General features: G+C 49.0%; 53 protein-coding genes (1 of these 53 cut by a window edge). 37 read left to right on the top strand and 16 right to left on the bottom strand.

Going from position 1 to position 57671, the window contains the following annotated elements; all coding sequences use genetic code 11:
- The first annotated feature begins 2 nt into the window (after positions 1–2).
- Entirely contained in the window at positions 3–707 is a 705-nt protein-coding gene (locus GWK09_RS03140; RefSeq protein ID WP_163691554.1) for an energy transducer TonB, read from the top strand.
- Between the two features lie 101 nt (positions 708–808).
- Entirely contained in the window at positions 809–1594 is a 786-nt protein-coding gene (locus tag GWK09_RS03135) for an energy transducer TonB (protein ID WP_163691553.1), read from the top strand.
- A 50-nt stretch (positions 1595–1644) separates the two neighbouring features.
- Here the strand turns inward: GWK09_RS03135 and GWK09_RS03130 are convergent, their stop codons facing one another.
- Positions 1645–2547 carry an MBL fold metallo-hydrolase gene (locus GWK09_RS03130; RefSeq protein ID WP_163691552.1) on the bottom strand — a complete coding sequence of 301 codons (903 nt, stop codon included), beginning with the start codon at positions 2545–2547 and terminating at the stop codon, positions 1645–1647.
- 102 nt (positions 2548–2649) lie between these two features.
- Here GWK09_RS03130 and cyoE point away from each other — a divergent pair, with 102 nt between their 5' ends.
- The 17 genes from cyoE (at position 2650) to tsaB (ending at position 18144) form a co-directional block, all read left to right on the top strand.
- Positions 2650–3564, top strand: a complete 915-nt coding sequence (gene cyoE, locus GWK09_RS03125) for a heme o synthase (RefSeq protein ID WP_163691551.1) — start codon at positions 2650–2652, stop codon at positions 3562–3564.
- On the top strand, positions 3555–4133 hold the full coding sequence (locus GWK09_RS03120) for a cytochrome c oxidase subunit 3 (protein ID WP_163691550.1): 579 nt from the start codon (positions 3555–3557) through the stop codon (positions 4131–4133). Before cyoE ends, GWK09_RS03120 begins: the two co-directional genes overlap by 10 nt.
- Positions 4134–4232: 99 nt before the next feature.
- A complete protein-coding gene (locus tag GWK09_RS03115) occupies positions 4233–5210 on the top strand; it encodes a cytochrome c oxidase subunit 3 (protein ID WP_163691549.1) in 978 nt (325 codons plus the stop codon).
- Positions 5211–5243: 33 nt separating this feature from the next.
- The gene (locus tag GWK09_RS03110) at positions 5244–5627 is read left to right on the top strand and encodes a cytochrome C oxidase subunit IV family protein (protein ID WP_163691548.1); all 384 of its coding nucleotides are present in this window, start codon (positions 5244–5246) and stop codon (positions 5625–5627) included.
- A 72-nt stretch (positions 5628–5699) separates the two neighbouring features.
- The gene (locus GWK09_RS03105; RefSeq protein WP_163691547.1) at positions 5700–6332 is read left to right on the top strand and encodes a hypothetical protein; all 633 of its coding nucleotides are present in this window, start codon (positions 5700–5702) and stop codon (positions 6330–6332) included.
- Complete coding sequence (locus GWK09_RS03100) at positions 6332–7060, top strand: SCO family protein (protein WP_163691546.1); 729 nt, start codon at positions 6332–6334, stop codon at positions 7058–7060. Before GWK09_RS03105 ends, GWK09_RS03100 begins: the two co-directional genes overlap by 1 nt.
- A gap of 1 nt (position 7061) precedes the next feature.
- The gene (locus GWK09_RS03095; RefSeq protein ID WP_163691545.1) at positions 7062–7595 is read left to right on the top strand and encodes a DUF420 domain-containing protein; all 534 of its coding nucleotides are present in this window, start codon (positions 7062–7064) and stop codon (positions 7593–7595) included.
- A gap of 13 nt (positions 7596–7608) precedes the next feature.
- Positions 7609–7845 (top strand): hypothetical protein, encoded by a 237-nt coding sequence (locus GWK09_RS03090; protein ID WP_163691544.1) that lies wholly within the window; start codon positions 7609–7611, stop codon positions 7843–7845.
- 98 nt (positions 7846–7943) lie between these two features.
- The gene (locus GWK09_RS03085) at positions 7944–9188 is read left to right on the top strand and encodes an ABC transporter permease (RefSeq protein ID WP_163691543.1); all 1245 of its coding nucleotides are present in this window, start codon (positions 7944–7946) and stop codon (positions 9186–9188) included.
- A 17-nt stretch (positions 9189–9205) separates the two neighbouring features.
- Complete coding sequence (locus tag GWK09_RS03080) at positions 9206–10465, top strand: ABC transporter permease (protein ID WP_163691542.1); 1260 nt, start codon at positions 9206–9208, stop codon at positions 10463–10465.
- 30 nt (positions 10466–10495) lie between these two features.
- Complete coding sequence (locus tag GWK09_RS03075; RefSeq protein WP_163691541.1) at positions 10496–11608, top strand: efflux RND transporter periplasmic adaptor subunit; 1113 nt, start codon at positions 10496–10498, stop codon at positions 11606–11608.
- Positions 11609–11704: 96 nt separating this feature from the next.
- On the top strand, positions 11705–12406 hold the full coding sequence (locus GWK09_RS03070) for an ABC transporter ATP-binding protein (RefSeq protein ID WP_163691540.1): 702 nt from the start codon (positions 11705–11707) through the stop codon (positions 12404–12406).
- The gene (locus tag GWK09_RS03065) at positions 12399–13631 is read left to right on the top strand and encodes an ABC transporter permease (protein WP_163691539.1); all 1233 of its coding nucleotides are present in this window, start codon (positions 12399–12401) and stop codon (positions 13629–13631) included. The genes GWK09_RS03070 and GWK09_RS03065 overlap by 8 nt, the downstream gene beginning before the upstream one ends.
- A 1-nt stretch (position 13632) precedes the next feature.
- Positions 13633–14895, top strand: a complete 1263-nt coding sequence (locus GWK09_RS03060) for an ABC transporter permease (RefSeq protein ID WP_163691538.1) — start codon at positions 13633–13635, stop codon at positions 14893–14895.
- A 32-nt stretch (positions 14896–14927) separates the two neighbouring features.
- Positions 14928–16058: an efflux RND transporter periplasmic adaptor subunit gene (locus GWK09_RS03055; RefSeq protein ID WP_163691537.1), complete on the top strand. Its 1131-nt coding sequence runs from the start codon at positions 14928–14930 to the stop codon at positions 16056–16058.
- A 53-nt stretch (positions 16059–16111) separates the two neighbouring features.
- On the top strand, positions 16112–17452 hold the full coding sequence (locus GWK09_RS03050) for a TolC family protein (RefSeq protein ID WP_163691536.1): 1341 nt from the start codon (positions 16112–16114) through the stop codon (positions 17450–17452).
- Between the two features lie 17 nt (positions 17453–17469).
- Positions 17470–18144, top strand: coding sequence for a tRNA (adenosine(37)-N6)-threonylcarbamoyltransferase complex dimerization subunit type 1 TsaB (gene tsaB, locus GWK09_RS03045; RefSeq protein WP_163691535.1), 675 nt, complete (start codon positions 17470–17472; stop codon positions 18142–18144).
- A gap of 21 nt (positions 18145–18165) precedes the next feature.
- On the opposite strand, the gene GWK09_RS03040 is transcribed toward tsaB, so the two are convergent.
- The 4 genes from GWK09_RS03040 to GWK09_RS03025 all read right to left on the bottom strand — a co-directional run bounded on the left by GWK09_RS03040 (position 18166) and on the right by GWK09_RS03025 (position 22345).
- Positions 18166–18987 (bottom strand): mechanosensitive ion channel family protein, encoded by an 822-nt coding sequence (locus tag GWK09_RS03040; RefSeq protein WP_163691534.1) that lies wholly within the window; start codon positions 18985–18987, stop codon positions 18166–18168.
- Positions 18988–19066: 79 nt separating this feature from the next.
- On the bottom strand, positions 19067–21109 hold the full coding sequence (locus GWK09_RS03035) for a thioredoxin domain-containing protein (RefSeq protein ID WP_163691533.1): 2043 nt from the start codon (positions 21107–21109) through the stop codon (positions 19067–19069).
- A gap of 65 nt (positions 21110–21174) precedes the next feature.
- Positions 21175–21375, bottom strand: a complete 201-nt coding sequence (locus GWK09_RS03030) for a dodecin family protein (protein WP_163691532.1) — start codon at positions 21373–21375, stop codon at positions 21175–21177.
- Positions 21376–21445: 70 nt separating this feature from the next.
- Entirely contained in the window at positions 21446–22345 is a 900-nt protein-coding gene (locus GWK09_RS03025) for a NifU family protein (RefSeq protein WP_163691531.1), read from the bottom strand.
- 120 nt (positions 22346–22465) lie between these two features.
- Between GWK09_RS03025 and GWK09_RS03020 the strand changes: the two genes are divergently transcribed.
- Entirely contained in the window at positions 22466–23461 is a 996-nt protein-coding gene (locus GWK09_RS03020) for a PorP/SprF family type IX secretion system membrane protein (protein ID WP_163691530.1), read from the top strand.
- Between the two features lie 55 nt (positions 23462–23516).
- Here GWK09_RS03020 and GWK09_RS03015 read toward each other — a convergent pair whose 3' ends face one another.
- Positions 23517–24692, bottom strand: a complete 1176-nt coding sequence (locus GWK09_RS03015; RefSeq protein WP_163691529.1) for a vWA domain-containing protein — start codon at positions 24690–24692, stop codon at positions 23517–23519.
- 201 nt (positions 24693–24893) lie between these two features.
- Between GWK09_RS03015 and GWK09_RS03010 the strand changes: the two genes are divergently transcribed.
- From GWK09_RS03010 to GWK09_RS02980, 7 genes are all read left to right on the top strand, one after another.
- Positions 24894–26861 (top strand): tetratricopeptide repeat-containing sensor histidine kinase, encoded by a 1968-nt coding sequence (locus GWK09_RS03010; RefSeq protein ID WP_163691528.1) that lies wholly within the window; start codon positions 24894–24896, stop codon positions 26859–26861.
- Positions 26858–27589: a LytR/AlgR family response regulator transcription factor gene (locus GWK09_RS03005; protein WP_163691527.1), complete on the top strand. Its 732-nt coding sequence runs from the start codon at positions 26858–26860 to the stop codon at positions 27587–27589. The genes GWK09_RS03010 and GWK09_RS03005 overlap by 4 nt, the downstream gene beginning before the upstream one ends.
- 38 nt (positions 27590–27627) lie before the next feature.
- Complete coding sequence (locus GWK09_RS03000) at positions 27628–28146, top strand: gamma carbonic anhydrase family protein (RefSeq protein WP_163691526.1); 519 nt, start codon at positions 27628–27630, stop codon at positions 28144–28146.
- A 49-nt stretch (positions 28147–28195) separates the two neighbouring features.
- The gene (gene fabD / locus GWK09_RS02995; protein ID WP_163691525.1) at positions 28196–29086 is read left to right on the top strand and encodes an ACP S-malonyltransferase; all 891 of its coding nucleotides are present in this window, start codon (positions 28196–28198) and stop codon (positions 29084–29086) included.
- Positions 29087–29418: 332 nt separating this feature from the next.
- A complete protein-coding gene (locus GWK09_RS02990) occupies positions 29419–34944 on the top strand; it encodes a Calx-beta domain-containing protein (protein ID WP_163691524.1) in 5526 nt (1841 codons plus the stop codon).
- Positions 34944–35924 carry a PorP/SprF family type IX secretion system membrane protein gene (locus tag GWK09_RS02985; protein WP_163691523.1) on the top strand — a complete coding sequence of 327 codons (981 nt, stop codon included), beginning with the start codon at positions 34944–34946 and terminating at the stop codon, positions 35922–35924. Before GWK09_RS02990 ends, GWK09_RS02985 begins: the two co-directional genes overlap by 1 nt.
- Positions 35925–35933: 9 nt before the next feature.
- Positions 35934–37871 carry an OmpA family protein gene (locus tag GWK09_RS02980; RefSeq protein WP_163691522.1) on the top strand — a complete coding sequence of 646 codons (1938 nt, stop codon included), beginning with the start codon at positions 35934–35936 and terminating at the stop codon, positions 37869–37871.
- Here the strand turns inward: GWK09_RS02980 and GWK09_RS02975 are convergent.
- The 8 genes from GWK09_RS02975 to hypA form a co-directional block, all read right to left on the bottom strand.
- A complete protein-coding gene (locus tag GWK09_RS02975; RefSeq protein WP_163691521.1) occupies positions 37868–39121 on the bottom strand; it encodes an NRAMP family divalent metal transporter in 1254 nt (417 codons plus the stop codon). The two genes, GWK09_RS02980 and GWK09_RS02975, sit on opposite strands and share 4 nt — an antisense overlap.
- Before the next feature lie 55 nt (positions 39122–39176).
- The gene (locus tag GWK09_RS02970) at positions 39177–39800 is read right to left on the bottom strand and encodes a SanA/YdcF family protein (RefSeq protein ID WP_163691520.1); all 624 of its coding nucleotides are present in this window, start codon (positions 39798–39800) and stop codon (positions 39177–39179) included.
- Between the two features lie 98 nt (positions 39801–39898).
- On the bottom strand, positions 39899–41647 hold the full coding sequence (locus GWK09_RS02965) for a tetratricopeptide repeat protein (protein ID WP_163691519.1): 1749 nt from the start codon (positions 41645–41647) through the stop codon (positions 39899–39901).
- 7 nt (positions 41648–41654) lie between these two features.
- Positions 41655–42380, bottom strand: coding sequence for a leucyl/phenylalanyl-tRNA--protein transferase (locus GWK09_RS02960; protein WP_163691518.1), 726 nt, complete (start codon positions 42378–42380; stop codon positions 41655–41657).
- Positions 42352–42612 (bottom strand): HypC/HybG/HupF family hydrogenase formation chaperone, encoded by a 261-nt coding sequence (locus GWK09_RS02955; RefSeq protein WP_163691517.1) that lies wholly within the window; start codon positions 42610–42612, stop codon positions 42352–42354. The genes GWK09_RS02960 and GWK09_RS02955 overlap by 29 nt, the downstream gene beginning before the upstream one ends.
- A gap of 4 nt (positions 42613–42616) precedes the next feature.
- Positions 42617–43279 (bottom strand): hydrogenase nickel incorporation protein HypB, encoded by a 663-nt coding sequence (hypB, locus tag GWK09_RS02950; RefSeq protein ID WP_283401223.1) that lies wholly within the window; start codon positions 43277–43279, stop codon positions 42617–42619.
- Positions 43246–43446, bottom strand: coding sequence for a hypothetical protein (locus GWK09_RS15005; RefSeq protein ID WP_239530575.1), 201 nt, complete (start codon positions 43444–43446; stop codon positions 43246–43248). The genes hypB and GWK09_RS15005 overlap by 34 nt, the downstream gene beginning before the upstream one ends.
- Positions 43447–43538: 92 nt before the next feature.
- A complete protein-coding gene (gene hypA / locus GWK09_RS02945; RefSeq protein WP_163691515.1) occupies positions 43539–43880 on the bottom strand; it encodes a hydrogenase maturation nickel metallochaperone HypA in 342 nt (113 codons plus the stop codon).
- Between the two features lie 156 nt (positions 43881–44036).
- Here hypA and GWK09_RS02940 point away from each other — a divergent pair, with 156 nt between their 5' ends.
- The 7 genes from GWK09_RS02940 to hypE are packed head-to-tail and all read left to right on the top strand — an operon-like array spanning position 44037 to position 52618.
- Entirely contained in the window at positions 44037–45161 is a 1125-nt protein-coding gene (locus GWK09_RS02940; RefSeq protein WP_163691514.1) for a hydrogenase small subunit, read from the top strand.
- A gap of 10 nt (positions 45162–45171) precedes the next feature.
- Positions 45172–46905, top strand: coding sequence for a nickel-dependent hydrogenase large subunit (locus GWK09_RS02935; RefSeq protein ID WP_163691513.1), 1734 nt, complete (start codon positions 45172–45174; stop codon positions 46903–46905).
- Between the two features lie 11 nt (positions 46906–46916).
- Entirely contained in the window at positions 46917–47672 is a 756-nt protein-coding gene (gene cybH / locus GWK09_RS02930; protein ID WP_163691512.1) for a Ni/Fe-hydrogenase, b-type cytochrome subunit, read from the top strand.
- 16 nt (positions 47673–47688) lie between these two features.
- Positions 47689–48237 carry a hydrogenase maturation protease gene (locus GWK09_RS02925; protein ID WP_163691511.1) on the top strand — a complete coding sequence of 183 codons (549 nt, stop codon included), beginning with the start codon at positions 47689–47691 and terminating at the stop codon, positions 48235–48237.
- On the top strand, positions 48234–50498 hold the full coding sequence (hypF, locus tag GWK09_RS02920; protein WP_163691510.1) for a carbamoyltransferase HypF: 2265 nt from the start codon (positions 48234–48236) through the stop codon (positions 50496–50498). The genes GWK09_RS02925 and hypF overlap by 4 nt, the downstream gene beginning before the upstream one ends.
- A complete protein-coding gene (gene hypD / locus GWK09_RS02915; protein WP_163691509.1) occupies positions 50495–51589 on the top strand; it encodes a hydrogenase formation protein HypD in 1095 nt (364 codons plus the stop codon). The genes hypF and hypD overlap by 4 nt, the downstream gene beginning before the upstream one ends.
- Before the next feature lie 12 nt (positions 51590–51601).
- Positions 51602–52618 (top strand): hydrogenase expression/formation protein HypE, encoded by a 1017-nt coding sequence (hypE, locus tag GWK09_RS02910; RefSeq protein ID WP_163691508.1) that lies wholly within the window; start codon positions 51602–51604, stop codon positions 52616–52618.
- On the opposite strand, the gene GWK09_RS02905 is transcribed toward hypE, so the two are convergent.
- Positions 52615–53319, bottom strand: coding sequence for a sulfite exporter TauE/SafE family protein (locus GWK09_RS02905; RefSeq protein WP_163691507.1), 705 nt, complete (start codon positions 53317–53319; stop codon positions 52615–52617). The genes hypE and GWK09_RS02905 overlap by 4 nt on opposite strands.
- A 128-nt stretch (positions 53320–53447) precedes the next feature.
- On the bottom strand, positions 53448–54758 hold the full coding sequence (locus GWK09_RS02900) for an OmpP1/FadL family transporter (protein WP_163691506.1): 1311 nt from the start codon (positions 54756–54758) through the stop codon (positions 53448–53450).
- 382 nt (positions 54759–55140) lie between these two features.
- Between GWK09_RS02900 and GWK09_RS02895 the strand changes: the two genes are divergently transcribed.
- The 3 genes from GWK09_RS02895 to GWK09_RS02885 form a co-directional block, all read left to right on the top strand.
- The gene (locus tag GWK09_RS02895) at positions 55141–56085 is read left to right on the top strand and encodes a 3-keto-disaccharide hydrolase (protein WP_163691505.1); all 945 of its coding nucleotides are present in this window, start codon (positions 55141–55143) and stop codon (positions 56083–56085) included.
- Positions 56086–56116: 31 nt separating this feature from the next.
- Positions 56117–56626 (top strand): DUF3124 domain-containing protein, encoded by a 510-nt coding sequence (locus GWK09_RS02890; RefSeq protein WP_163691504.1) that lies wholly within the window; start codon positions 56117–56119, stop codon positions 56624–56626.
- Between the two features lie 85 nt (positions 56627–56711).
- Positions 56712–57671, top strand: partial view of an alpha-L-rhamnosidase-related protein gene (locus GWK09_RS02885; protein ID WP_163691503.1) — the 5' portion only. The gene runs 1437 nt beyond the window's last position; 960 of the gene's 2397 nt are visible here — the first part of the coding sequence; its start codon is at positions 56712–56714; the stop codon falls past the right edge of the window.

The following is a 57671-nucleotide window of genomic DNA, read 5'->3' as shown; positions in this document are numbered from 1 at the left end:
GTATGGAACTGAAAAAGAATCCAAAAGCCGATTTAAGAAAGAACAGCGGACTCTATTTTGTCCTGGGGCTGGCCGTGGTGATGGGTCTGGTCTTCATCGCCTTTGAGTGGAAGACCTACGATAAGGCTGCGGACTATGATATCTCTCTGAACGTAGAGGATATGCTGGATGAGGAAGTGCCGATGACGGAACAGATCAAGACACCACCCCCTCCTCCGCCACCAGCGGCGCCTGAGGTGATCGAGGTTGTGGAAGATGAGGAAGAGGTGGAAGAGACCATCATTGAGTCTACTGAGACCAGTCAGGAAGAAGAGGTTATCGAGGTGGATGATGTAGCTGTCGAAGAGGATGATATAGACGTGGATGTTCCTTTCGCTGTTATTGAGGACGTACCCGTTTTCCCCGGATGTGAAGGGGCGAGCGATAAAAGGGCCTGTTTCAATGAAATGATGCAAAAGCACATTATCAAGAATTTCCGATATCCCGAGATCGCCCAGGAAATGGGGGTTCAGGGAAGGGTGAACGTGATGTTTACCATCCAGAAAGACGGAACCATCGGAAACATCCGCTACAGGGGTCCGGATAAAAACCTTGAGGCTGAAGCCCTTAGGATCATCGAAAAACTCCCACGGATGACACCCGGGAAACAAAGGGGAAGGCCTGTACGTGTGCCTTTCAGCATCCCGATCGTGTTTAAACTCCAATAGAGAAATAAAGTGTATTCAAATATGAAAACCCTGGCCAATCGGCCGGGGTTTTTTGGTATGTTTCTTGTGTTTGCTTTTAAAGTAATCTAAAACCATTAACGATGAAAAAAGCAGCACCAAACAACCCGGTTTCGGGTCCGCGACCCGAAGCGAAAAATGAAAAGCGATCTTCCTGGATAAGGAAACGGGAGGTAAACAGGAGAGGGAAAGGAACCCTCTACTTTCAATTGGGGCTCATCCTGGCGATGGTCTTTGCCTACTTTGGGCTCGAGGCTTCTTTCAGGACCGAAGTCTATCAAGACTCAATAATAAGCTGTCCGATTGGTGAGGTACTGTTAGTGGAGCAGGAACAGGTCCTGCTTGGGGAAACACCTATTGCCCGTGAGAATAAGGCTGTGAAAAACCCTGCCGAAATTATCATCGATGATTCTGATCCGATGGACATGGAGGCGGTTATAGAGGTAGAATCCCCTCAGTTTCCTCCTTTGCCCCTCGATTCAATAGCTTACAGTGATCCGTCAAAAGAGGAACCTCCGGTTATCCTGATCGACCTGGTGGATGAAGTACCGATTTTTCCTGGATGCGAGAAGGTCGACAAGGAAGAGCGCCTGGCATGCTTTAATGAAAAGATGCAGGATCACATAAAAAGGAATTTTTCCTATCCACAAGCGGCAATCGATCTCGGAGTTAAAGGAAGGGTGAATCTCAGTTTTACGATCGATGAAAAGGGCAGGGTAAGTGCCCTGAAATTCAGGGGTCCTTCACCACTCCTGGAAAAAGAAGCGGAGAGGATCATTCTGAAACTTCCGGTCATGGTGCCGGGAAAACAGAATGGAATTCCGGTAAGGGTTCCATACAGTTTGCCCATAAACTTTTTACTGAATTAGGACATCATTTACGGGTTTCACCCCAAGGTAAATGCTGTCGATAATCCCGGCTAGTTTTTACTCAGACTCTTGTAGATGGTCTCACGGATCCTTTCCGGAGAGATGAACCCTGACCCATAAGTTGCGTCATAGGGGGCGCCTATTTCGGGGTCAGACATCACCTCCTCCAGGCTGGCTCCGGATTCTATGGCGTCCAGGACCCTGGCCTTGAGGTGTTCCAGCATGGATATATATTCCGTCAGTTCCTGTTTATTCGAAGGCCTGCCATGACCCGGGATAATCCGCGTTTGATCATCGATGAGCATCAGGGCGCGTTTTTGGGTCTCAATCAACCCATCTACACTGCCCCCGCTGCCCAGATCGATATAAGGGTATCTCCCTGCGAAGTAAGTATCGCCCATGTGCAGCACATTGTTCCAGGAAAAATAAACAAGGGCATCGCCATCTGTATGGGCCTCGTGAACGTGGAAGCCCAGGATGGTCTCATCCTTGTCAAAAAAAGTGATCTGATCCGAAAAGGTGAGTTCCGGAAGCATCCTCTGGTAATATTCCGCATCGATCTTGCCCTCTTCCAGGCTAGCCTTTTCCCTTTCCATCACCCGGTTCCTCACATTGTCATGGGCCACCACGGTAGTGCCCACCTCGTTAAAGCTGGCATTCCCGCCCGTATGGTCCCCGTGCATATGGGTGTTAAAGAGGAAGGCGAGGGGCTTGTCCGAGATCCGGGCAATGGCGGCTTTGATCTTCTCACTGAGTCGGCTGAATTGGTCGTCTATCATAAAAACGTATTCAGCCCCTTCGTAAATACCGATATTTCCCCCCTGGCCGGTAAGCATGTAGACCTGAGGGGACAGGGTGTCTATGGTGATGGTCACCTCCTGATCCTGGGCCGGGGAAGTGAATGGCAGCAGACCGAGCATGGTTAAGGCGATGAAGGATGAAAAATGTTTCATGGGATTTGAGATAGAAAGGATTCCTAAAGATAGTATAAAGCCGGGCAATTCGTTGCAAAAATATACTGCGGGCCGTATCTTTGCAGCCTTATAAAAATGTGGATGAAGTCGGCGGTAGGCACGGTAACCTCATATTCCTGGACATTGATTTTTTCTGATTTTAAGGAGATCACCAAAGCAAGGCTGGCCTTGAGTGTGGTCTTTTCCTCTATTGCCGGATATTTTCTGGGGGCTTATGAGATCGAATGGTCTTCCGTGGCACTGCTCGCAATTGGAGGGTATTGTATGGTGGGTGCCTCCAATGCTTACAACCAGGTCATTGAGAAGGACCTGGATGCCCTTATGTCGAGAACGCGAAACCGTCCTGTCCCATCCGGACGCATGACCCCTCGTACGGCCCTGACCATTGCTGTGGCTATGACGGTTCTCGGGGTGATCATCCTCTACTTCCTGAATCCAAAGACGGCCATGTTCGGGGCGATCTCCATTTTTCTTTATACCAGTGTGTATACACCTCTGAAGACCGTTACTCCCCTGGCAGTGTTTGTAGGAGCAATCCCCGGGGCCATTCCCTTTATGCTGGGGTGGGTGGCGGCCACGAACGATTTTGGAATTGAACCCGGCACCCTTTTTATGATACAGTTCTTCTGGCAATTTCCCCATTTCTGGGCCCTCGCCTGGATGCTCGACGACGATTATAAGAAGGCGGGTTTCCGTTTGTTGCCCACAGGGAAAAAGGACAAAGGGACCGTAGTGCAGGTGATTATGTACACGGTCTGGATGATCATCATTTCCGTGATCCCCTACTTTGGGATCACGGGCAGGTTACAGCTTTCCCTCACAGGCGCAATCATCATCTTGCTGATGGGTCTCGCCATGCTGGGGTTTGCTTTCCGCCTTTTCGAGAAAAGGGACCACACGTCTGCCAGAAAACTGATGCTGGCAAGCGTCTCCTATATAAGTCTTATGCAGCTGGTTTACGTGGCTGATAAATGGATATCGCAACTATGGATCTGACACAGGGAACACAAAAGGAGAAGAACGAAAGAGCCAAGAAGATGATGCTCTGGTTTGGTATCATCAGCCTGCTGATGGGCTTTGCTGGATGGACCAGTGCCTTTATCGTGAGCAGCTCCCGGGAAGACTGGTTAACGGACTTCCGTTTGCCTACGGCCTTCACTTACAGTACGGCCGTGATCATTCTCAGCAGCCTCACCTACATTCTGGCCCGCAGGTCAGTGAAAAACGACGCCCAGAAAGCAGCTACGGGATGGTTGCTGGGTACGCTGGGTCTTGGGATCCTGTTCATCGCACTCCAATTCACCGGTTTTAACGAGATCATCGCACAGGGCTATTATTTTACGGGTCCGACCAGCAATATCACCATGTCGTACATATTCCTGATCGCTGCCGTGCATATCCTGCACGTGGTGGCCGGAATCATTTCCCTCCTGGTGGTAACCTACAACCAGATGCGGGGTAAGTACGGGGCCGGTGAAATGCTGGGAATAGATCTGGGAGCCACGTTCTGGCACTTTTTGGATCTTTTGTGGGTCTATCTGGTGCTCTTCTTTTATTTCTTTTAGGCAGGCGAAAAAAAACTCTCCCATTGGGCTGGGATTCGCTTTTCTTTAGTGTAAAAAAATGTATTTTTGCTAAACTTATCTTAATAAGACCGATTATATATGGATACGACGATCTCTACGGGAGCAGAAGAAGAAAGTGTATGGGGTGGGGGTAACCGTCCTCTTGGGGCGAGTTACGGAAAACTTATGATGTGGTTCTTCATCGTTTCCGATGCTTTGACATTTTCCGGATTCCTGGCTTCTTACGGATTCTCCAGATTCAAGTTCATCGAGACCTGGCCGATTGCAGATGAGGTCTTCACCCACGTACCCTTTGTACACGGAAACTTCCCCATGTACTACGTGGCCTTTATGACCTTTATCCTGATCATGTCTTCCGTGACCATGGTACTGGCCGTGGACGCCGGCCACAGGATGATGAAGAACAGGGTGATCCTCTATATGTTCCTAACCATTATCGGGGGGGCGATCTTCGTCGGATCCCAGGCCTGGGAATGGGCTACCTTTATCAAAGGAGACTACGGTGCCCTTGAAACAAAAGGGGGGCGTATCCTGCAGTTTGTTAAGGCCGATACGGGCGATCGCGCTGCCCTGGCCGACTTTGCCGAAGTGATCCCTACGGAAAGAGAAACCCTTGGAAGGAGCGACGGGTTTTGGTTTTCCAGCGAGTCCTCCCTTCCTACGTATTCCCTGGAGGAAGTAAAACAAGGTTTCCTGGCTAACCCTAATATCCTGATCCGCACTGAAACGCTGAATGAAGAAGGGGAAAAGACCCTGCTGACCCGGGAGGAATCCCTCGCAAAGATCAAGGATGCCACTCTTGTGGTGGAAGGGGCCAACCTGATCCGCAATGAATATGGAAGCCGACTTTTCGCAGACTTTTTCTTCTTTATAACAGGATTCCACGGATTCCACGTGTTTTCAGGGGTTGTGATCAACGTGATCATTTTCTTTAATATCATCCTGGGCACTTACGAGCGAAGGGGCCACTATGAGATGGTGGAAAAGGTAGGATTGTACTGGCACTTTGTAGACCTTGTCTGGGTATTCGTATTTACCTTCTTCTACCTTGTCTAATTATTTGAAATATCAGAATAAAACGCATTACGCATGGCACACGAACACAAATTAGCGATCTTCAGAGGTGCACTGAAATTTAAGTCGAACACCCAAAAGATCTGGGGTGTCCTCATCTTTCTCTCCGTGGTAACCACGGTAGAGGTGGCCCTGGGGATCACGAAGCCACATGTACTGGTGGTCAATACTTTTATAGGGATGAAGCTGCTCAACTGGATATTTATCATCCTTACCTTGGTCAAGGCGTACTATATCGCATGGGACTTTATGCACCTTCGGGACGAAAAGAGTTCCCTCAGAAGAGCGATCGTATGGACACCCATCTTCCTGGTCAGTTACCTGATCTTCATCCTTCTCTTTGAGGCGGATTATATCTACAACGTCTTTAAGGACGGGTATCTGCAATGGAATTTCTAACATTGAATTAACAACATAAAAAGACGGTATCACAGCCGTCTTTTTTATTTTTGTAAGGCGATAAAAATGGCGATGAAAAAGACCTTTGTCCTCGTAGTTTTGTTCATACTCCCGTTGGTTGCTTATCTTTTTTTTGCATCCGGGGTGAACAATTTTGGCCGGCTTCCCACCCTGACAGAAGGAGTTTCTGACCTGCAGGCCCTGGATACGGATGTGCGGTTGCAGGACAAGATTACCATCCTGGGATTCCTCGGGAGAGATGCAGCCATAAGAAAGGGAAACGCCTTCAACCTCAATCAGAAGATCTACAAGAGGTTCTACGAATTCAGGGATTTTCAGGTGGTCATGGTCATGCCAAAAGGCACTGAAAACATTGCCCGCGAGATCCAAGATGAGCTCAGCGAACTGACTGACACTTCCAACTGGCAATTTGTGTTTGGCGAGGATAGTGTGATCGAAGTCCTTTTCGCCTCCCTCAGGTCCGACCTGGAGCTCGACCAGGGCCTGGGTACCCCTTACGTGTTTATCATAGACAAGGAAAGAAACCTCAGGGGGCGGAAGGAAGATGAGGACGAGGGGACCAAATACGGATTTAATACCAATTCCGTGGCCGAGCTGAACAACAAGATGGAGGACGACGTGAAGATCATCCTGGCAGAATATCGCCTCGCCCTGAAAAAGAACAACGCCCAAAGGCAGAACTGATGAAGAACAAGTACTCCTACGTGTGGGTTTCCCTGGTGGTCCTGGTCTTTGGTATTATTTTTATCCCCAGGATCATAGAGCGCATTAAGTCGGGCAGCGTAGTGGAGAACACCCGGATGAACATCGCGGAAGGAGGGGAGAGGCCCCTTGAATACATCACCCTGAACAACAAAAAACGCAGGGTCCCCGAATTCAGTTTTCTCAATCAGGACAGCCTGCTGATCACGAATGAGGATTACAGGGGTAAGGTCTATGTAGTGGAATTTTTCTTTACAACCTGCCCAACCATCTGCCCTGTTATGAACCAGAACCTGGTGGAAATCCAGAACGAATTCAGGGAGTTCGACAATTTTGGAATTGCCTCTTTCACCATCAATCCGGAGTACGACACGCCTATGGTCCTTAAGGAATACGCAGAGAAGTACGGGATTACAGATATGGACTGGAACCTGCTCACGGGCAGGCAGGAAGAGGTGATGAAACTCGCCAATGAAGGCTTCAACATCTTTGCGTCCATTTCCCCGGATGTCCCAGGTGGGTTTGAGCACTCAGGGCTCTTTGCCCTGGTCGACAAGAACGGGTACCTCCGATCCAGGAAGGATGCCTATGGCAACCCCATCGTATATTATCGAGGGACGATCAAGGAAGACCAGGGAGAGAACTTCGAGGGAGAACAGGAACAGATCAGTATCTTGAAAGAAGACATTAAAAAATTATTGCAGGAATAAGATGAGTACGATTACGTTCAATGAAAAACAAGTTAGTAGGGGGATCACGATCATTTCAATTTTAATACCTGTGGTGGTTGCTATACTATTCGGGGTGAGACTTCCCAATGTGGAACCCCTGAGTTTGCTCCCCCCTATCTATGCTGGGATAAACGGGTTAACCGCCGTCCTTCTAGTAGTGGCCGTCTGGGCCATAAAAAATGGGAATCGGCAGTTGCACCAGAGACTCATGACCACTTGTATCGCCCTGTCCCTCGTCTTTTTGGTGATGTATGTGGCCTATCACATGACCTCAGACAGCACAACTTATGGAGGAGAGGGTTGGCTGAGGTATCTCTACTACTTTATCCTGATATCCCATATCCTGCTTTCCATTGCGATCATACCTCTGGTATTGCACACCTATGCCAGGGCCTATTTAAAGAATTACGAGAGGCACAGGAAACTGGCCCGTATCACCTTCCCTGTCTGGCTCTATGTAGCCGTTACAGGGGTTATTGTGTATCTTATGATCTCCCCTTACTATAGCGTTTGACCTTTATTTTAATATGAGAACCTCACCACCTATCCCTAAATCCCTGCTCCTGATACTGCTTCTTGGGATCTCGATGATATTCCCGGAATCGGCCAGAGCCCAGTGTGCCATGTGCCGTGCAGTCCTCGAAAGTGAGGGGAATACTACGGTAGCCGAGGGTATCAACAATGGCATTGTGTACCTGATGGCCATTCCGTATATCCTGATAGGTGCCTTGTTCTTCTTCATCTACCGCAAACTCAAATCCTGACCGAACCTTAATTTTAACACTGATTTAAGGTATCTTCCTGTAACAATTCGGACCTGGGGGAGTCTATTTAATATCCCATCAATTCTAACACTAACCCAATGTTCGATCTTGAGAGATGGCAGGAGATCTTCGACACCATCCGCAAAAATAAATTGCGCACCTTTCTAACGGGTGTTTCCGTAGCATCGGGGATCTTTATCCTTGTGATCCTCCTTGGCTTTGGCCAGGGAATGCAGAATGGGATTGCCCGGGAGTTCGAAGAGGACGCCTCCACCAGTGTATGGGTATGGCCCGGGGTGACCTCCAAAGAATTTAAGGGTCTTAACCCGGGAAGGAGAATTCAACTTCGGAATGAGAATTTTGAATACGCAGGTGCGATTTACAGGGAAGAGATAGAATACCAGTCTCCGAGGTATTTTGTCAATAATGTGCAGATCAATTACGGCAAAGAATCCCTGGCTTACGGTATACAGGGCATTTCAGACAATTTTCAGTTTATCGAGAATGCAAAAATGGTGGAAGGCCGTTTCATCAATGCCCAGGATTTGTCCAATACGGCCAAAGTGGCTGTTATAGGGAGAAAAATCAAAAAGGATGTCTTTAAGGAAATCGACTCACCCATAGGGGAATTTATCACTGTTTCGGGTATTCCCTTTAAGATCATAGGAGTATATGGTGAGACGGAGGAAAGGGAAGAGGAGCGTATCTATATTCCGATCAACACGGCTCAGAAGGTTTTCAATGGGGCCGACAGGATCAACAATATGGCCTATACGCTTCCTCCGGCAGAAAATTTTGATGAAGCGGTCGCCCAGGCAGTGGCTTTCAAGGAAGGTTTGAGATCTTATTTGCAGCAAACACATACCGTGGCACCGGATGATACCAGTGCCATTCAGGTTTGGAGTGCCCTGGAAGAGGCCAAGAGATACTTCAGTCTTACAGGAAATATCAAATTCTTTTTCTGGTTTGTCGGCATATGTACCATCATCGCCGGTGTTGTGGGAGTAAGCAATATCATGCTTATCGTGGTCAAGGAACGCACGAGGGAGATCGGGATCCGCAAAGCCCTGGGTGCGAAACCGTGGTCCATCATCGGAATGATCCTCCATGAGGCGATCTTTATAACCACGATTTCCGGTTTTACCGGGTTTATTTTTAGCATGGGCCTTCTGGAAATTCTGGGACCCCATGTGGAGGTTGATTATGTGGTGAACCCTTCTGTGAATTTCAATGTGGCCCTGGCAATGGTCCTTGTACTTGTTATCGCCGGAACCGTAGCCGGATTCTTTCCTGCATGGAGGGCTGCCCACATACACACCATAGATGCGTTGAGAGATGAGTAGAATGAAAGTCAGTCGAGATGTTTAGCAGGGATCGCTGGAAAGAGATTTTAGAGGTGCTGACCACGAATTGGTTTCGTACAGTACTTACTGCCTTTGGGGTGTTCTGGGGTATTCTGATCCTCATCATCCTGCTCTCAGCAGGGAAAGGGCTGGAAAATGGGATACGCGCCGACTTCGGGGATATCGCCACCAATACCATGTTCATGTGGACGAGAAGTACCACAAAAGCGCATATGGGACTGCCGATTGGCCGGAATTTCAATTTCAAAACCGAGGACGTAAATACCCTTAGGGAGAAATTTCCTCAGTTGAGATTTATCTCCCCCCGCAACCAGCTCGGCGGATGGGGTGGAAATAACAATGTGGTACGGGGCCTGAAAACCGGGGCGTACAATGTCTATGGGGATTATCCTGAGATCATTCAGCAGGAGCCCATGGCCATCACGGCCGGGCGTTTCATCAACCAGAACGATATAGACAACAAGAGGAAAGTGGCTGTGATAGGGCTGGGTGTGAAGAATGAGTTGTACGAGGCAGGAGAAGAGATTTTGGGTTCCTATATCAAGATACAGGGGGTGAATTTCATGGTCATCGGAGCTTATAAAAAACGGTCTGGCAACGGGAACGGAGAAGAGGGGCAGAAAGAGATTTATGTTCCTTTTACAGCCTTTTCCCAGGCCTTTAACCGGGGGAATAACGTCGGCTGGATGGCTATTACCGCAAAGGATGGATTCCCTATATCCGACCTGAAGATGGACATTGTGAATGAGATGAAACAAGTGCATAAGGTTCACCCGGATGATACAAGAGCCGTAGGGTTTTTTGATCTTTACGAAGAGTTCAACCGTGTCGAAAGCCTTTTCGGAGCCATGAGCTTTATCGGGTACTTTGTAGGGATACTGGTGCTCCTCTCTGGGATCATCGGAGTGAGTAATATTATGCTCATCGTGGTCAAGGAACGCACCAAGGAGATCGGAATCCGAAGAGCCCTGGGAGAAGATCCCTGGTCTATCCGAAAACAGATCCTGTTAGAATCGATCTTCCTGACCATTATTTCGGGTATGGCGGGGATCGTGATGGGCGCCTTGTTCATCTACGGAGTCAACGCCATTTTAGACGCCAATGGCCCGGTGGACATGTTTCTGAACCCCAGCGTTAACCTCGGAGTAGTTTCTGCGGCCCTATTTATATTGATCATTTCCGGCCTTCTGGCGGGTTTTATCCCGGCCCAGAGCGCGATCAGGGTCCGCCCTATAGACGCATTGAGAACTGAATAACATTAAAAACGATCTAATCCACTTTAAAACATGAAAAAATCTGTTACTATATTCATCCTGATACTTATCCTGGTCACCTTTGGAGGGGCCATGATCTACCTCTATCAGAAAAATGCCGAGGATCCGGTCGTTTATGAGACCGAACAGGCAGAAAAGCGTACCATAATCAAGAAAACGGTGGCTACGGGAAGTATCCTGCCTCTCGAAGAGGTGCTGATCAAACCCAATATTTCCGGAGTCATAGACGAGATCTACGTGGAAGGGGGAGATTTCGTGAAATCCGGAGACCTGATCGCTAAGATCAGGGTGGTACCCAACCTGAATGCTCTGAATGATGCAAAAAATGCCATTGAAGATGCCAGGATCAACCTGGAAGATCAGCGGAGGAATTTTGACAGGCAGAGTGAACTGTTTTCCAGGGGCGTGATCTCCAAGGTGGACCTGGAGCGTGCCCAGGTGACCTATGACCAGGCCAAACAGGCCTATTCCGCAGCCAATAAGCGATACGATATCGTGCAGACAGGGACCACCAGGGGACTCAGCAATGCGGCAAATACCCTCATAAGGGCCACCGTGAGCGGAATGGTTCTGGAAGTACCCGTGGAAGTGGGCAACCAGGTGATTGAAAGCAATAATTTTAATGAAGGAACCACCATTGCTGCCATAGCGGATGTCAATAAGATGATCTTTGAAGGGAAGGTAGACGAATCGGAGGTGGGCAAGATCCGGGAGGACCTCCCCCTGGAGATCACCGTAGGAGCTATAGAGAACAAGGTCTTTAACGCCGTGCTCGACTATATTGCGCCCAAAGGCAAGGCCGAGAATGGAGCCATACAATTCGAGATAAAGGGAACGCTCAACAAGGGCGATACAGTCTTTATCCGTGCCGGACTCAGTGCCAATGCTTCCATAATCCTGGCCAGGGCAGACAGCGTGCTGGCGATCAAGGAGGCCCTTGTGCAATTCGATCCGGAGACCAAAAAGCCCTTTGTTGAGGTGGCTACAGGAGAACAACAGTTTACCCGTAAAGACCTGGAATTGGGGATCAGTGACGGGATCTACGTGGAAGTACAATCCGGGATCTCCCAGGAAGACCGGATCAAGGTCTGGAATGCCCTTCAACCTGAGTCCTTTGGCGGATAGCCTATTTTAACATTATTTTTTAACAATTGTTGTAACATTTCCACATCTTGTCAGTCCAATGACAGGATCGGAATCTGAAAAAGAAAAGCACTGACCATGATTGAAATAAAAGATCTGCACAAATCGTATAAGATGGGAAGCAATTCCCTGCACGTGCTCAAAGGGATCAACTTTAAGGTTGAAGAAGGCGAGCTGGTAGCCATCATGGGGTCTTCGGGTTCCGGCAAATCTACCCTCCTGAATATACTCGGGATGTTAGACGAGGCCGATTCTGGATCGTACGACCTGGACGGTATTCCCATCAAGAACCTCAACGAGACCAAGGCAGCTAATTACCGCAACAAATTCCTGGGGTTCATCTTCCAGTCGTTTAACCTGATCAACTACAAAACGGCTTTGGAGAATGTGGCCCTTCCGCTCTATTACCAGAAAATGCCCAGGAAACAGCGGCAGGAGAAAGCCATGAAGTATCTGGAACAGGTAGGACTGAAGGAATGGTCTCACCATTTGCCAAGTGAACTATCCGGAGGTCAGAAACAAAGGGTGGCCATTGCACGGGCTATGGTGGCAGAACCCAAAGTGTTACTGGCCGATGAGCTTACAGGGGCATTGGACAGTACCACTTCCTATGAAGTGATGGAACTGATCCAGAACATTAATGACCAGGGAAACACCATACTAGTCGTTACCCACGAACCGGATATTGCCCAAATGTGTAAGCGCATCGTCCATTTAAAGGATGGGGTGATCGTCAAAGATGAAAAAATAAAACAAGTTAGGGCCAAAGCACATGTTTAGCAGAGATACCTGGCAGGAAATATTTCTCACCATCCGGAAGAACAAACTGAGAACGGTTCTTTCCGGATTTACAGTGTCACTGGGTATCCTCATTTTCGTGGGCCTGGTAGGGCTTACCAACGGGCTTCAGAATACCTTTGAATATTTCTTTTCCCAGGATGCTACCAATGTGATATACATCTTCCCGGGTCGAACCTCCATCCCTTATAAAGGGTATAAATCCCTCCGCCAGATCGAATTCGAGAACAGCGATTTAGAAGACATTAAAAAAGACTTTCCCATGTTCCTGGAGTATATCTCCCCCAGGATCTTCAGGAGTGCCCTGGTCAAATACAAGGAAGAATCCAACAACTACACCACCATTGGGGTCGACTGGGGGCAGCAGTTCGCCGAGAAGACCATTATGATGAAGGGGCGGTACATCAACCAGGAGGATGTGAAAAACCGAACCAAGAACGCGGTTATCGGCAGACTGGTAGAACAGGACCTTTTTGGCAGCATGAATTCCATGGGGAAGTACATCGATGTGGGGGGAAGTGTCTTCAAGGTGGTCGGGGTGTTCCAGGATGATGGAGGGGACAATGAGGAACGACAAGTGTATATTCCATACACTACCCGGCAGCTTATCGAAAAGAACACGGACAAGATAGGCCAGATCGTGATCGGTTTCAAGGAAGAATTGGGGTATACGGGAGCTATGGCTTTTCAGCGAAGTCTGGAAAAATATCTCAAGCAGAAAAAATTTATCAGTCCGGAGGATGAGAATGGTTTTTTTGTCCGGAATGTAGCAGAGAATTTAAAACAGAATCAGGATTTTGCGGGAGTTTTGGCCATCATCGCAGCCCTGGTAGCCTTCGGAACCATCATAGCGGGGATCATTGGGATCAGCAATATCATGGTATATGTAGTAAAGGAGCGGACCAAGGAGATCGGAATTCGAAAGGCGATCGGGGCCACCCCAAGGTCGGTGATCTCCGTCATCCTTTTGGAATCAGTTTTCATCACTACCATATCCGGATTTTTGGGAATGATATTAGGGATTGCCCTACTGAGCAGTCTTGGAAATACTTTGATGGATGATTATTTCATTCGAAACCCAGGGATAGGGACCGGGCTGGCAATCTTTGCCACCCTCCTGCTGATCCTTTTCGGCACCCTGGCGGGGTACGTCCCGGCCAAGCGCGCAGCCAGGATTAAACCAATTGTAGCACTCAGAGACGAATAGTATGCGGTTCTTATTTGATAAAAATACGTGGCAGGAGATCTTCGGTTCTATAGGCAAGAACAAGACCCGGACGATCATTACCGTCATTGGTGTCTTGTGGGGGATCTTTATCTATATCGTTCTGGCGGGAGCTTCCAAAGGTCTCGACAACGGGTTTGAACGGAATTTTGAGACCGTGGCCAAAAACAGTATCTGGACCTGGTCCCAATCTACCAGTATGCCTTACGCGGGTTACAAGACGGGCAGGAGGTTATCCTTAAAAGTGCAGGATGCCACTACCTTGCAGAACCGCATCCCCGAGATACAATATATCGCTCCGGTGAATACCAAAGGAGTTTTCGGGGGAGAAGCAGCCCTTGGGGTCCGCGGATTGAAGTCCAATAGCTATCCTGTGTATGGATATTTCCCCGTCATCGCCAAGATGGCCACCCAGAAGATCTATGACAATGGCCGATTTATCAATGAAGAGGACGAGGAACAGGCCCGGAAGGTCTGTGTGATCGGGGAGCGCACCCAGCAGGAACTGTTCGACAAGGACGAAGACCCTATCGGAGGGTACATCAGGCTGGACGGGATCTATTTCCAGGTGGTAGGGGTACATAAATTCACTCAAACCACGCCCTTTGGGACCGATGGGGACGTTTATATACCGTTCTCCACCTTTAAAAAGCTATACAATACCGGGGACAATGCCCAATACTTTACGATCGCTGCCTATGACGATGCAGACGTGGTACAGGTTGAGAAAGACATTAAGGCGGTCCTGAAAAGCATACACAGGGTTCATCCGGATGATGAGAGGGCCTTCGGCGCCTTTAACCTGGGGGAGGTCTTCAACAGGATCATGGGGTTTGCCAACGGACTCACCTTTGTCTCCCTGATCGTGGGCCTCGCCACCATCTTAGCCGGGGTGATCGGGATTGGAAATATCCTGTTGATCTCTGTGAAGGAAAGGACCAAAGAACTGGGAATAAGAAGGGCACTAGGGGCCACACCCAGGGAGGTGCGTTCACTCATCATCCTGGAATCGGTTTTCCTGACCATGATCGCAGGGATCGTCGGGATCATCATGGGTGCGGGCGTACTCAATCTAATCAACAATCTTACTCAGGATAATGATTTTCCGTATACGAATCCTACCGTCCCTATACCCCTGGTGATCGGTGCGCTGCTGGTGATGGTGATCCTGGGGACACTCATCGGCCTCATCCCGGCTCAGCGGGCGGTCAGTATCAAACCTATAGACGCACTAAGAGAAGAATAAAAACTAACAACTTTAAATAACACACAGAGAAAATGAACAAATATGTAAAATACGGACTGATCGGGGTCCTTGTGTTAGGCGCACTGTGGGCGGCTGCTTTCTTTATCAAGTCGAACAGCAAGGGAGCCATCACCTATGATACCAAAAAACCATTCATCTCGAGTATAGAGAAAAAAACTGTGGCGACGGGGAAGGTCATTCCCCGGGAAGAGATCGAGATAAAACCTCAGATCTCTGGGATCATTGACAAGATCCTTTTAGAGGAAGGGGAAGATGTCAAGGCAGGTGACCTGATCGCTGTGATCAAGGTCGTCCCCAACGAACAGGCCCTAAACTCGGCCCAGGGAAGGGTTAGGAATGCCGAGGCAGCTCTTGCTAACCTTCAGATAGAATACGACCGGAACAAACAGCTTTACGACAGAGGGGTCATCTCAAATCAGGATTTCAACAACCTGAAACTTAGATATGACCAGGCCGTCGTCGAAGTGGAAAACTCCAAGGCCGACTACCGTATCATTCGCCTGGGTTCAGCCGGAGGATCCTCCAGTGCTAACACCAACATAAGGGCCACCGTGAACGGGACCATTCTGGAGATCCCGGTGGAAGTAGGAGACCAGGTGATCCAGAGTAACAACTTTAATGATGGGACTACGATAGCGACCATTGCGGATCTCAATTCTATGATATTCGAAGGAAAGGTGGACGAAGGAGAGGTAGGGAAACTGAAGATAGGTATGCCCCTGGAGATCAGTCTTGGGGCCGTAGAGAACCAGAAGCTGGAAGCCAAGCTCAAATTTATCGCCCCAAAAGGAATTGAAGAGGCCGGGGCGGTTCAGTTCAAGATCGAAGGGGATGTGGCCGTAAACGATTCCATCTTTATAAGGGCAGGCTACAGTGCCAACGCTTCCCTGGTCCTGGAAAAGAAGGACAGCATCCTGGTGATCCCGGAGGCCCTTCTGCAATTCGACAAAGAAACTGATAAACCCTATGTGGAAATCGCCACAGGGGATCAAAAATTCGAGCGCAGAGATATTGAGATCGGTATCTCTGACGGGGTAAATGTGGAGATCCTTTCCGGCCTGACCGAAGAGGACGAAGTAAAGATCTGGAACAAGACAGAGCCCATCAAGCGTGGGGAGGATGAGGAAGAAGCGAACAGCTGATCGGAATAAATCACAACTGAAATCAAGAAATAAGCAATCAAAAAAACGAGATCATGAGATATAGAATAACCCTCTTTTTCCTTCTGCTTACCGTGGGGACACTCACAGCTCAGATGAGAAAGTGGACACTGGAGGAATGTGTGACCTATGCCGTAGAGAACAACCTGACCGTAGAACAATTTGCGCTCGATCTTGAAAATGCGAAGATAGACAGGTCTGATGCGATCGGGGATTTCCTGCCCAGTCTGAATGCCCAGATGAATACTTCCGGGAATACGGGACTTGTCCTTGATCCGACCACGAACGTCTTCGTTACGTCCACAATTTTCTCTGCCAGTGGAAACTTTACCTCAGGGCTTACCCTCTTCGACGGCCTCAGAAACATACACCGATTGAACAGGGCCAAACTCAACGAGATCGCCAACCAGTACAGGCTGGACAACCTGGTGGACGACATCCGACTTAATGTCGCAAATAACTATCTCAATATCCTTTCGAATAAGGAAACCCTGAAGGTGGCCCAGGCACAGTACGCCGTAACCGTTGAAGATCTGAAAAGGACCAGGGAACTGGTCGAATCCGGGGTGGTACCCAGGGGAGACCTCCTGGAAGTTGAGGCGACAGCAGCCACACAGGAGCAGACCATCATCAACAATGAGAACCAGGTCCTTTTGTCGAGGATCGCATTGGCACAGTTGCTGCAGATCACGGACTACGAGAATTTTGACATAGCCGAGGAGGAATACAATATACCCCCTTCTGATATCCTCAAGTATTCCCCCAAGGTGATCTTTGACAAGGCTCTTACTTTCAGGAATGACATCAAATTTTCCGAAACCGGAGTAGAACTGGCGGAAAAAGACCTGCAGATCGCCAAAGGTGCGGTCTATCCGACCGTAGGTGCGTTCTTTAACTACAACACTAGGTATTCAGACCAGACCCGTGACCCGATTACAGGAGAAAAGATCGCCTTCAGGGACCAGTTGTGGATCAATGATGGTATCTCCTACGGTGCACAGCTTACTATTCCGATCTTCAATGGTTTCAGTACCCGGAACAACATCAGGCGTTCTCAGATTGGGGTGGAACAGGCCAGGCTGCAACTAGAGCAGACAAAGTTGGATCTGGAAACCACCATCAACCAGGCCTATGTGGATGTACAGAACAGCGCCAAGGCCTATGAAGCTTCACAGAAAACCCTGGATGCCAGAAGGACGGCCTACGAGTATACCAAGGACCGCTTTGAAGTGGGGTTGATGAATGCCTTCGATTTCAGCCAGGCACAATCCCGGGTAGACAATGCAGAAGCTGAAGTAGTCAGGAACAAATACAACTACATCTTCAGGATTAAAGTGCTGGAATTCTTTTACGGTCTTCCCATTGTCCTGAACTAGACTATCTTTGTGGCCTTATGGCCTATATACTGCAATTAGAAACGGCATCAACCAACTGTTCGGTCTCCGTAGCGGAAAACGGCATATTACTGGGGAGCAGGGAGCATAACAGCCCTTCGTTCTCCCATTCTGAACAACTACACCTCTTTATTGAGGAGGTCATTGCCCAATCGGGCATCTCGATACACGATCTCGATGCGGTTGCGGTAAGCAAAGGTCCGGGGTCCTATACCGGACTAAGGATCGGCGTTTCGAGTGCCAAAGGGCTATGCTACGCCCTGGGGATCCCCCTGATCTCAACGGCTACCCTGCGTTCACTGGCCTTACAAAAAAAAGTACGGGAAGGGGTGCTTATCCCCATGCTCGACGCCAGACGGATGGAGGTCTATACAGCTGTCTATTCGGCTGATCTCACAGAGCTGGAACCGACCAAAGCCCTTATCCTTAAAAAGGATTCTTACCTGGATTATGCCAACAAAGGCCCGGTACACCTGCTGGGTAGTGGTGCCTCCAAATGCCGGGGTCTGTTGGATCATCCGAATTTCGAGATCGACGATTCTCTGGTACCCTCATCCACTACTATGTGCGAGGAAGCCTTTGAGAAATTCAAAGGAAAGCAGTTCGAGGATGTCGCTTATTTTGAACCTTATTACCTGAAGGATTTTATCCTTCAGTCCGGATCGAAGACCTGATTCAAGACCCTGTAATAGTCCCTATGCTTTTTGGTGCACGTCTATCTGTGGGAATGGGATCTCAATGCCCGCTTTGTCGAACCTCAGTTTGGTCTCTTCGATCACGTGGAAATGTGCTGCCCAGAAGTCCTCGTTCTTAGCCCAGAACCTCAAAGTCAGGTTTACCGAACTGTCTGCAAGTTCTCCTACAAAGACCACAGGTGCGGGTTCTTTCAGGATCCCCGAGTGCTGTTCACAAATTTCGAGAAGGATCTCTTTAGCTTTCTTGATGTTGGAAGAATATCCTATCCCGATCTCAATTTTATCCCTTCGCGTGTCCTCGGCGTTGAAATTGATGATGCTGTTGTTGGAAAGCTGGCCATTGGGCAAAATGGCGACCTGGTTTCCGAAGGTATTGAGTTTGGTGGTGAAAATGGTGATTTCCTTCACCGTGCCGTCCACACCCTGTGCCGAGATAAAATCACCTACCTTAAAGGGCTTGAAGATCAGGATAAGTACCCCTCCTGCAAAATTGGAAAGTGACCCCTGCAATGCGAGACCGACCGCGAGCCCGGCTGCACCCACCAAGGCCACTAAGGATGAGGATTTTACTCCTAATTGGCTGATCACCAGGACGAAGAGAAGTAACTTCAGGGCGATATTGATAAAACTTTGCAAAAAGGTCTCCAGCGCCTGGTCGTAGTCCTTTTTCTGAAAAAACCTGTGAACCATCCTGTTGATGAATTTAACGATCCACCAACCAACAACGAGAATGACCCCGGCGGTAATGAGGTTAGGAACAATTTCCAATAACCAGTTCATCCCCTGGTCCAAATAATCCTGAAATTCATCAAAAGAAGCCATACTCTTGCGTTTTGCTGCAAAGCAAAGAAAAATAGGGGCCAATTTCAAATCAAGATCTATAAAGTCTTGTTAAGTGCGATCAGAGGGAGAGCTGTTCAATGGCTTCATCAGGTGAGGAGACCGGCAATTGACATGCCCCCGACTCACAGAGATAGATCAGGGTCTTGTCTTTTTGGATGCGGTCTTTCAGCAAGCTCAGGGAACTTTCTGTCACTCCCCCGGCGAACATCGCATTCGGTAAATAATACCGACGCAGCGTATGGGCGAATTCCTGGGCCGATCTTCCGGTGATCACGACCTCTCTGAAAGGGAAGGCCCGATACAGGGGTAAATGCATCCAATGAGCATGACTGTTCGGGTTTTCCAGGATACTCTCCCTCATTTTCAACAACATCTTTTCGGAAATTTCACCGTATTTACCATCTGGATAAAGCAGGGAGAGCTTGAAAAGGTTGATCGCCATGACCGAATTCGAAGCCGGGGTAACATTGTCCGCGGTCTCCAGGGAACGCCTTACCGTTATTTTCTCGGTATCCCCAGTGAAGAAAAATAATCCTCCAGTCTTGTCGTAAAAATGGTTCAGGCAGTGATCGGCGAGTCCTTTTGCTTTCCGTGCCCAGCTCTCCTCAAAACAGACCTCATAAAGGCTGAGGTAGGCATCCATGAGGTTGGCGTAGTCTTCCAAAAATCCTCCGATCGTACTTTTCCCTCCCTTGTAGTTGTGACAGAGCCCTCCATTTTCCTTTACTACGGCTCTTTCCAGGAAAGCAGTTGCCTCCAGGGCCAGTTCGAGGTATTCTTCGTGTTGGAGGTGGCGGGAAGCGTCGGCCAGGGCTTTGATCATCAGGGCGTTCCAGGAAGTGAGGATCTTGTCGTCCAGTCCGGGCCTTGGCCGCGATTCCCTTTGCCTGAACAGGATCTCTTTACAGGAATGGATCCTATCCGCCAAAACTTCCGTGGTAATCCCGTGTTTTTTCGCGATCTCTTCCTCAGTGGAATCCCTGATAAGTACGTAAAGGTCCCCCTCCCAAAGTCCGTAAGTATTGATATTGTAATAGTCGGCTAAAATTGGAAAATCCTCATTGAGCAATTCCCTGAGCTCCTTCTCCGTCCACACGTAATAGGCCCCTTCTTTCAGCATACCCTTGCCGTCCAGGCTATCCGCATCCAGGGAGGAATAGAACCCTCCTTCCGGGGCTGTTAATTCCCTCCGGACAAAGGAAATGGACTCTTCCACCACCCTTTTGTACAAGGGGTCTTTGGTGGCTGCGTAGGCCTTCGAATACATGGAGATCAACTGTGCGTTGTCATAGAGCATTTTTTCGAAATGGGGAACGTGCCATTTCACGTCCACGGCATATCGGGAAAACCCTCCACCAATGTGGTCGTAGATTCCTCCGTAAGCCATACGCCTCAAGGTAGTATGAACGTATTCTCCTGTATCCTCGTTACCCGTGAGTGTTGCATAGTGGAGCAGGAAATCGAGGTTCACGGGCATCATGAATTTAGGGGCCCGCTTATAACCGCCCAGGAAAGTATCGAAATACTGCGACCAGTGCTGTACTGCCGAGTTCATTTCTTCCAGGGAGATGGAATCTGTTTTCTCGGGAGTCGGTATGAGGTTGATGGCTTTTAATCCATCAGTGAGCTGGGCGGCATAGTCGAGAACCCGGGTTCTGTCCTGCTCATACAGAGCAGCCAGTTGTTTCAGCACGCTGATCCAGGAATCCTTTTTGACATAGGTCGCACCCCAGAAGGGACGCCCGTCTGGCAAGGCGACAATATTGAGCGGCCATCCTCCGCTTCCGGTCATCATTTGCAGGGCATCCATATAGATATGGTCGATGTCCGGCCTTTCCTCCCGGTCGATTTTAATATTGACAAAGTTGCCGTTCATGACCTTTGCCACTTCTTCATCCTCAAAACACTCGTGTTCCATTACATGGCACCAGTGACAGGCCGCATACCCAATACTGATCAGTAGCAGTTTATTCTCCCTTTGCGCAATCTCAAGGGTCTTTGGGTCCCATGCATGCCAGTCCACCGGATTGTGCGCGTGTTGCAACAGGTAGGGGCTTGTTTCGCGAATAAGGGAATTCGTATACTTAGGAGTGGCAGACAAGGCTCTATCGATTTTAAGGCAAAAAAAAAGCACCCGAAAAGGTGCTTTTCGGCTTGGTGGTTTTTCTAGTTGACTTCGAAAGTGATCTTTACATTGACCCGGAAGTCATCGATTTTACCGTTTTTCACGGTAGCGCTTTGTTCATGAACGTAGACAGAACGGATGTTCTTTACGGTCTTCGAGGCCTGGGAAACAGCATTTTGTGCTGCGTCTTCCCAGCTTTCACTGGAATTCGCCAGGACTTCTATTACTTTTAAAATAGCCATGTTATAATGCTTTTTTGATTCTTTTAAAGTTCGAAAGAAATTAAGACAATAGCAAATAAACAGGAACCTATTACCCGTTGATGGCCACTACTTCGCTCACCTTGTCTCCCAGCATATTCTTCAGCATGGTCTCGATCCCGTTTTTCAGGGTAAAAGTGGAAGAAGGACAGCCGCTGCACGCGCCCTGGAGGATCACACTCACCGTCCGTTCCTTTTCGTCATAGGACTGGAAAAGGATATTGCCCCCATCGCTGGCTACGGCTGGTTTCACGTATTCCTCGAGGATCTGAATGATCTGTTGTGAGGTTTCATCGGTCGACCCGGCAAGTCCTTGTTTATCTGCTTTTTTTGCCTGTGTACTTGCGGCAAGGGCCGATACGATCTCCTTTCCTTCGGCAATATGATTGCGTATCATTTCCCTGAGTTCCATGGTGATCTCATTCCAATCGGCTACCTCGAACTTGGTAACCGAGATATAGTTCTCGTCCATGAACACCTCTTTTACGTAGGGGAAGTGAAAAAGTGCCCTGGCCAGCTCGGAATCCTTCGCCTCGTCTATATTTTTAAATTCGAAGGAAGAGGGAACCAGTTTTTTGTTGGCTACAAATTTCATCACCGCCGGGTTTGGGGTGACTTCCGCGTAAAGCGTTACAGGGACGCTGGCTTTCCGGGTATCTTCTACGATAACTGGTGCACCTGAATTGAGGTATTCCACCAGTTGCTGGGCCACCTCATCTCTGACATCGTCCCACTCCACGATGTCATAGCGTTCTAGCGCTATAAAATTCCCTGAGATGTAAACGGTCTTAATAAAGGGCAGGTAGAACAATTGCTGAGCCAGGGGTGAAGCCTTGGCCTCATCTATATTTTTGAATTCGTAATTAGACTGGGTGGTGAGGAAGTGATTGGCCTCGAATTTGAGGATGGCCTTGTTGCTCGTTTCCTTCACGGTGATCACATACTCTTTCATAGTCCGGATTTTTGGCAAAAATACAACCAATTTTCGGGCTGGAGAAGATATAATAATGTTCGCTTTGTGCCGTTATACATTATATTTGAACATCTGGCTATACACCTTGTCCCATCTTTGATGAGAAAAATCTTTTTTATTTTGTTCGCTTACCTTGGTTGCCTTGCATATGTGAAGGCACAGGAAGGAATACCGGTTTATTTCGATTACTTGTCGGACAATTATTATCTCGTACATCCTTCTATGGCTGGGATCGGACCCGGTGGAAAGATCAGGCTCACGGCGCGCAAACAATGGTTCAACGTAGACGAGGCACCCAACCTTCAGACCCTGAGTGTGAATTATCGCATAGGGGAAACACCCAGTGGAGTGGGGGTAATCCTTTTTAACGACGCTAACGGGTACCATTCACAGACAGGATTAAAAGCGACCTATGCGCACCATTTGCCATTCGGGGAGGATATTCGGTTGCTGAACCAATTATCTTTTGGCCTGAGCGCCGGATTTATCCTGAGCAGCCTGGATGAAACCGAATTCAGATCCGTGATCCCCGATCCGGTCATCAGCGGAGCCCGCAACAGTGTGGGTTATTTCAATGTAGATTTTGGGATGTCTTATAGCTATATGGAATTCTATGCCCATGCCACCCTTCTCAACGCTCTGGGAAGTGGACGGGATCTCTACACCGCCATTGAATTCGACAATTTGAGGAGGTATTTGTTCTCTGTCGGCTATATCTTCGGCAAAAGCGAGTGGAGGGTGGAACCTTCCGTGCTCTTCCAGCTCACGGAGTTTACGGAAGAGGAAACCATTGATATCAACGCCAAGGTATACAGGGATGTATCCTTTGGGACAGTCTGGGCCGGACTTTCCTACCGAAGGAGTTTTGACGGGGCCCAGTACCAGGCCAATGGGCAGTTCGGGGAACAGAGACTGCAACTCTTTACACCTATCATTGGGTTTAACTATAACCGATTTATGTTCTCCTACAATTATTCCTATCAGAACGGGGATATACGATTTGATAATGGGGGATTTCACCAGATCACCCTCGGGTATGATTTTGGACCGGAGAGACAGAACCGGTACGACTGTTTCTGTCCTGCGGCGAACTAAAAAGGGGACTCCGGGCTGATACCCGAAGTCCGCTTTGCTAAACTGTCCTTACCACTTACTCCCAGTACAGATCCTTGGCAGCGGCCTGTTTTTTTATAGCTTCCAGGATGGCTTTTTCCAGTTCCCCGGTTTCACTTTTCTGGACCTCATTGAGATAGGTTTGTCTCTTGGCGTTGGCCTGCTGGATCTCCTCCTGTATATCCTGGCGTTCCTTTCTCTTTTCATCAAGGAACATCCTGATCTCAGAATCGGATTTATCTCTCAGTGATTCGGGAAGGGTTTCCTTCTTTATCCTCGCTAGGTCAAAGTCGTCGCTTGAAGAAGCGTCCACCAGGTCCCATCCGGCGTTGTTGTAATAGGCAGAACTCTTGCTCACCGCTCTTTTCACGGCCACGGCTTCCTGCAGATCCATGGCTTCCGCATCCTGTTCGACCTGTACCGCCATGCGTTCGGCACCTTTGGTCCCGTAAGATACATAAGTATTATTCAGACGCTTGTTCAGCCTGATGATGATCTCATCATAAGGGGTTTTGACATGCACGACCTGTCTGTTGTGGTCAATGGCCATGTATTCCCCTCCTGCGAGCCGGGCTCCTTCCTGCCATTGTGTTTGTATGCCCAGGTTGTAATCCCCGCAGAAGATGGTGTTTACGATCACCCCTCTTTCCTTCGCATGGAGAACAGCCTCCCTGAAATTCTTTCTTCCTTGCGTAAAGGGTTCATTGCCAGCGATAAAGACCATTTTCAGGTCGTCTGGGTTTTTCCCCCAATCCAATTGCTGCAAGGACTGATGGATCACCTGCCCGCAATATTCCTCTCCCCCGTTGGTGGTCAGGGAAAACAGTTTTGCTGAAATTTCATCCAGATCCCCGCTAAACCCGAGCACCTGTTGTATATACCCTTCCTGAGAAGAGAGATCATTATTACCGTATTGATACAACGCGATCTTCAGGCCGGGGCGTCCTTCATTCCTGCATTTGGCATAGGTGAACTGGTTGACAATGTCCCATAGCTGTGATTTAGCCTGGTTGATCAGGCCGTCCATGCTGTTGCTGGTGTCCAATAGCAGGGCGATTTTAACCGTGGGTGGTTCTGGTTTCAGAAAGGAATGCTCATGAGTAGCTTCTTGCTTGGTATTGGCATTTTTCCTTCCCTGCTCTGAAAAGGCATAGCCGGTTCCTATTCCGAATAACATCAAGGCGATCATTGATTTTTGGGCAATTTTTTTCATATCAAATACATTAAATGGGTTCTTAATCAAGGGAAAAGTAGGGCGTAACTTTTTCTGAAAAAACCAGAAATGAGGGAAGGTGTTCCCTGAATGAGTGAACGGGCCCTTTGCCTGAGTAAAGGGTTGAAAAGCTTTCACGCTCAGGGAGAAACGCTCTTCCTGCTGTTTTTTAGAATGGAGTAAAAGGACTAAGTTTATCCTATGATACGTTTGACCAATACAGGTTTTCTGATAGCGGTTTTTCTCCTTTCCGTTTCCCCGGTCTTTGCACAGGTTCAGTCCTCGACAAAGAAGACGGACAATCGCGAGGAGGGCCTGACCTTATACAGGGCTTATCTGGATTCGGCGAAAACGTATAAGACAAAGGACTTTCAGAAAAGCATCGACTATATCGCCCGATCCATCTCCGAATTGGACTCCAGGGACAACAGAAGGGAACTGGCGTCCTCACTGGCACTGCTGGCTGAGGTGTACGGATACTACGGACAATCAGACCTCGCCATTGCCAACTACAGGGATGCTCTGCAAGCCCGGTATAGTCCGGCTACCACTCTAGCCCTGGGAAAGGCCTATGTGCGCAATCGCCAATGGGAAGAAGCCTTGGCCGTTTTGGAGCCACTGGAAGACGACAGCTCCCTGGCGCCTTATAGCCGCGTCGAGGTGTATGAAGCGATGGGCGAGGCACACGCAGGATTGGGAGGGGTAGACAAGGCCCTCGCCTTCTTCCGGCAGGGGTTGACCATCGCAACCAAGAATCAGATAGGACCCAAGATTCCCGACCTCAACTCCAAGATCGCAGACACCTATGCCAGCGTAAACCGATTGAAAGAGGCGAATGCCTATTACAACAATTCCCTGATGGAAGCGGAGAAACAGGCACCCCAGAGAGCCGTCCGGGAAAAGGAAAAAGTGGCGGATTTTTTGAATAAGAGCAACCGTTTTGACGATGAGATCAAGTTGCGGAAGAGCAGTTTAAAAGCGCTGGACGCTCTCCCTGCACCAACCAGGCAGGAAACAGGCATCGTGTCAGGGCAGGATTCGGTATCGAGGCAGCGGATCAACTATAAAATTGCGAATGCCTATATCGCCCAGGACCAGTATGATGAGGCAATACCTTTTCTGGAACGCAGCATTGCTGAGGCCGGAATGGAAGAAGACCTGGTGGTTCAGAAGGATGCCACGCGTGAGCTTTCTGAAGTGTACAGGCGACAGGGGGATTTTACGAAAGCCCTGGAAACCTATCAGAAGTACGTGGCAGTGGTCGATACCCTTTACGCCCGCAAAGAACAGGAGATCTCCCGGGCAGCCCGGCTTAATCGGGAAATCGCCTCGATCCAGAATCGCATAAGCGGCCTGGAACAGGAGCGGGAACTTTCACAAAGCAAATACGATCTGGCATTGGCAGAACAGCGGCTAACGGAAGAAAGCAACAAAAGACAACTCTGGATCATCTATTCCCTGCTTTTCGGGATGCTTTTTATGTCGCTCGCCGCCTTCTTTTTCTACCGCAGTACTCAGAAACAGAAACTGGCGAACCATTTGCTGGCGCTGAAGTCCCTGAGATCCCAGATGAACCCTCATTTTATATTTAACGCCCTGAATTCAGTAAATAACTATATTTCCAACCATGATGAAAGGAGTGCAAACAGGTATCTCAGCGACTTTTCAAAGTTGATGCGTACCGTACTGGAGCACTCAGAAGAGGACTTCATCGGTCTGAGTAAAGAAGTGGAGCTGCTGGAACTGTACCTGAAGCTGGAACATTCAAGATTTCCGGATAAGTTCGACTACAGGGTGGAAGTCGACCCTTCTGTGGACAAAGAGGCCTTTAAAATACCACCTATGTTGTTACAACCTTATCTCGAAAACGCCATTTGGCACGGACTTCGATACAGAGAAACCAAAGGAGAGCTCAGCTTGCGGATATCCCAAAAGGAAGAGAATGTCCTGGAGATCTGCATCGAGGATAATGGCATCGGCAGGAAGAGGTCGGCGGAATTAAAGACCCCCCACCAAAGAAAACAAAGGTCGACGGCCATGCGCAATATACAGGAGCGGATAGCCATCCTAAACGATATGTACAAAACACACATAAAGGTCCGGGTACAGGACCTGGATGAGAAAGGTACAGGAACACGGGTTCTACTCACATTAATAAAAGGCGAATGAAACTGAAGGCAGTGATCATAGACGACGAAATGTCGAGCCGTCAAATCCTCCGCAACTATCTCGGGGAATACTGTGGGCAGGTACATATTGCCGGTGAGGCCGGGACGGTTGCGGAGGGTCTGGACCTCATTCTCCGTGTCAGGCCTCAGTTGCTATTCCTGGATGTGGAGATGCCGTTCGGCAATGCTTTCGACCTCCTTGATGAACTGCCGGAAAGGGATTTTGAGACGGTATTTGTGACGGCCTACAGCCAATATGCCATGGAAGCACTGAATCAGCATGCAGCCTATTACCTGATGAAACCCATAGATATCGATGAACTGATAAGGGCCGTGGCCTATGTGGAAGAGGTAATTCAAAAGGAGAATAGGCTTAAGGACCGGATTCTCTCCTCCAGATCGCCAAAGGCGGAAGGCAAGATCACTTTGCCCCAACAGGACGGGTTTCAGGTACTGGATGTTTCGGAAATCCTCTATTGCAAGGCCGATGACAACTACACGGAGATCCATCTGCCCGGGAGGAAGATCCTTGTGAGCAAGACCCTGAAATACTTTGAGGAAGCCCTTGCTGATTTCCCCTTTGTTCGCATCCACAAGTCCTTTTTAGTGAATATCAACGAGGTAGTCCGATACAAAAAGGGCAAGGGAGGCAGTGTCTTGCTTTCCAATGGAAAGGAACTGATGGTATCCGCTTCCCGGAAAAAGATATTACTTTCGCATTACGAATGAGACGGGTGTAGCTTCACCCTGAATTTCAACCAGAGGACATGATCATCAGAGCAGTTAAGGGAAAATCCCCGGAATTCGGAAAGGATTGTTTTATAGCCGAAAATGCGACCATTGTCGGCGATGTGGTAATGGGAGACGAATGCAGCGTCTGGTTCAACGCGGTGGTGCGGGGAGACGTGCATTACATCCGGATGGGGAACAAGGTGAATGTGCAGGACGGTGCCGTCATTCACTGTACGTACCAGAAGGCACCGACGAATATAGGCAACAATGTGTCCATAGGGCACAATGCCATTGTCCACGGATGTACCATAGAGGACGACGTACTGGTGGGGATGGGCAGCATTATCATGGACGATTGCGTAGTGGGTTCTGACAGCATCATTGCGGCGGGAGCCGTATTGACCAAAGGGACGATAGTTCCCCCCGGTAGCGTCTTTGCAGGCATGCCGGCAAGGAAGATCAAGGAGGTGAGCAAGGACCTGAGTGAAGGGGAGATACGCAGGATCGCCAATTCCTATGTGAAATACGCGAGCTGGTTCAGGGACCCGGAATAGGATCCCCCTGAATTCCTTATTTTTGATCTCTAATTAAACCCGATTGAGGATGAAAGCATATGTATTCCCCGGACAGGGGGCACAGTTTAGTGGTATGGGGCTCGACCTGTATGAGAAATACCCGATTGCACAGGAATTATTTGAAGAGGCGAACGACATTTTGGGATTTGCCATAACCGATATCATGTTCGAAGGCACGGCAGAGCAACTCAAGGAGACCAAGGTCACTCAGCCGGCGATCTTTTTACATTCCGTCATTCTTAGCAAAGTTCTTGGCAAAGCTTTCCGGCCCGATATGGTGGCGGGACATTCTCTGGGTGAATTCTCAGCCCTGGTGGCCAATGGAGCTCTGAAATTTGCAGATGGTCTTACACTGGTCTCACAACGGGCAATGGCCATGCAAAAAGCCTGTGAGCGGACACCGAGCACCATGGCGGCCGTTCTTGGATTGGATGACGCAGTGGTTGAGGAGATCTGTGGGTCGGTTGAAGGTGTGGTGGTGCCCGCCAATTACAACTGCCCGGGACAGCTTGTGATCTCTGGAGAGACCGGTGCCGTTGAGAAGGCTTGTGAAAAACTGAAGGAAGCAGGAGCCCGTAGGGCGCTCGTCTTACCTGTGGGAGGGGCCTTCCATTCCCCGATGATGGAACCTGCCAGAGAGGAATTGGCTGCGGCTATTGAAAGCACGAGTTTTTCGGAACCAACCTGCCCAATCTACCAGAATGTGAATGCCATGCCCGTGAAAAAGGCCGCGGAAATCCAAAAGAACCTCATAGCACAGCTGACGGCTCCGGTACGTTGGACCCAGAGTGTGCAGCGTATGATCGCCGATGGGGCCACCGTCTTTACGGAGGTGGGTCCGGGCAAGGTTTTACAGGGGCTGGTCAAGAAGATCGACCCTGGTGTGGAGGCCTTCTCCGCAGAACTTCCGGGTGATTAAACAACCCTTATTTCTGGCCGCACTTACCGTACATCTGAAAAATGGTTAATTAGGCCTTATAATTAGTTCAGGGCTGCTTTTTTTAGTAATATTGATCCCCTCTTTTTTGAAGAGCCGTTTGTCGATCAGGTGGCTAATTCAATAACTTTTTGGGGTTGTATATGAGAAAAGAAGGTCTTTTTACTAGTGGTTTAATCACAGTCCGATTAGTATTAAAATTTTCCCTTTTACTTTTTTTTCTGTTATCAGGGATAAGTCTTTTTGCTCAGGTTCCATCGGGTTATAGTGTAACGATAGACCAGGATCCGATCACGGCGGGCAATCAGGCGGCTGTGAGTTTTACCTTTGCGGGGGCGGAAGTTGGTTCGACATACAATTACAGTTTTACCAGTAGTGGAGGCGGCACTCCGGTTACGGTCACCGGGGGTGGACCTATTGTCACTGCTACGGATCAGATTACGGGGATCGACCTGAGTGGTTTGGGTGATGGGACGATCACCTTGACGGTGAGTTTGACCAATGGGAATGGCCAGGGTGCTGATGTGACCGATACGTCTACGAAGGCTACGGCAGTTCCATCGGGTTATAGTGTAACGATAGACCAGGATCCGATCACGGCGGGCAATCAGGCGGCTGTGAGTTTTACCTTTGCGGGGGCGGAAGTTGGTTCGACATACAATTACAGTTTTACCAGTAGTGGAGGCGGCACTCCGGTTACGGTCACCGGGGGTGGACCTATTGTCACTGCTACGGATCAGATTACGGGGATCGACCTGAGTGGTTTGGGTGATGGGACGATCACCTTGACGGTGAGTTTGACCAATGGGAATGGCCAGGGTGCTGATGTGACCGATACGTCTACGAAGGCTACGGCGACTCCGAGTGGTTATGCGGTTGTAATAAATCAGGATCCCATCACCATTTCCAACCAAGCCAATGTCAGCTTTACTTTCTCAGGCGCAGAACTCGCAGCCACTTACAATTATAGTTTTACCAGCAGTGGAGGCGGTACTCCGGTTACAGGTTCGGGCATTGTTGTATCGGCTGGTGAAACTATAGGAGGGATCGATGTCAGTGGATTGGGAGATGGCACTATTACTTTGAGTGTTACACTAACTAACGTTAATGGTACGGGTCCTGCAACTACAGATAACTCAACTAAAATTTCTGATTCCATCAGCATCAACGATGTTTCTCAGGTGGAAGGCCAATCGGGAACTTCTCAGTTCATTTTCAACGTAATTGTGGACGGGGGTGGAGTTGCCGCAGGGAATATCGGTTTTACTTATAACACGGCCAATGGGACGGCCACGGCAGGACAGGATTATGTGGCCGTGGTTGGAGGGACCGGAACCATTACGGCAGGAACGAGCAGTACAACTCTCTCGGTTACAGTGAATGGGGACACGTCGGTTGAAGCCAACGAAACCTTTTTTGTCAATTTGAGTGCCCCCGTCAACGCTACCATCAACGATGGTCAGGGACAGGGGACCATACAGAATGACGACAGCGCTTCCATCAGTATTGATGATCCAAGCCCAATAAATGAAGGTGATTCCGGGGTACAGACCCTTACTTTCACTGTGTCACTGGGTCAGTCGGATCCCAACAACCCCATTTCTGTGAACTATCTGATCAGCGGGGGGAATGAGGATACGGATGCAGGTGTTTTGAACTGGATTGCCGGTGATACGGATCTGAACAGGACCATTTCCGTTACCACAAATGGAGATACCCTGGTAGAGGGTGATGAGGATATAGTCATAACCCTGAGTAATCCGAGTTCCAATGCCATTCTTGCAAAATCAATAGGGATTAGTAGCTTCCTGAATGATGACAACGCCAACATCAGTATCAATGATCCGGCCTCGGTTCCCGAAGGTGATTCCGGACCCAGTATCCTCAATTTTACGGTGAGCATAGATCAATCTGATCCATCAGCGGCTATTTCGGTTGATTATATTATCACAGGCGGGAATGAAAATGGCACTGGTGGTACTCTGACCTTCCCTGCCGGTACGCCTACCCTGACCCAGACCGTTGTCGTGACAACTACAGGGGATACGGCAGTTGAGGCTGATGAGCCAATTACAGTACAACTTGGTAACCCAGTCGGAAGTGCAGTCATCTCTAAAGCCATTGGAAGCAGTAGCTTCACCAATGACGACACTGCCTCCGTTACTATCAATGATCCTGCCTCTATCCCGGAAGGCAATGGTGGAGTGAGTACCTTGAATTTTACAGTAAGCATAGACCAGGCCGATCCGAACAACCCTATCACCCTACAATATACTATCAGCGGAGGTAATGAGAACGGCACGGGAGGAACACTGACCTTTGCGGCAGGTACCACGACATTGTCACAGATCATACCTGTGACCACCAATGGGGATACCGCAGTAGAGGCGGATGAGACTATTACTGTAACCCTGAGCAACCCCAGTAGCAATGCCGTTATCACAAAAGCAGTGGGCACGAGCAGTTTCACCAATGACGATTCCTCGACGATCAGCATCAATGATCCTACCCCCGTACCGGAAGGGGACACCGGGACAGCAACCCTTAATTTTGCTGTGACCCTGGGTCAGGCCGATCCCAACAATCCCATCACAGTGGATTACGTGATCAGTGGGGGAAATGAGAATGGCACCGGGGGGACTTTAACCTTTGGAGCAGGTACCACAACCCTCACCCAGTTTGTAACGGTAACCACTGCCGGAGATTTCATTGTACAGGCGGATGTACCTGTTACAGTGACACTGAGCAATCCCAGTCCAAACGCCACCCTGGCAGCAGACAACGTGGGTAGTAGCAGTTTCCTGGATGATGATATAGCAGGGTTTACGGTATCGCCTTTGACTTTGGCTACTTCTGAAGGCGGTACAGGACAGAGCTTTACGGTTGTGCTGAACAGGGCACCGGCCACTGATGTGGTGATCCTTCTCAATTCTTCGGATACCACCGAAGGCACTCTTAGTGCAAGCAGCCTTACCTTTACTACCGGAAACTGGAATACCGTACGCACGGTCAATGTGATACCATTCGATGACGATTTTGTAGACGGGGATCAGGTATATACCATTACAGCGAGTATCGATGATGCCAATAGCAATAATTTCTTCGACGCCTTACCGGATCAGACCATAACGGTCACGAACAGTGACAATGACGCTGCCGGGATCATCATCACACCTATCAGTGGAAATACCTCTGAGGCAGGAGTATCTGCTAACTTTACGATCTTCCTGGAAAGTGAGCCTACCGGAGACGTAGTCATCCCCCTTAGCAGCAATGATACAGGTGAAGGTACGATCGCCGTGAGCAGCGTGACGCTGAATACGACGAACTGGGATACCGGGGTCAACGTTGTGGTCACGGGAGTGGACGACACCTTTGTGGATGGACCAGTCTCTTATGCCATCATCACGGGTAATCCGACCTCCTCGGACCCTAATTACGATATCCTGACAGGGGCCAACCTGGCGGACGTGTCGGTGACCAACAACGACAATGATACCGCCAGCCTGAGCATCAACAACAGGACCTTTAGCGAAGGAGTGGTAGGTGGAGTTGCTGTATTTACGGTGACACTTACTGGAGAAGTGGAGGCAGGTCTGACAGTGGATTTTGCCACTTCTGATAATACTGCCATAGCGGGATTAGATTATACCGCCACCAGCGGTACCCTGACCTTTGCGGGTGACAACGGAGAAACCCAGACCCTTGAGATACCTATAACAGACGACCCGATCGTAGAACAGAGCGAGATCTTCCTGGTGACCCTGAGCAATGTTGTAAATCCCGGGAATATTACCTTTTCCAAAGCGATCGGTATTGGTAGTATCACAGACAATGATGCGGCTAATGTGATCATTGATGATATTTCTGTGATAGAATCTGATGGACCTGCAGTATTCACGGTGACTTTGACGGGAAATGTTCCAGGAGGTTTTTCGGTAAACTACGCCACAGGGGATGGAACCGCCATAGCGGGAACGGACTATGCAGCAACTTCCGGATCTGTAAGTTTTTCAGGTATAGATGGAGAAATACGAACTATCAGCGTTCCACTGATTCCGGATAATGTTGTGGAGCAGGGGAACGAAGACTTTTTTGTGAATTTGACCTCGGTAAGTTCCGTACTGGTAACGATAGGAGATTCGCAGGGGGTAGCCACCATCCTGGATGACGATGCCTGCCCAGCCGGAAGCAGCGCACCTGTTCTGGATCCCACGGTCCCAACAGCATTTTGTGATGTTACGAGCCAGGACCTGGATGAATATACGAACACTCCCCCTCCTGCAGGAACTGAACTCAGGTGGACCACAGACCCGGCCAGTATTCTCGATCCGGATACGCACCTATTCTCTTCGTTAATCAGCTCTGATTTTCCGGGGACGTATTACGGATTTTTCTGGGATGATGCGAATAATTGTGCCAGCCCGACCCTGGATGTGACCCTGGAATTCAATACCACCCCCGAGCTTATCAGCTCAACAGGGGCAGAAATATGCGGGGAAGGCTCCGTAACCCTTAGTGCGGTGTTCTCCGAGGGAACCGTAAACTGGTTCGCGGCCCCGACCGGAGGGGCTCCCCTTTTTGAAGGAGAAGACTTTGTGACACCTAACATCACGGTAACTACCACCTATTACGTACAGTCCGATTCCAACGGCTGCATCACGGCCAGGTTCCCGGTAACGGCAACCGTTTTCGATCCTCCTTCTGCTGGAGTACCCAGCGATGCCACGGCTTGTAATGTAGCCATCAACGGGCCTACCAGCCTTGACCTGGACGATCAGCTGGAAGGGGCAGATCCCGGTACATGGAGTATAACTACGGATCCCTCCGGAGGGGCTCTGACCATCTCTGCAGAAAATGTGGTCGATTTTGACGGACTGGCCGATGGGGATTACGTGTTCACCTACACCACTACCGATGCACAGGCACCCTGTGTGAACGAGTCGGTAACCGTTACGATCAGGGTGACTGATTGTGCGGTAGATACTGATAATGATGGCCTGACGGACGGGCAGGAAAACGCAATCGGCACGGATCCCGGAAACCCTGATACGGACGGGGATGGACTTACCGACGGGGAGGAAGTAAATAACATCGATGACCCCAATACGTCTGCTATTCCAGAAAGAGTTTCGGATCCTTTAGATCCCTGTGATCCATTCCTGACGGAGGACTGCAACCCTGAGCCCATAGATCTCGCTGTTGAAAAAACGGCAAATATTCTTACAGCTACTGCAGGGGAACAAGTGATCTTTACCATCACGGTAACAAACTTATCCGATACCCGCGTAGTGGATATTGAAATTTTAGATCTTCTGGATAGTGACTTTTTATATATTTCAGATTTGCCTGGGACAGGTAGTTACGACGTGACAACAGGAATATGGATGATCCCAGAACTATTGCCCAACGGAGAAACATCACTGGCCATTACGGTAGAGGTGAATCCGGATCTTGATCGATTTATTACTCTGACCAACACGGCTTCCCTGCGAACATCCCTGCCAGTGGATGGCAATAACACCAACGATACCTCAGTCGTATTAATCGATACCAGCCCCCAGATACCGGAAGATTGTGGAATTGAATTCAATCAGTTCTCTCCCAATGGCGATGGAACAAATGACCGTTTGATTGTGAATTGTATTGAGCTATTCCCTAACAATAGCCTGGAGATCTTTGATCGGTATGGTAACAGCGTTTTCTCATCCAGAGGATACGACAATTCATGGGATGGCACTGGAAAAAATGGAGACCTGCCCAAGGGTACTTATTTCTATATTCTGGATCTGGGTGAAGGTCAGGACGTGCAAAAAGGATGGATTCAAATTATACGATGATGACAAGAGGATTACGGAGCTACAAATATTTGATTGTCCTGACCATGTTCCTTCTCTTATTTTCGATGAAGGGATATTCACAACTCGAACCTCAGTATACTCAATACATGTATAATATAGGCAGTATTAATCCCGGCTATGTCGGTTCGGTAGATAATGCCGAGATCGCTGCGCTGTACCGCGCTCAATGGATTGATATTGAGGGAGCACCCAGAACCCTTCGATTTGGGACTAATATTCCATTTAGTAATGGAAAAGTAGGTATGGGGATCAACGTAGTAAGCGATCAGTTTGGACCAACCAGCCAGACCTATTTTGATGTGGCCTACTCTTATCAGGTAAATCTTTCTTCGGATACCTATTTGTCATTTGGGATAGATGCTGGAGGAGGGATCCTGGATATTGATTTTACAAAAGGAAATTTCGAAGAACCTGATGAGCCATTATTGACCAATAATGTTTTCAATAAATTTTATCCCACCGTGGGGGCTGGAATTTTCATGTATTCTGAAGACTGGTACCTTGGAGCATCGGTGCCTAATTTTCTGACTGGACTTACCAAGGACGAAGAGATAGAGGCCTACTTTAATGATCGTGTCCAGGTGAATGTGATCGGAGGAGTAGTCCTTGAGCTCAGTGATAATTTAAAATTTAAACCAGCTTTCCTGGCCGGTTATTTTGAGGGGCTTCCCTTCAGGTTCGATCTCTCAGCAAATTTTCTGATCAGTAATCTGTTTACTGCAGGTGTTGGATACAGGGTAAACAATTCGCTTAGCGGGCTGGCAGGGTTTCAGATCTCCAGCGGAGTATTTTTAGGATATTCCTATGATTACAGTACTACTTCTCTTGGACAATATAACCAGGGCTCTCACGAGATGATATTGAAATTCTTCCTCGGTGAAGGAGGGAACAGACAATCAGACCGATCCAAAGGGAAAAAAGGAAAACCAAAACAAGTAGATAACCCCAGATTCTTTTAACTTTAGGGGATGAAGCTGAGACAATTTATTTTCCTTTGTTTTCTTTTAGTCACGGGATTTATCCCTGCGCAGGACGACCTTTCCAGGGCCGATATCCTTTTTCTCGAATATAAGTACGATTTGGCTGTTAGGGAGTATCTCAAGGAAATGAGAGAAAACCCCCTCTCCGTTGAACAGTATCTCAACTTAGCGGAATCCTATTTGAAATTGGAAAATTATGATCTGGCAAGTAATGTGTACAATCAGGTTCTTGAAAAGGATTATGAACTTCCGGCGTACCATTTGAACAAAATGCTTGTCGCCTGGAAAATGAACCAGGAAAATGGGTCCGTACGAAAATTTATGGAGGATCATCCTGATCAATTTGTACCTGAATTGAGGGAAAATGCTCAGTTTAATTTCGATCTTCAGGAAACGGACGGGGATAAACAACTGTCGGCCAATATTTTTAATCTAAACGATAATAGTCCCAATTCCGACTTTGCACCATCATTTTATAGGGATCAATTACTTTTCACAAGTGCTAGGACCTCCAATGATTCAGGAAAGAGAGGTAGTTCGCAGCCCTCCCCCTATTTGAATATTTTTGTAGCTCGATTGGATCCATCAGGGAATATTCTGGCCAGCAGGACTTTTGAAAATATTCCAAAGTTTGAATTTCATCAGGGAACACCTTTTTTTTCGGAAGCCCTTGAAGCAGTTTTCTACATTCGATCCAATGAGGCGAATGGCAACCTGGTTTTTGACGACAATGGAAAAAATGCGCTGGCATTAGGTTCTGCAGATCGTAACGGTAATTTCCGTTTTCTGTTAAAAGACCTCAGTACCTCCTTCTACTACCCGTTCTATGAAGCGGAAACTGGTAAGCTTTACTTTGCAGCCAATTTCAAGGATGGATTTGGAGGTACGGATCTCTACTACGTTTACACAAATAATGGGTTGATCATGTCATCTCCCATTAACCTCGGGCCCCGGATCAATACTCCTGGAAATGAGATCGCTCCCTATATCTTCGAGGGGAGCCTGTATTTTGCTTCGGACGTCTTTTACGGCCTTGGCGGAATGGATACCTATAAATCGGATATCCTGGAAGAGAACACCTACAGTATCCCAATCAACCTCGGAAGGGGATTGAATTCGGAAAAGGATGATTTCGGCTTTATCATCAAAAACTACAGGGAAAACAGCCTTATTGGATACTTTGGGTCTAACAGGCCTGGAGGGAAGGGCAGTGATGACCTTTATGGCTTTATCATCGAAGATAAACCGGGGATCAAAACTTTCACACTCAACGGAAGTGTCGTAAACCTGCAGACCAACGAACGTATCCCGGAGGCTGAGATCCGCTTGTTGGATAAGGCAGGGAAGGTCATCAAAGAAGTTAAGACGGACAATAAGGGCATGTTTCGCATAGAGATCCCCTGGCAGGACGCCATTACGGTTGAGGCTACCAAAAACAGGCATTCCAGGTTTTCTGATAAGTTTGAGGGAGAAGGCATGGAGGCTATCCAGAATGCCCCTTTCAGTATGGGGATCGTGAGTATAGATGACCTTGTAGAGAAGACGGAAGATCAGACCGTTTTGAAATTGAATAAATTCTATTTCGATAAAGGAAAGAGTGTCATTACTCCCGAGATTGCTGTGGAACTGGAAAAGGCGGTGGATGCGGTTGCGAAGTTTCCCCAACTTCAGCTCAGGATCGAATCCCACACGGATAGCAGGGGTGGGGCAGCGACAAATTTCCGCATCTCACAAAGCAGGGCCGATGCGATCAAGGATTACCTCGAAAGTCACGGCGTGTCTTCTTCTAACATTCTTTACTCTATTGGCTATGGGGAGGATAAATTGCTAAACGATTGTACTGACGGAGTATTCTGCCTGGATACATTCCACAAAAAGAATGAGAGACAATTGATCGTTGTCCTTAACTACGACCTCCTGTTCTAAAAGAGAACCATCCAACAATAGTACAAAGCGAAGAGGGACAAAAAAATGATACCCGCATAGGTGAGGTACTGCAATCCTTTACCGGGATGAAACGCCTTGGGCAGGTCTTCACTCATCACGTTCTTGAGGTTCATATACCCCACTATGGGTGCCATGACGAAGGAAATAAAGGTTGCCAGGGCCACCAGGGTCCCCATATTGGCACCAAAGGCGGTAAGCACCACATAATTCACAATAGCGAGGCCAATGATCCCTATGGCAAAATACTTCCTTCCTGAATAATCCTTGTGCTCAGGTGTCAGGTGTTTGATGATATCCAGACTCACCCTGGCAATGGCGTCATGTGCAGTCATACAGGTGCTGAACATGGTCGCAAAGGCGGAGACCGCGATAAAGATATACGCCCATTTTCCGATGTGTGTAGTAAAGAGCTGCACCACCTGGTCTGCAAAGGTAACCGCACTATCACTTAAAACCGTTTGAGTTCCATAGAGGGTCATCCAGCCGATGATGAGAAAGAATACGGCCAGCAAAGCGGTCATATAATATCCGGAATTGAATTCCTGCAGGGCTTCGTTCAAGGGTAATCTCCTCTGGGTCACTTTCTGCTTTTCCAGGGTCCACAGGCTGATCCAACTACTGGCTTCCACGGCTGTAGGCATCCAGCCCACAAGCCCGATCAGGAATAGTATACCGACCTCATCAAAGACCGGGGATGGGGTAAAATCCTGAACAGGTTCCACCTGACCCTTGAACAGGACCAGTACAGTGGTGACCAGCAGAGCGAGAAACAGGACACTGACCACGAATTTGAGGGATAATTCCAGGAATCGGTATCGGCCTATGATCAGTACTGCAGATATAAAAATAAAAAGGCCCAGGGCCACTGTGCTCACGCCGAGACCGTCGACCTTGAAGAGGTTGATCAGAAGACCGGCGGTGACCACGTAAAGAGCCGCAAGGATCGTAAACGTGGTGACCAGGGTGATGAAGGCATACAGCCAGAGATAGGCCTTCCCCCTGTTGCGGTAGCCTTCTATCAGGGAGGTATTCGTCACGGTAGTGTATCGTATGCCGTATTCAAAAAAGGGATATTTCAGCAAATTGGCCAGGATGATGGGAATGACCATGACCCAGCCGTATTGTGCACCGGCTTTTGTGGAGAGGACCAGATGGGACGTTCCGATGGCCATGCTCGCAAATAGCAGGCCGGGTCCCAGGTTCCTGATCAGGGTCTTGATACTTGGCATATACAGGAATCTGCTCTAAAGTAGGACATTTTATGCAATTCGCGAATCGGAATATTCAAATCTCCTGGTTAGACCGCGGTTGGGTATTCATCAGAAGGTCTACAAAGACCTTTACCCTGGCAAAGTATTCCCTCACCTGTACCTTGAAGCCTTCGGATCCTTCAAGGTCCGTGGCGTTGAAACCAATGGCGTACATTCCTTTCCTCGAAGCGAGGTAGATCGCCCTTTCGTTCTGGAATTTTTGGGAGATCACGGTGACACTGTCCAGACCGAATACCTCTTTGGCCCTGACCATGGAGTCCAGGGTGCGAAATCCGGAAGGATCGAGCATTATACTGTCTTCAGGTATTCCCCCAGCGACCAGGTCTTTTTTGAAGGTATCGGGTTCATTGTAATACCTGGTGGCATTATCCCCGCTCACCAGCACGCGATCTATCTTGCCGGCCTTGTAGAGGGCAAGCGTCGCACTGATCCTGTGAGTATAGTAGGGGTTGTTCCCCCCGGCTATGAGTCGGCTTGAAGTACCCAGGACAATACCGACCTTATTCCTGGGGATAGCGTTTATACTGTTGAATGTTTTGCCTTCGGCACCCTGGTCGATTACGGCATCACAGATCAGGAGAGTAACCAGAGGCAGTATCAGGAGAACCAGAAGAAGATTGCGCAAGCGTCTTATCATCGGGAGATAATCAGGCTGATAAAGGTAAGGAAATGCCTGCTATTGCGATCAGGGGATCCAACGGGATTCCCTTTACAACTAAGTATTTCCGCAAATATTTAATAATCAAAAAGATAGAACTTTTTAATCTGTGCTATGCTTTCTTTTTTTACGCCCGTTCTGCTTAAAATCTCGAGATCATCCATGAGTACTTTCTTCAATTCCAGCGGATTCTCAGGTTGAGACCCAAGGAATCCGGCATAAAATGAGAGAGCGAGGTCCATATTGTTCTCCAGAAGCTCACAATGGGCTTTATTGCACCACAACAAATTCAAGCCGGCGTCCAACTCTAATCCCCTCTCTATGTGTTTCCTCGACTCCCCGGCCCTTTCAAGCCTCAGGAGATACCAGGCCATATCGTTATGGGCCAGGGCGAGTGCTTTCCTGAACTCCTCATTTCCGGGATAGAGTTCGTACTTTTCTTCGAGGAGTTTGATCAACGCCTCCTGATAGATCCGTTTTTCTGAGGGCTCAATGGTTCCGTGTATCTCCTCCCTCAGGGAATCCGACTCGACTTTGACGTATCTCAGGGTGAGTTCTTCCATGTCGACATTGTTGAAATACTCCAGATGGGATGCGCAGTCGGCCCGCATATTTCTAAGGACCAGGCGATCGTCCGAAACACTATCCAGCAGATCCCTTACTTCCATAAGGAGTTCCAGGCTTTTTTGACGGTAGGACAGATCTAAGGTAGATTCGAGTTGTATTTGATAGAGTTCCACGAGGTTCAGTGCGGTTGCACAGGTATCTGGCCCAAACTGCTCAAGTTCCCGTCGCATCAAATTTCTCCTTATGGCCAGGGCTTCGGTAAAATAATGCAGGGCATTGTCCAAATCCTTATCCTCAAAATACAACAAGCCCAGATTGTGGAGGGAGGTTGCGAGGTAATGGGTGTATTGATCTGGATATTCCTCAGTGAGTCGATGATAGATGGCGATGCTATCCCGTACCATCTCAATGGCCCTTTGAGATTCCTTCATAGTATTGTAAACGATTGCCAAACTGTTAAGGGTGGATGCTTCATAAGGTAGGAAGATATCAGCATGTGTTTCTGCCAATTTCCTGTAGTGATCGAGCGATCTATGATAGGCCTCCACCGCTTTTTCGGCTTCTTCCATAGAGTGGTAGGTAACCCCCAGGTTGTTGTGAAGTGCGGCCATAATGGCCTGCACGGAACTTTCATCTGCTTCCGGCATGGATTGGTAGACCTTCAGGGCTTTGTTGTATTGTAACTGTGCGTCGTGAAGATTGAATTCATCCGTATAAATGAGGCCGAGTTGATAATGGGCTCTGGCGCGCATTGCAGAGGGCCCGGGGAGATTTTCGTAAATGCGGATCGCATCCTTAATATGGGTTTTGGCTTTCAGCGGCTTCCCATCCTGAACATATGCCTCAGCAAGGGCAAAATGGGTGTTGGCAAGATGCGGCAGGAAGGTCTGCCCTTTCTCTTTTACCAGTGTACCATAGTCTTCCAGGGCTTCGCGATAATGCGAGATGGCCTTGGGTATTTCTAATTGCAGGTACAGGGCCGCCAGGTTGTTGTGGGCTGCTGCCATGTCTGCCTTGTCCTCCTTTGATCTCCCCTTCTGTAATAGCTGCAAGGCAGTTTCAAATTGGGTAATGGCATTTGCCGGTTGTTTAGAGCGCTGGTAGAGTCGGCCCAGCACCATATGCAGGTCAATCTGTTGCCTGAGCCCGGTGGCCTGTTCCAGGGCCATGGTGTATTCTGAAATGGAATCTTCCAGCCTGTCTGTCCTCAGGTAGGCCTCTGCATTCCTGATTCGATCTTTAAAAGTGACGGTCATCATGGTATTATCAGGTTAATGTGGTTTGACGTGTTGTTGAATGCAATTCGATCTCCCTGCAGTGGTGTACGAAGTTTACTCTGGCCATTTCTTCGTAAGCTACCCCTTGAATGTATACGGAAGGTTTTTGCATATCGAGCAGGGCAAACCCCTTCTCTCTGAGTCGGTCGAGAAGTGCTTTAAGCAGGGAGACGGATATCGCGGAATTGGGTCCCGCCTGGTATTCTCCGAAAAACAGGTTTCCCAGGGCTATTCCGAAGATACCTCCTATCAAATCATCTCCTTCCCAGGCTTCCACAGAATGGGCAAAATCCATCTTATGCAGTTCTGTAAAAATGCGATACATCCGCTCGGAGAGCCAGAAGGGATTCATGTGTTCCTGGTCGTTATACTGGCGCTGGCATAGACGCAGAAGGGCCTCGAAATCCCCATTGAACCGAATTACATACTCCTGGTGAGGGCGCAGTGGTATTGTGGCGTCCATTAAAGAAGATTCAGGAAAGAGTACGATCCTGGGATCCGGGGACCACCATTGGACCTTTTTCAGGGGATGATGCCAATAATAGACCCCAGACCTATAGGCAGTGAGGAGGTTTTCTGCCGAGAGGGTCCCACCTACGGCCAGAAGTCCGTCCAGATCCGCAAAATGGGGGGGAGGAAGTTTGAATTCATCTGTTGTCAGTTCAAAATAAGGCACGGTATAATCATTAAGGAAAGTCTGGAGGTTGGAGCTCATTGAGCTCTCCGAGTTGTTTTAGGACCTCGAAGGTTTTTCTGGCTTCTGCTTCGTCGACCACACTGATAGCCGCCCCGACGTGCACCATGATGTAATCGCCTGCGCGCGCCTGGGGCACAAGGGTAAGGCTTACTTCCTTGATGACCCCGTCAAAGGATACTTTTCCCACCCGGAAGGTCTCGTCCAGTTGGGATGTGATGGCGATGAGTTTACCGGGGATGGCAAGGCACATAAGGTCAGGGATTAAGTGAAACTTCTTCTTTTCGCGCCTTCAGGGTCTCCTTTAACCAGGCATACCAGGCATCCATTCCCTCTCCGGTGGTGGCAGAGACCTCAAAGAAGGACAAGTTCGGGTTAACCTGCAGGGCAAATCTTTTGATCTCGCCCAGGTCTACATCCAGATAAGGCAAAAGGTCTATCTTATTGATAATACACACATCCGCAGTATGGAACATATCCGGGTATTTGATGGGCTTATCCACGCCTTCTGTGGTACTGATGATCACTATCCGTTTATCTTCCCCCAGATCAAACATGGAAGGACAGACCAGGTTGCCAACATTTTCGATCATCAGGACCGCATGGTCCTTCATCTTGAGTTTTTTGACTGCCTCATAGACCATATCGCTCTCCAGGTGGCAACCTTTTCCGGTATTGATCTGGATCACCGGCACCTCCAGGGCGGCGATGCGGTTGGCGTCATTGAGCGTTTGCTGGTCGCCCTCGATCACGTAGAACGGGATCTCCTCCTTCAAGTCGCGTAGCGTCCTTTCGAGCAGGGCCGTTTTCCCGGAACCGGGGGAACTTACCAGGTTGAGAGCCAGGATGTCCTTTGCATCAAAGAAGCCTCTGACCTTCGCAGCCATCACCTCATTGGCCTGGAGGATGTCCTGCTCCACTTCGAGGACCTTCCGTTTATGGGGATCCCCGGAGTGCTGATGGGTATGGGAATGATGGTGTTCATGGTCATGCCCGTGAGAATGGGCATGACTATGGATGTGCCCGTCCTTATGGTCGTGATGGTGATGGTGATCATGATCGTGATGGTGGTAATCATTGTGTTCATGTCCATGTTGGTGTTCGGACGGTTTCAGGATTCTGACCCCGCCCTCTTCGCTTCCGCAGCCGCAAGTACCGCACATAACTGGATTTTTTAAATTAAACTACTTCCAGGGCCTTCACCCTCAATTCCTTTCCCTGCAGGATACCTTTAAAATTACTTTGGCATTTAGGGCATGCGTCGTAGAGATGTTCCATCTCAAAGATCGTATCACAGTCGACGCACTGTCCTTTGGCCCTGATCTTATGGATATGCCTTTTCGCGTGTTCCAGCACGGTGTTCTTGACCGCAGCAGGCCATACAAAGTCCAAAGATTCAAACTCTATCCCTGCCAGGGTTCCTATCTCAAGTTCGATCAGCTCCACGGATTTCGCCCTGGCCTTAGCCGTTTCCTTTTCAGCGATCCTGACGATCCCCATGGCTACTGACAACTCGTGCATATCCCGTCAAATTGAAAACATAGTAAGATACAATAGTAGCAAATTGAAAATCTCCGGGATATGATAAAAATCATATTATGAATGAGTTAGAGTAGATACATTTAGTCAAATTGTACCTATCCCAATGAATCAGATTTAAAATAATTCCATCACATCATGGCCACGAAAACGGAAACTAAACAGACCTATTATGAGAGTATCATCAAGCAGGGATACTCCAGAAGGGACTTCATGAAGTTTGCCACCTATATCACTGCGTATATGGGACTGGAATCCTCCATGATCGCACAGGTTGCCAAATCGCTTGAGACGAGCTACAGATTACCTGTGATCTGGGAACACTATCAGGAATGCACCTGTTGCAGTGAGTCCTTTATCAGATCGGACCACCCCATCGTGGCCGATATCGTTCTAGACAAGATTTCCCTGGATTATACCCTTACCCTTATGGCGGCTTCGGGACACCAGGCCGAGGCGGCAAAATTAGCTACCATGGAGAAATACAGGGGAGAATACATTCTTTGTGTGGAAGGCTCTGTACCTATGGGCGACGATGGTAACTACTGTTGTATTGCCGGCAAAACGGCTAAGGAGCAATTCCTGGAAGCAGCAGAGGGAGCCAAGGCGATCATCGCATGGGGAAGTTGCGCATGTAACGGATGTGTCCAGGCTGCATATCCCAACCCAACTGAAGCCACACCCATCCACAAGATCATCAAGAACAAGCCCATCATCCGCGTTCCCGGATGCCCACCCATTGGGGAGGTCATGGCCGGGATCATCGTGCATGTGGTGACCTTTGGAAGATTGCCCGAACTCGATGGACTCGGCAGACCCAAGGCTTTTTATTCCAAGAGGGTTCACGACAGCTGTTACAGAAGGCCTTATTACGACGCCGGACTCTTTGCAGAGACCTTTGATGACCAGAATGCAAAAGATGGTTACTGCCTTTACAAAGTGGGTTGCCGCGGACCGATGACCTACAATTCCTGTGGTACGATCCGCTGGAATAACGGGGTGAGCTTCCCCATTCAGAGTGGTCATGGCTGTATAGGCTGCAGTGAAGAGGATTTTTGGGACAATGGTCCATTCTACGAACGGCTTACAGGACTGGCAGGGTTTGGTATCGAGAGCTCTGCGGATACTATCGGTAAGGTCGCAGCCGGAGTCGTGGCAGGAGGTCTGGCGGCCCATGCGATCGCTGCCAATATCTCCAAGAGGAAAGAACTCAAGAGCGAGATCTCCAGTGGTAAATCAAATGAAAAGAATTTAGAAAGATAAAAATAAGATCATGGCTAATCGAATTGTAGTCGACCCCATCACTAGGATTGAAGGTCACTTGCGAATAGAAGTAGAGGTAAAGGACGGGAAGATCACCGAGGCCTACAGCTCCAGCCCTATGGTACGAGGCCTTGAGAACATCGTAAAAGGCAGGGATCCCCGGGATGTCTGGGCATTCGTTCAAAGGGCCTGCGGAGTATGTACTACCGTACACGCCCTGGCCTCCGTCCGGGCGGTTGAAGATTCCCTGGGTATCCAGATCCCACCCAATGCGGAACTCGTCAGGAACATTATGGAAGGGGCTTTGTATATGCATGACCATTCCGTACACTTTTACCATCTCCACGCACTGGACTGGGTAGATGTGGTGAACGCCCTCAATGCCGATCCGGTAAAGACCTCCGAGATCGCGCAGAGTATTTCTAATTGGCCCAAGAGTTCTCCCGGGTATTTCTCCGATGTGAAGAAACGCATCACCAAGTTCGTGGAAAGCGGACAACTGGGCATCTTTGCCAATGGATATTGGGGACATCCCCAAATGAAACTCCCACCCGAAGTAAACCTCCTGGCAGTGGCACACTACCTGGAGGCACTGGAATGGCAGAAGGAGATCGTGAAGGTTCATACCATCTTCGGAGGTAAGAACCCCCACCCCAACTACCTGGTAGGTGGTATGGCCTGTGCAATCAATACGGAGAGTCCGGGCGGACTCAACGCAGAGCGACTGGCCTATGTAGGCCGACTTCTGGAAGAAGGGAAACGATTCATCGAGCAGGTCTACATCCCGGATCTTCTGGCTATTGCTTCCTTCTACAAGGACTGGGGGGCTATCGGCAAAGGCTTTGGAAACTATATGTGTTACGGCGACTTCCCAACCAATGGATACAATGACATTTCCAGCTTTAAGTTCCAGCAGGGGATTATTCTGGACAGGGATCTCTCCCAGGTCTATGATGTGGATCACCGCAATGAGGATATAGCGGAATTTGTCAACAACTCCTGGTATGAGAACTATGCCGAAGGGGCAGATAAAGGGAAACACCCCTGGGATGGTGAAACAAACATCAAGTATTCCGGGCCTAAACCCCCATATGAATATTTGGATGTTGAGCAGAAATACAGTTTCATCAAGACACCCAGATGGAGGGGCAAACCTATGGAGGTTGGTCCGCTGGCCCGTCTCCTGGTGAACTACGCCCGGGGAAACAAGGAAGTGCAGGAAGCCGTAAACGGTGCATTGGCTCACCTCGATGTGCCTGTGGATGCGCTATTCTCCACTTTGGGCAGGACCGCTGCCCGGGGAATAGAGACCCAGCTGGTCGCCAACTGGACCATGGAGTTCTACAACACCCTCTTGCAGAATATCAAGAACGGGGATACCCGTATGGCCAATATGGACAAATGGGAACCCGAAAAGTGGGCAACCGAATCCAAGGGTGTTGGTTTTTCAGAAGCGCCCAGGGGATCACTGGCCCACTGGATAAGGATCAAGGAAGGAAAGACGGAAAATTACCAATTGGTGGTGCCCTCTACGTGGAATGCATCTCCCAGGGACCCTAAAGGACAACGCTCGGCTTATGAATCGACCCTGCTGGACACCCCTGTGGCAGATCCTGAATTGCCGTTGGAGATCATCCGGACCATACACTCCTTCGACCCATGTCTGGCTTGTGCCGTGCATCTGTACGACGAGCACGGGAACCATATCTCAAAGGTTCAGAACATCTCGAGTTGTGATATCTAAATCCTGATGTGATGAGAACAAGAACCTATAAACGCGTGTATGTTTGGGAACTTCCGGTACGAATATTTCACTGGGTGAACGTGCTTTGCCTCACTACCCTGGCCATCACTGGATTTATTATCGCAGATCCGCCTGCCCTCATGTCTAGTGCAGAGGCCAGTGAAAGCTATTGGTTCGGCACGGTAAGGTTTATCCATTTTGCCGCTGCCTATATCTTTTTCTTCAATATGATCCTGAGGGTATACTGGGCCTTTGTGGGCAACCGATTTGCCAGCTGGAAGGCGTATTTCCCAAGGGACAAAAAGATGTGGCGCAACCTCTGGCATGTCCTGAGGGTGGATATTTTATTGCAAAATGAAAAGAACCCCGATATCCAGAATATCAGTGTGGGGCATAATACCATGGCGGCCCTGTCTTATCTGGCCCTGTTCGTCATAGCCCTGGTCCAGGTGTTCACTGGTTTTGGATTGTATTCCTCAATGTCTGGATGGTGGCTGGCCGACCTGTTTGCCTGGGTAGTGCCCTTTATGGGAGGCGATTTTATCGTGAGGACCATCCACCATGCCGCTACCTGGCTGTTCATCCTGTTCACATTGATCCATGTCTACCTCGTATTTTATCACGACTGGCTGGAGGGCAGGGGAGAAGTTTCCTCCATGTTTGGTGGGTATAAATTCGTCTCCAAGGAACGTATGTCGAAGAAGGTGCCTAACAGAACGAATGTAAAACCTCCGGTTATTGAGCCGGAACCCGAAACCACCCATTAAAGTAACAGAGCAGTCTATGGGCATATCCAGAAAGATCGAAACCCCTACTGCCGTCAGCAGTGATGCCTTTTTCTTTGAGAAAGACAAATCCTCGAGCTTACTCGTATTGGGAGTTGGGAATTACCTCATGGGGGACGAGGGAGTGGGGGTGCACCTTATCCAGGAGATGGCCTCCATGGAGCTGCCTGCCGAAGTGGATATCCTGGACGGAGGAACGGGAGGATTCCTGCTACTGAGTTGTTTTGAGGCATACGGAAAAATCATTTTTGTGGACGCTACCATGGATGGTAAGCCCGCAGGTTCCGTTTCACTTCTGAGACCTAAGTTTGCAGCCGATTTTCCTTCGGCCCTCAGCGTACATGACGTGGGTTTGAAGGATATGATCGAAGCGGTCTACCTGATGGATTCACAACCGGAGTTGTTCCTTATAACGATCTCCGTTTCCGGGGTCACTCCCATGACGGTCGACCTTTCTCCGGAAGTGGAGGCAGCTATCCCCAAAGCAATAGATCGGATTTTGGAACTGGTCAGTTCTATCAGAAATGAAATCACACCGGAAACATGACCTACAGGATCGTGATCAAAGGACAGGTACAAGGGGTCGGGTTCCGGCCCTTTGTATATTCTGAGGCCGCTCGTCTGGGGATCAAAGGGACGGTATCCAACAATGAGGAGGGGGTTATTATCTATGCCTCTGCCACTGACAACGATCTCCAGCAATTCTGCAAACAACTGGTCACAACCCCTCCCAGGGTCGCCAGAGTAAAGTCGCACTCCGTCCAACAAATGGAAGAACGGGAATTCAACGATTTTTCCATCGTCCCATCTGAGAAGAATGCCAGGCTCAACCTGCAGTTAACACCCGATTTTGCCCTGTGTGAAGATTGTGAGAAAGAGCTTTCAGATCCTGCAAACAGAAGGTTTAACTATCCCTTTACTACCTGTACCTACTGTGGTCCCCGATGGGCCATCACCAACGCTTTTCCTTTTGAACGCGACCATACCAATATGGTTTCATTCCCGATGTGTAAGGACTGCGTGAAGGAATACGGGGATCCCCTCGACAGGCGGTTTCACTCTCAGACCAATTCGTGCAGCCACTGTGGGGTTCAGCTCGCCCTGACGGATCATTCAGGAAAAGTGCTCAGTAGAGATCCTGAATCTATTTGCCAAAAGGTTCCTGAGATTCTCCTCCAGGGAAAGATCCTGGCTGTAAAGAATACCAGCGGTTATCTCCTCTGCTGTGATGCCCGGAGCGAGGATACGGTTATGGAACTTAGAAGGCGAAAGCGAAGACCCACCAAACCCTTCGCCATTCTCTATCCCTTCCTTTCGGCTTTGGAAAAGGACCTGAGTTTACACGAAGATCATCGAAAGGAACTCACAAGTGCAGAAAGACCTATCGTTCTCCTTCCCGCTGATGGCTATAAGGGGGACCTGGCTGTAAGAGCACTGGCCCCTGGACTTAGGCAATTGGGTGTGATGATTCCCTATACAGCACTCATGTCATTGATGATGCGAAATATTCATTTCCCCGTCGTCGCCACAAGCGGGAATATTCACGGGTCGCCCATCCTGAGTTCTGAGGAAGAAGCGGTTGTGGCATTGAAGGAGGTCGCTGATTACTTCCTGCACCACACTCTGGAGGTCACCAATCCACAGGATGATTCTGTAGTGAAATACTCGGAGAAAACCTCTCAAAAGATCATCTTTCGCAGATCCCGTGGCTATGCTCCCAATTATTACGGGAGCTTGCCTGTGCCACCCAAAAAGGTCATCGCCATGGGAGCTCACCTGAAAAGCACCATTGCCTTCTTTCCCAACGACTTCCTCTATCTGAGCCAGTACTTGGGAAACCTCGACCATATGGACGTTTACCAGCGATTCACAGATACGGTCGAATTCTTTGTAAGGGTTTTTGAGACCACCCCCGAGGTGGTCCTCCACGACCTCCACCCGGCCTATGCCAGTACACAATTTGCATTGGTCCGGGCCCGCGAATGGGAAGGGGAAGCCCGTGGGATCCAGCATCACAAAGCCCATTTTGCTTCTGTTTTGGGAGAAAATGAGCTCTTTAGATCCCCGGAGCCCGTATTGGGCGTGGTATGGGACGGCACAGGTTATGGCGAAGACAGTGCGATCTGGGGGGGTGAATTTTTCGGTTATAAGATGGGGAGGATGGAACGCCTTGCCCATTTCGAATACTTTGACTGGCTGGCCGGGGATAAAATGGCCCTGGAACCCCGACTCTCCCTTTTTTCGCTTTCGGGAACCGCAATGACCCCTGTATTGGAGGACAAATTTACCCCGGAGGAAATGCGGATTTACGGGAAGGTCATTCAAAAGAATACCCTGAAAACTTCCTCGGTGGGCCGCATTTTTGATGCTGTGGCGTCACTGCTCGGGATCTGCGACAGAAATTCGTACGAGGGAGAAGCCGCCATCCTGATGGAGAACTGCCTTACGGGATATGATCTCAATGAATGCCATCCTTATGTGGACTTAGGGGAAGACGGAAAACTCCCTTCATTTGACCTGATCACCAGGATTCACGAAGATATGCTGGCAGGCGTGCCTAAAGATCAGATCGTACGTGACTTTCTCTTTACCCTGGCTACAATCATCTTTCAGGTGGCGGAGCGATTTAATATGAATCATATCGCATGCAGTGGGGGAGTTTTTCAGAATGCCACCCTCGTAGACATGGTCCGGGAAATTGGTAAAGACAATTATAAGCTTTACTTTAATAGGGCTTTGTCTCCCAATGATGAGAACATCGCTTTTGGTCAGATAGCCTATTACGTACATCTTAATCCGGAATCATGAAATACCTTAAGGAATACCGGGATTTGAAACCTACCAGGGATTACCTGAAGCTGATAGAAAAGACAGTGACAAAACCCTGGAACATCATGGAGATCTGTGGAGGACAAACCCATAGCCTGGTCAGGAACGGAATACTGGAACTTTTGCCGGAAAACGTTCGGATGATACACGGCCCCGGATGCCCTGTTTGCGTGACCCCCCTCAACCTGATAGACAAGGCGGTAGAATTATTGCAAAAGGGCGTCATCTTGTGTTCCTTCGGGGATATGGTTCGGGTTCCGGGAAGCCGGTTGAGTTTGCAGGAGGCCAAGGCCAATGGAGGGGACCTCCGAATCTTGTATTCTCCCTTGGAAGCTGTAAAGATCGCGCGGGAAAATCCCGATAAAGAAGTGGTCTTCTTCGCTGTGGGATTTGAAACCACTGCTCCGGCAAATGCCTTGTCGGTGTTACACGCTCAGAAAGAGGGCCTGACCAACTATTCCATCCTGGTCTCTCACGTCCTTGTTCCTCCTGCCATGCGCGGGATTCTCGATGATGAGTTCTGTAATATCGATGCCTTTCTGGGAGCGGGCCATGTCTGTGCTATCATGGGGACGGAGGAATATCCTCCTCTTGCAAAAGAGTACAACATCCCCATTGTGATCACGGGTTTTGAACCACTGGATCTGGTTGAGGGGATATACATGGCCGTAAAACAACTGGAAGAAGGACGGTGCGAGGTTGAAAATCAATACGCCAGGGTGGTCCGGAGGGAAGGGAATACCGAGGCGAGAAAAGTGATCCATACCCTCTTTGAGATTGGTGACAGGGCATGGAGAGGGATAGGCGTCATCCCGAATAGTGGATATATCATCAGGGAGGAATACAAGGCGTATGATGCCGAAGTGAAGTTCGGTATGCACTCCATTCAGGCCCCTGAGAACCCAAAATGTATTGCCGGGGAGATCCTGAAAGGGATCAAAAAGCCCCATCAATGCAGTGAGTTTGGGAAGACCTGTACCCCAGCCAGCCCTCTCGGGGCGCCCATGGTCTCGTCTGAAGGGGCCTGTGCAGCCTATTATCACTATTCTGATAACCTTATTTCATCCTGATTCTCTGAGCCAATGAGCAACAAATATTCTCATATTCACCTGGGCCACGGCAGTGGAGGTCTTATGACCCGTGAATTGCTGGACGAGATCATCTTCAAGACCTTTAGCAATCCTTTTCTCGATAAGAAACACGACGGTGCTATCCTGGACATTGCGGGGCCTCTGGCGATGTCCACAGACAGCTTTGTGGTGTCTCCCATATTTTTCAAAGGCGGCAATATAGGTGAACTTGCAGTTCACGGCACCGTAAATGACGTAGCCATGTGCGGTGCGATCCCGCTTTATCTTTCCCTCTCTTTTATCGTGGAAGAAGGATTGCCTGTCCCCCAGTTCCGGGAGATCGTAGATTCAGTGAAACGGACGGCCGATACCTGCGAAGTGCAGATTGTGACCGGGGATACCAAAGTCGTGGAGAAAGGCAAGGGTGACAAGATCTTTATCAATACCACAGGGATTGGGACTGTTCACCCCAGGGCTAGGATATCCGCAAACAGGATCCAGGAGGGAGACAAGATCATCCTGAATGGCTTTTTGGCCCAACACGGAATGGCCATCATGTCGCAGCGCGAAGGCCTGGAATTCGAATCGGATATTGTAAGTGACACCACTTACTTGCATTTCCTGGTCAGGGAGCTGCTGGATGCTTTTGGGGAAAAGATCCACCTCTTCCGGGACCCCACCAGGGGAGGCCTCGCGAGCGTCCTGTCCGAGATCGCCACGGATATTGGGAAAGGAGTGGTGCTGTACGAAAAAGCCCTGCCCGTGGAAAAGCAGGTGGCTGCTGCTTGTGAGATCCTTGGTCTGGATCCCCTTTATGTGGCCAACGAAGGGGTGCTGGTGGTCATAGCCGATGCCTCCGTAGAAGCTGAGGTCCTCGATCTCATGAGGCGAAATCCTAAAGGTGAACATGCCGTCACAGTGGGTTCATTCACCACAGAACATCCCTCAAAGGTGGTCATGCACAGTAGTATAGGCGGTAAACGCGTAGTGAGCCCGCTTCTGGGAGAACAACTGCCCCGTATCTGTTAGAAGTTAAAAATCCAGTAGGTCCCGATGACGATGGCAAAAAGACCTCCGGAAAAACGGATCCCTTTAAAAAACAGATCGTTATGACCGTTTTTGGTCAATGAAGCTACCTTTCCTAAAACAAAGGTGTACAAGGTCATCGACAGCACAATACCCGCACCGAATCCAAGGATATAAGCAGAGGCGTCGGTATTGTCTTCAAAACTCAGTACAGGCAGGAATAGCAGGAAATGGGAAATTCCGGCGAGCCCGTGCAAAAGCCCGATTGAAAAAGACGCCCAATGCGATTGTTTGGCACTATCTGGGTGTTTGTGGTGGTGGCTTTTTTCCCGACTGTGATTATGGGGGTGTTTGTGGATCAGCGGACCCTGTTCGCTGTGGACGTGAAGATGGGAATGCCCTTTCTCTTTTCTGAACACCCTGTAAAGCGCCCAAATCCCTATGCCGAGAAGGACGAAGCCGACCAGTTGTTCACTGTAAGCCGAAATAAGATCTACGGGGATCAATTCTTTGAAGAGTGCAAACAGGATTCCTATTCCCAGCATGCCGGCCAGATGCCCAAGACCCCAGGAAAGTCCAATCTTCCAGGCTTTGCGCTTCGATTCCAGGGCGAAGGGAGTAACGGCTGCGAGGTGGTCCGGTCCCATGATCACGTGGAGCATGGAGGCCATCAGGGCAGCGACAAAAGGAAAGGAACTCACCATGGACGCGAACAGATTAGAGAAAGCTTCCTAAAGCTACGATTTTCTTTCATTTTGAATTCAAAAAAAGCGACGCCCCGGAGCCGGGACATCGCTTTCCATCTTATTCGAGGGATCTACTGCCCATGGTTTTATTTCCCAAAGGAATAACTGGCACCCATCATGAACATCGAAGTCGTCATATCGTAGGCGACCTCACTTTGAGGGATGGCCCCGTAGGGAGGGGAATTCTGGATGAACTGTGGATTCAGGAGGGGCCCTGAGGTGGCATCCCCGCTCGAACCATAGTGATAAACGGCATCCAGGGAGAAACGGTCGCTGAACTCATAGCTCAACCCAAACTGGAACGCATTCTTGATGATGGCCGTGGCAGGTACGCTGAAGAATGCGAGATCACTGTTGATGGGGTTTGAACTGTAGGTATAACCCAGGCGAAGGGGTAATTTATTCACTCCCTTATACTGAATCCCTGCGGATATGATATTAATGTTCTCCCAGCCGAACCCGGCGACTGAGAACGTGGGAGTCCAGCCAGATTCTGCAAAACCTTCTGTATTCTCATAGTCTACTAGCCGGTAGTCCAGGGCCAGGTCTACATTACCCAGGGAATACCCCAGTCCGAGGGAGTAAATAGCGGGATAATTAATCTTAAAGTCATTGGTAGAGGTGCTGTTGTCCAGATAGGTATTATCCAGACTGAAATCACCAAATACCTGTTTGGTTTTATAGGAAGCACCTGCCTTGAAACCGGAAGGACTCTGATAGAACAGGCCAAACTGGGCTCCGAAGCCAATCGCGGTGGCCTTATCCGCATTGGGATAACCTGCTCCGGTGGGGTTGGCTGTGGGGTTTGGGATCAATTCTAGGGTTGCAAAGTTAAAGGTAGGCTCGATCCCTATGGAGAACACATCCGACACTTCATAGGCCCAGGTGAGTCCAACCTGCAGCAGGCTGTAATCGGATTCTACCCTACCAAATCCTCCCATATTCTGTGGCATATTGATGGGGTTGGTACCACTCTCCGGGAAGGTCACACCAAATCCACTGATCCCAAAGGCAGAGATCCCAAGTGTGTGTTTGCTATCGGGATAGGTCCATACATAGGCCAGGGAAGGAAGAATGGATACTCCGCGATCGTCGGCTGTGGTCCCGCTGAAGAAATTCCCTGTGGGCTGACCATTGCTGTCAAATTCAGGGACAGTAGAGCTGAGCTCCGGAGAAGAAAAAAACAACCCAATGTCTAACTTCAATTGATTTTCATCAAATACGGAGATCGAAGCGGGGTTCCATTGCAGTGCCCCGGAGATGTCGAGGGGTTGTGCAGTGGCTGCTCCGCCCATGGACATATTGACGGAACCCACTCCCTGCATAATATGTCCGGCCTGTGAAAAGGCCACTGTGGCCAGCAGGCTCATTCCGAAGGTAACCAGATAGTTTCTCATAGTGAATAGTCTTTTGCGATCCGATTTTTGTTGAATTAATGAGGTGATCGCTGTTATATATTGGCACAAATGTAAAGGCAAGAAACAGGTAAATTCCTGACGAATGTCATAGGATGCTACCAGTGTAACCTGGGTTACACAAGTTCTAAATACTTGATAAACAATATGTTGAATATTTATTTTCAAATTCTGCCATCATCCTAGATCCCATTCATAGAGAGAGGTGAATACCTTTAAAAAAAAGGTCTTGATGAAAGGTCAATCACTAAAGCATTCAATGTGCACCTGCATTCGGTGAGAAGAATCGGAAAGGGTCACCATACCCTACCTTGAAAGGCATAATATTTTCTATCTTTAGCTATTGATCCTAAAATTGAACACTATGAAACTTCCTCTGATTTCTAAACTGATATCTTTTGCATCTCTCTGTTTGGTCGCTCATGGAGATCTGTTAGCTCAGCAAACTCCTGAAGTTGTGGGCCACTGGGACCTCGAGGTACAACTGGAGGACCAGTGGGTGCCTTCCTGGCTCGAGGTCAAACAATCAGGGACCGAAGCCCTGGTTGGCCATTATGTCAGTTTCGCCGGAAGTGCCAGGCCCATCTCCGAGGTGCATTACAGGGATAGCCTGGTCAGTTTTAGTATTCCCCCTCAATGGATAGGCACGCACTATATGATGTTTACCGGTACCGTCAACGGAGATGCTATGGAAGGCACTCTCCTGGATCATACGGGTATGCCCCATGCTTTCAGGGGTGTACGGGCGCCAAAATTACTGTATCCGGATCCGGAAAAATGGTCGAAGCCCAAGGCATTGCTGAAAGAGAACAGCCTCGAAGGCTGGAAAGCCCAGGGGAACGGCCCGAATCAGTGGTTTGTCAAGGACGGAGTACTTTCAAGTCCTGCTTCTGGCAGTAACCTTATGACCGAAGAAAAGTATATGGACTTCAAACTTCATATCGAATTCCGCTACCCGGAACATTCAAATTCAGGAGTATACCTTCGTGGGCGTTACGAGGTACAGGTTGAGGACAGCTATGGAAAGGATCCTTCTTCGGTCTACCTTGGAGGTGTTTACGGCTTCCTGACACCCAATGAGAATGTCGCGAAAAAACCAGGGGAATGGCAGTCATATGATATTACACTGGTAGGAAGACGCGTTACGATCGAGGCTAACGGGAAGACCATCATCCACCGTCAGATCATCCCGGGGATCACCGGAGGAGCTCTGGACAGCCGGGAAGGGGAACCCGGACCTATCTTTTTGCAGGGAGATCACGGTCCCGTGGAGTATCGAAACATAACGATCGCCACTCCTGTTCAATAGGCATTATTAAATAGGAACACTGATTATTCAAATGAAATACATCTTTTCGATATCGCTCATCGCTTTCGTATTCTGGTCTTGTCAGGATCAGAAGGAATACAGTTCCGTAGACCCGGTAAACTGGGGAAAAAGAACCATCCGCCTTCCTGAGGCAGACTCACTGGTGACGGGGAGCACCTATTTATCAGTGTACTCACAGATCTACAGTCAGACAGAGCACCTAACGCACGACCTCACCGCGACGGTAAGCATGAGGAACATGAACCGCGTGGATACGGTCTATCTGACAAGTGCCGAATATTTCGACACACATGGCAATCTGATCCGAACGTACTTTAAGAATGTGATCTTCATTGCTCCCATGGAGACCATTGAGATCGTAATAGACGAACACGACAGGGAAGGGGGTACAGGGGCGAACTTCTTATTCGACTGGGCGACGGCAGCGGGAGTTACCGAACCCCATTTTGAGGCTGTCATGATCTCAACTTCGGGTCAACAGGGCCTTTCTTTCGCCACTACAGGACAGCGTTTAAAATAAGAAGAACTAAAGATCTTTTTATATAACTGAACAGGACTTGTTCCGATCGGCTTTAACCAGAATCAACTACAATAGATCTGACCATATGAAAAAGGTTTTGCTTTTCACGGCCTTCATCTTATTTGGGTGTTCCTCCCCGGTACCCGTTTCTTTTGGAGAAGTGTTAAAGGACAGTCCTTCGATCATAGGCAAGGCAGAATACCTGAAATCCCCTTTTGTGACCGCAGGAGACCGTGTGTATTTGGTCGGCCACCAGGATGGGAGCTTCCCGGAACTGGGATGGCATATCACAGGAGAGATGGGAGGGTTGTGGGACCATCCTGTCAAACTACTCGATGGTTTTGATATCCAATTGACCGTCGGGGAGACCCCACTGATGCTAAATAAAGCAAGTTCATTTACCAACTACCCCATGGCCAACCGCCATACCTTTGTATTTGAGGAGGTGGGGATACGGGCAGATCGCTGGCAATTCGTCCCGGATGGAAAGGAAGGGATGCTCGTGCAGTTGGTGCTCACCAATGAAACGGGCGTCAAAAAAAACTTGGAAGTCTCCTTTACGGGTCATGCCGACCTGCGGCCTACCTGGCTGGGTGAAAGGACGAACATGGTAGATGGTCAGGACCGGATCTCATTCGATGAGGACCGGGATACCTGGGTTGCAAAGGACGAGGAAAATCCGTGGTACCTGGTCTTTGGGGCCGACCTGAAATCGAGTTCCCATACCGAGGCAGAAACCCCATACCGCGGAAAGGGTGTTTCGGGCACATTGTCGTATTCCCTGAATCTAGACCCTCGCGAGACAAGGACCCTTACCTTTACTTTGGCAGGCTCCTACACCTCCGAGGAAGACGCCTTATCGACCTATACCTCCATTAAAACCGATGCGGTCTCCCTACTAAAGGCTAAAAAGACGAGATATGAGGCATTGGCCGGTCGATCCAGACTCACCATCCCCGACTCCGCTTTGCAGCGAACCTTTGAATGGCTGAAATACAATTGCGACTGGCTGGTGCGGACCGTTCCTGAGATCGGCAGCGGAATT

It is taken from the genome of Muriicola jejuensis (assembly GCF_010671595.1).
Classification (GTDB): Bacteria; Bacteroidota; Bacteroidia; order Flavobacteriales; family Flavobacteriaceae; genus Muriicola; species Muriicola jejuensis.
The sequence above is the reverse complement of the archived record's forward strand: the minus strand, read 5'-3'. Positions and strand labels throughout refer to the sequence as shown.

What these genes read in the sequence shown, in the direction of transcription:
- GWK09_RS03140 (WP_163691554.1), top strand. Translation starts at nt 3, where the DNA reads ATGGAACTGAAAAAGAATCCAAAAGCCGATTTAAGAAAGAACAGCGGA.
- GWK09_RS03135 (WP_163691553.1), top strand. Translation starts at nt 809, where the DNA reads ATGAAAAAAGCAGCACCAAACAACCCGGTTTCGGGTCCGCGACCCGAA.
- GWK09_RS03130 (WP_163691552.1), bottom strand. Translation starts at nt 2,547, where the DNA reads ATGAAACATTTTTCATCCTTCATCGCCTTAACCATGCTCGGTCTGCTG.
- cyoE (WP_163691551.1), top strand. Translation starts at nt 2,650, where the DNA reads ATGAAGTCGGCGGTAGGCACGGTAACCTCATATTCCTGGACATTGATT.
- GWK09_RS03120 (WP_163691550.1), top strand. Translation starts at nt 3,555, where the DNA reads ATGGATCTGACACAGGGAACACAAAAGGAGAAGAACGAAAGAGCCAAG.
- GWK09_RS03115 (WP_163691549.1), top strand. Translation starts at nt 4,233, where the DNA reads ATGGATACGACGATCTCTACGGGAGCAGAAGAAGAAAGTGTATGGGGT.
- GWK09_RS03110 (WP_163691548.1), top strand. Translation starts at nt 5,244, where the DNA reads ATGGCACACGAACACAAATTAGCGATCTTCAGAGGTGCACTGAAATTT.
- GWK09_RS03105 (WP_163691547.1), top strand. Translation starts at nt 5,700, where the DNA reads ATGAAAAAGACCTTTGTCCTCGTAGTTTTGTTCATACTCCCGTTGGTT.
- GWK09_RS03100 (WP_163691546.1), top strand. Translation starts at nt 6,332, where the DNA reads ATGAAGAACAAGTACTCCTACGTGTGGGTTTCCCTGGTGGTCCTGGTC.
- GWK09_RS03095 (WP_163691545.1), top strand. Translation starts at nt 7,062, where the DNA reads ATGAGTACGATTACGTTCAATGAAAAACAAGTTAGTAGGGGGATCACG.
- GWK09_RS03090 (WP_163691544.1), top strand. Translation starts at nt 7,609, where the DNA reads ATGAGAACCTCACCACCTATCCCTAAATCCCTGCTCCTGATACTGCTT.
- GWK09_RS03085 (WP_163691543.1), top strand. Translation starts at nt 7,944, where the DNA reads ATGTTCGATCTTGAGAGATGGCAGGAGATCTTCGACACCATCCGCAAA.
- GWK09_RS03080 (WP_163691542.1), top strand. Translation starts at nt 9,206, where the DNA reads ATGTTTAGCAGGGATCGCTGGAAAGAGATTTTAGAGGTGCTGACCACG.
- GWK09_RS03075 (WP_163691541.1), top strand. Translation starts at nt 10,496, where the DNA reads ATGAAAAAATCTGTTACTATATTCATCCTGATACTTATCCTGGTCACC.
- GWK09_RS03070 (WP_163691540.1), top strand. Translation starts at nt 11,705, where the DNA reads ATGATTGAAATAAAAGATCTGCACAAATCGTATAAGATGGGAAGCAAT.
- GWK09_RS03065 (WP_163691539.1), top strand. Translation starts at nt 12,399, where the DNA reads ATGTTTAGCAGAGATACCTGGCAGGAAATATTTCTCACCATCCGGAAG.
- GWK09_RS03060 (WP_163691538.1), top strand. Translation starts at nt 13,633, where the DNA reads ATGCGGTTCTTATTTGATAAAAATACGTGGCAGGAGATCTTCGGTTCT.
- GWK09_RS03055 (WP_163691537.1), top strand. Translation starts at nt 14,928, where the DNA reads ATGAACAAATATGTAAAATACGGACTGATCGGGGTCCTTGTGTTAGGC.
- GWK09_RS03050 (WP_163691536.1), top strand. Translation starts at nt 16,112, where the DNA reads ATGAGATATAGAATAACCCTCTTTTTCCTTCTGCTTACCGTGGGGACA.
- tsaB (WP_163691535.1), top strand. Translation starts at nt 17,470, where the DNA reads ATGGCCTATATACTGCAATTAGAAACGGCATCAACCAACTGTTCGGTC.
- GWK09_RS03040 (WP_163691534.1), bottom strand. Translation starts at nt 18,987, where the DNA reads ATGGCTTCTTTTGATGAATTTCAGGATTATTTGGACCAGGGGATGAAC.
- GWK09_RS03030 (WP_163691532.1), bottom strand. Translation starts at nt 21,375, where the DNA reads ATGGCTATTTTAAAAGTAATAGAAGTCCTGGCGAATTCCAGTGAAAGC.
- GWK09_RS03025 (WP_163691531.1), bottom strand. Translation starts at nt 22,345, where the DNA reads ATGAAAGAGTATGTGATCACCGTGAAGGAAACGAGCAACAAGGCCATC.
- GWK09_RS03020 (WP_163691530.1), top strand. Translation starts at nt 22,466, where the DNA reads ATGAGAAAAATCTTTTTTATTTTGTTCGCTTACCTTGGTTGCCTTGCA.
- GWK09_RS03015 (WP_163691529.1), bottom strand. Translation starts at nt 24,692, where the DNA reads ATGAAAAAAATTGCCCAAAAATCAATGATCGCCTTGATGTTATTCGGA.
- GWK09_RS03010 (WP_163691528.1), top strand. Translation starts at nt 24,894, where the DNA reads ATGATACGTTTGACCAATACAGGTTTTCTGATAGCGGTTTTTCTCCTT.
- GWK09_RS03005 (WP_163691527.1), top strand. Translation starts at nt 26,858, where the DNA reads ATGAAACTGAAGGCAGTGATCATAGACGACGAAATGTCGAGCCGTCAA.
- GWK09_RS03000 (WP_163691526.1), top strand. Translation starts at nt 27,628, where the DNA reads ATGATCATCAGAGCAGTTAAGGGAAAATCCCCGGAATTCGGAAAGGAT.
- fabD (WP_163691525.1), top strand. Translation starts at nt 28,196, where the DNA reads ATGAAAGCATATGTATTCCCCGGACAGGGGGCACAGTTTAGTGGTATG.
- GWK09_RS02985 (WP_163691523.1), top strand. Translation starts at nt 34,944, where the DNA reads ATGACAAGAGGATTACGGAGCTACAAATATTTGATTGTCCTGACCATG.
- GWK09_RS02980 (WP_163691522.1), top strand. Translation starts at nt 35,934, where the DNA reads ATGAAGCTGAGACAATTTATTTTCCTTTGTTTTCTTTTAGTCACGGGA.
- GWK09_RS02975 (WP_163691521.1), bottom strand. Translation starts at nt 39,121, where the DNA reads ATGCCAAGTATCAAGACCCTGATCAGGAACCTGGGACCCGGCCTGCTA.
- GWK09_RS02970 (WP_163691520.1), bottom strand. Translation starts at nt 39,800, where the DNA reads ATGATAAGACGCTTGCGCAATCTTCTTCTGGTTCTCCTGATACTGCCT.
- GWK09_RS02965 (WP_163691519.1), bottom strand. Translation starts at nt 41,647, where the DNA reads ATGATGACCGTCACTTTTAAAGATCGAATCAGGAATGCAGAGGCCTAC.
- GWK09_RS02960 (WP_163691518.1), bottom strand. Translation starts at nt 42,380, where the DNA reads ATGAGCTCCAACCTCCAGACTTTCCTTAATGATTATACCGTGCCTTAT.
- GWK09_RS02955 (WP_163691517.1), bottom strand. Translation starts at nt 42,612, where the DNA reads ATGTGCCTTGCCATCCCCGGTAAACTCATCGCCATCACATCCCAACTG.
- GWK09_RS15005 (WP_239530575.1), bottom strand. Translation starts at nt 43,446, where the DNA reads ATGAACACAATGATTACCACCATCACGATCATGATCACCATCACCATC.
- hypA (WP_163691515.1), bottom strand. Translation starts at nt 43,880, where the DNA reads ATGCACGAGTTGTCAGTAGCCATGGGGATCGTCAGGATCGCTGAAAAG.
- GWK09_RS02940 (WP_163691514.1), top strand. Translation starts at nt 44,037, where the DNA reads ATGGCCACGAAAACGGAAACTAAACAGACCTATTATGAGAGTATCATC.
- GWK09_RS02935 (WP_163691513.1), top strand. Translation starts at nt 45,172, where the DNA reads ATGGCTAATCGAATTGTAGTCGACCCCATCACTAGGATTGAAGGTCAC.
- cybH (WP_163691512.1), top strand. Translation starts at nt 46,917, where the DNA reads ATGAGAACAAGAACCTATAAACGCGTGTATGTTTGGGAACTTCCGGTA.
- GWK09_RS02925 (WP_163691511.1), top strand. Translation starts at nt 47,689, where the DNA reads ATGGGCATATCCAGAAAGATCGAAACCCCTACTGCCGTCAGCAGTGAT.
- hypF (WP_163691510.1), top strand. Translation starts at nt 48,234, where the DNA reads ATGACCTACAGGATCGTGATCAAAGGACAGGTACAAGGGGTCGGGTTC.
- hypD (WP_163691509.1), top strand. Translation starts at nt 50,495, where the DNA reads ATGAAATACCTTAAGGAATACCGGGATTTGAAACCTACCAGGGATTAC.
- hypE (WP_163691508.1), top strand. Translation starts at nt 51,602, where the DNA reads ATGAGCAACAAATATTCTCATATTCACCTGGGCCACGGCAGTGGAGGT.
- GWK09_RS02905 (WP_163691507.1), bottom strand. Translation starts at nt 53,319, where the DNA reads ATGGTGAGTTCCTTTCCTTTTGTCGCTGCCCTGATGGCCTCCATGCTC.
- GWK09_RS02900 (WP_163691506.1), bottom strand. Translation starts at nt 54,758, where the DNA reads ATGAGAAACTATCTGGTTACCTTCGGAATGAGCCTGCTGGCCACAGTG.
- GWK09_RS02895 (WP_163691505.1), top strand. Translation starts at nt 55,141, where the DNA reads ATGAAACTTCCTCTGATTTCTAAACTGATATCTTTTGCATCTCTCTGT.
- GWK09_RS02890 (WP_163691504.1), top strand. Translation starts at nt 56,117, where the DNA reads ATGAAATACATCTTTTCGATATCGCTCATCGCTTTCGTATTCTGGTCT.